At 59.3% G+C, this 55,619-nt stretch carries 58 protein-coding genes, 1 tRNA gene and 1 pseudogene (1 of these 60 cut by a window edge); 19 read left to right on the top strand and 41 right to left on the bottom strand.

From position 1 onward, the window contains the following. The 4 genes from CWC48_RS30915 to CWC48_RS20235 all read right to left on the bottom strand — a co-directional run. Window positions 1-740: the 5' portion of a methyl-accepting chemotaxis protein gene (locus CWC48_RS30915; RefSeq protein WP_371857075.1), read on the bottom strand. It extends 415 nt beyond the left edge of the window; the window shows 740 of its 1,155 coding nt (coding positions 1-740); its start codon is at window positions 738-740; its stop codon lies beyond the left edge, outside the window. Window positions 741-1,990: 1,250 nt separating this feature from the next. Next, window positions 1,991-2,290: a DUF3144 domain-containing protein gene (locus tag CWC48_RS20245; RefSeq protein WP_078049468.1), complete on the bottom strand. Its 300-nt coding sequence runs from the start codon at window positions 2,288-2,290 to the stop codon at window positions 1,991-1,993. 76 nt (window positions 2,291-2,366) lie between these two features. Then, entirely contained in the window at window positions 2,367-2,852 is a 486-nt protein-coding gene (locus CWC48_RS20240; RefSeq protein ID WP_078049469.1) for a nuclear transport factor 2 family protein, read from the bottom strand. Next, window positions 2,849-3,931 (bottom strand): aldo/keto reductase, encoded by a 1,083-nt coding sequence (locus tag CWC48_RS20235; protein WP_078049470.1) that lies wholly within the window; start codon window positions 3,929-3,931, stop codon window positions 2,849-2,851. Before CWC48_RS20235 ends, CWC48_RS20240 begins: the two co-directional genes overlap by 4 nt. Before the next feature lie 141 nt (window positions 3,932-4,072). Here CWC48_RS20235 and CWC48_RS20230 point away from each other — a divergent pair, with 141 nt between their 5' ends. Beyond that, on the top strand, window positions 4,073-4,987 hold the full coding sequence (locus tag CWC48_RS20230) for an AraC family transcriptional regulator (protein ID WP_100490143.1): 915 nt from the start codon (window positions 4,073-4,075) through the stop codon (window positions 4,985-4,987). Here the strand turns inward: CWC48_RS20230 and CWC48_RS20225 are convergent. Further along, window positions 4,956-5,663: a tRNA (adenine(22)-N(1))-methyltransferase TrmK gene (locus tag CWC48_RS20225; protein WP_100490141.1), complete on the bottom strand. Its 708-nt coding sequence runs from the start codon at window positions 5,661-5,663 to the stop codon at window positions 4,956-4,958. The two genes, CWC48_RS20230 and CWC48_RS20225, sit on opposite strands and share 32 nt — an antisense overlap. Next, the gene (locus CWC48_RS20220; RefSeq protein ID WP_100490140.1) at window positions 5,660-6,379 is read right to left on the bottom strand and encodes a FadR/GntR family transcriptional regulator; all 720 of its coding nucleotides are present in this window, start codon (window positions 6,377-6,379) and stop codon (window positions 5,660-5,662) included. The genes CWC48_RS20225 and CWC48_RS20220 overlap by 4 nt, the downstream gene beginning before the upstream one ends. Before the next feature lie 339 nt (window positions 6,380-6,718). Here CWC48_RS20220 and CWC48_RS20215 point away from each other — a divergent pair, with 339 nt between their 5' ends. Together CWC48_RS20215 and gudD are read left to right on the top strand one after the other, a co-directional pair. Then, a complete protein-coding gene (locus tag CWC48_RS20215) occupies window positions 6,719-8,080 on the top strand; it encodes an MFS transporter (RefSeq protein ID WP_100490138.1) in 1,362 nt (453 codons plus the stop codon). Window positions 8,081-8,099: 19 nt separating this feature from the next. Next, entirely contained in the window at window positions 8,100-9,425 is a 1,326-nt protein-coding gene (gene gudD, locus CWC48_RS20210) for a glucarate dehydratase (protein WP_100490136.1), read from the top strand. Window position 9,426: 1 nt separating this feature from the next. Here the strand turns inward: gudD and CWC48_RS20205 are convergent, their stop codons facing one another. The 3 genes from CWC48_RS20205 to CWC48_RS20195 form a co-directional block, all read right to left on the bottom strand. Further along, window positions 9,427-9,792 carry an addiction module antidote protein gene (locus tag CWC48_RS20205; protein ID WP_078049476.1) on the bottom strand — a complete coding sequence of 122 codons (366 nt, stop codon included), beginning with the start codon at window positions 9,790-9,792 and terminating at the stop codon, window positions 9,427-9,429. A gap of 1 nt (window position 9,793) precedes the next feature. Next, entirely contained in the window at window positions 9,794-10,096 is a 303-nt protein-coding gene (locus tag CWC48_RS20200; protein WP_099492331.1) for a type II toxin-antitoxin system RelE/ParE family toxin, read from the bottom strand. Between the two features lie 139 nt (window positions 10,097-10,235). Further along, window positions 10,236-11,159, bottom strand: coding sequence for an ABC transporter substrate-binding protein (locus CWC48_RS20195; RefSeq protein WP_078049478.1), 924 nt, complete (start codon window positions 11,157-11,159; stop codon window positions 10,236-10,238). 241 nt (window positions 11,160-11,400) lie between these two features. Here CWC48_RS20195 and CWC48_RS20190 point away from each other — a divergent pair, with 241 nt between their 5' ends. Further along, complete coding sequence (locus tag CWC48_RS20190) at window positions 11,401-12,642, top strand: acyl-CoA dehydrogenase family protein (protein WP_100490134.1); 1,242 nt, start codon at window positions 11,401-11,403, stop codon at window positions 12,640-12,642. 18 nt (window positions 12,643-12,660) lie between these two features. On the opposite strand, the gene argE is transcribed toward CWC48_RS20190, so the two are convergent. From argE to CWC48_RS20155, 7 genes are all read right to left on the bottom strand, one after another. After that, window positions 12,661-13,812 carry an acetylornithine deacetylase gene (argE, locus tag CWC48_RS20185; RefSeq protein WP_100490132.1) on the bottom strand — a complete coding sequence of 384 codons (1,152 nt, stop codon included), beginning with the start codon at window positions 13,810-13,812 and terminating at the stop codon, window positions 12,661-12,663. Next, window positions 13,809-14,483, bottom strand: a complete 675-nt coding sequence (locus CWC48_RS20180) for a DUF1028 domain-containing protein (protein WP_100490131.1) — start codon at window positions 14,481-14,483, stop codon at window positions 13,809-13,811. Before CWC48_RS20180 ends, argE begins: the two co-directional genes overlap by 4 nt. A gap of 9 nt (window positions 14,484-14,492) precedes the next feature. Next, window positions 14,493-15,224 carry a class II aldolase and adducin N-terminal domain-containing protein gene (locus CWC48_RS20175; protein WP_100490129.1) on the bottom strand — a complete coding sequence of 244 codons (732 nt, stop codon included), beginning with the start codon at window positions 15,222-15,224 and terminating at the stop codon, window positions 14,493-14,495. 54 nt (window positions 15,225-15,278) lie between these two features. Next, the gene (locus CWC48_RS20170) at window positions 15,279-16,109 is read right to left on the bottom strand and encodes an ABC transporter substrate-binding protein (protein ID WP_015885045.1); all 831 of its coding nucleotides are present in this window, start codon (window positions 16,107-16,109) and stop codon (window positions 15,279-15,281) included. A 42-nt stretch (window positions 16,110-16,151) separates the two neighbouring features. After that, window positions 16,152-17,024 (bottom strand): phytanoyl-CoA dioxygenase family protein, encoded by an 873-nt coding sequence (locus CWC48_RS20165; RefSeq protein ID WP_100490128.1) that lies wholly within the window; start codon window positions 17,022-17,024, stop codon window positions 16,152-16,154. A gap of 27 nt (window positions 17,025-17,051) precedes the next feature. Further along, on the bottom strand, window positions 17,052-18,569 hold the full coding sequence (locus CWC48_RS20160) for an amino acid ABC transporter permease/ATP-binding protein (protein ID WP_100490127.1): 1,518 nt from the start codon (window positions 18,567-18,569) through the stop codon (window positions 17,052-17,054). 214 nt (window positions 18,570-18,783) lie between these two features. After that, window positions 18,784-19,752: a LysR family transcriptional regulator gene (locus tag CWC48_RS20155; RefSeq protein WP_025855077.1), complete on the bottom strand. Its 969-nt coding sequence runs from the start codon at window positions 19,750-19,752 to the stop codon at window positions 18,784-18,786. Window positions 19,753-19,934: 182 nt separating this feature from the next. Here CWC48_RS20155 and CWC48_RS20150 point away from each other — a divergent pair, with 182 nt between their 5' ends. The 4 genes from CWC48_RS20150 to CWC48_RS20135 all read left to right on the top strand — a co-directional run bounded on the left by CWC48_RS20150 (window position 19,935) and on the right by CWC48_RS20135 (window position 22,755). Further along, window positions 19,935-20,357, top strand: coding sequence for a RidA family protein (locus CWC48_RS20150; RefSeq protein ID WP_058425659.1), 423 nt, complete (start codon window positions 19,935-19,937; stop codon window positions 20,355-20,357). A 25-nt stretch (window positions 20,358-20,382) separates the two neighbouring features. Continuing rightward, window positions 20,383-20,829 (top strand): type II 3-dehydroquinate dehydratase, encoded by a 447-nt coding sequence (locus CWC48_RS20145; protein WP_071490172.1) that lies wholly within the window; start codon window positions 20,383-20,385, stop codon window positions 20,827-20,829. A 20-nt stretch (window positions 20,830-20,849) separates the two neighbouring features. After that, on the top strand, window positions 20,850-22,100 hold the full coding sequence (locus tag CWC48_RS20140) for an NAD(P)/FAD-dependent oxidoreductase (protein WP_078049490.1): 1,251 nt from the start codon (window positions 20,850-20,852) through the stop codon (window positions 22,098-22,100). A 322-nt stretch (window positions 22,101-22,422) separates the two neighbouring features. After that, window positions 22,423-22,755 carry a DUF6124 family protein gene (locus tag CWC48_RS20135; protein WP_100490126.1) on the top strand — a complete coding sequence of 111 codons (333 nt, stop codon included), beginning with the start codon at window positions 22,423-22,425 and terminating at the stop codon, window positions 22,753-22,755. 263 nt (window positions 22,756-23,018) lie between these two features. Here CWC48_RS20135 and msrA read toward each other — a convergent pair whose 3' ends face one another. From msrA to CWC48_RS30235, 3 genes are all read right to left on the bottom strand, one after another. Next, the gene (gene msrA, locus CWC48_RS20125; RefSeq protein WP_071490175.1) at window positions 23,019-23,525 is read right to left on the bottom strand and encodes a peptide-methionine (S)-S-oxide reductase MsrA; all 507 of its coding nucleotides are present in this window, start codon (window positions 23,523-23,525) and stop codon (window positions 23,019-23,021) included. Window positions 23,526-23,619: 94 nt separating this feature from the next. Beyond that, complete coding sequence (locus CWC48_RS20120) at window positions 23,620-24,966, bottom strand: hypothetical protein (protein WP_100490125.1); 1,347 nt, start codon at window positions 24,964-24,966, stop codon at window positions 23,620-23,622. 97 nt (window positions 24,967-25,063) lie between these two features. Next, entirely contained in the window at window positions 25,064-25,552 is a 489-nt protein-coding gene (locus tag CWC48_RS30235) for a hypothetical protein (protein ID WP_157806762.1), read from the bottom strand. Window positions 25,553-25,796: 244 nt separating this feature from the next. On the opposite strand from CWC48_RS30235, the gene CWC48_RS20115 reads away from it, so the two are divergent. Together CWC48_RS20115 and CWC48_RS20110 are read left to right on the top strand one after the other, a co-directional pair. Beyond that, the gene (locus CWC48_RS20115) at window positions 25,797-26,849 is read left to right on the top strand and encodes an alpha/beta fold hydrolase (protein WP_100490124.1); all 1,053 of its coding nucleotides are present in this window, start codon (window positions 25,797-25,799) and stop codon (window positions 26,847-26,849) included. A gap of 40 nt (window positions 26,850-26,889) precedes the next feature. After that, window positions 26,890-27,051: a DUF2986 domain-containing protein gene (locus tag CWC48_RS20110; RefSeq protein ID WP_100490123.1), complete on the top strand. Its 162-nt coding sequence runs from the start codon at window positions 26,890-26,892 to the stop codon at window positions 27,049-27,051. A gap of 1 nt (window position 27,052) precedes the next feature. Here the strand turns inward: CWC48_RS20110 and CWC48_RS20105 are convergent, their stop codons facing one another. Next, window positions 27,053-28,264 carry a YeeE/YedE family protein gene (locus CWC48_RS20105; RefSeq protein ID WP_100490122.1) on the bottom strand — a complete coding sequence of 404 codons (1,212 nt, stop codon included), beginning with the start codon at window positions 28,262-28,264 and terminating at the stop codon, window positions 27,053-27,055. 123 nt (window positions 28,265-28,387) lie between these two features. Between CWC48_RS20105 and CWC48_RS20100 the strand changes: the two genes are divergently transcribed. Further along, window positions 28,388-28,567, top strand: coding sequence for a DUF1289 domain-containing protein (locus tag CWC48_RS20100; RefSeq protein ID WP_058425670.1), 180 nt, complete (start codon window positions 28,388-28,390; stop codon window positions 28,565-28,567). 74 nt (window positions 28,568-28,641) lie between these two features. On the opposite strand, the gene CWC48_RS20095 is transcribed toward CWC48_RS20100, so the two are convergent. Then, window positions 28,642-29,439: a DNA/RNA non-specific endonuclease gene (locus CWC48_RS20095; RefSeq protein ID WP_071490180.1), complete on the bottom strand. Its 798-nt coding sequence runs from the start codon at window positions 29,437-29,439 to the stop codon at window positions 28,642-28,644. 157 nt (window positions 29,440-29,596) lie between these two features. Between CWC48_RS20095 and CWC48_RS20090 the strand changes: the two genes are divergently transcribed. Further along, entirely contained in the window at window positions 29,597-30,658 is a 1,062-nt protein-coding gene (locus tag CWC48_RS20090; protein WP_100490121.1) for an SDR family oxidoreductase, read from the top strand. Here CWC48_RS20090 and CWC48_RS20085 read toward each other — a convergent pair. The 4 genes from CWC48_RS20085 to CWC48_RS20070 form a co-directional block, all read right to left on the bottom strand. Continuing rightward, window positions 30,628-31,674 (bottom strand): HAMP domain-containing sensor histidine kinase, encoded by a 1,047-nt coding sequence (locus tag CWC48_RS20085; RefSeq protein ID WP_100490120.1) that lies wholly within the window; start codon window positions 31,672-31,674, stop codon window positions 30,628-30,630. The two genes, CWC48_RS20090 and CWC48_RS20085, sit on opposite strands and share 31 nt — an antisense overlap. 8 nt (window positions 31,675-31,682) lie before the next feature. Beyond that, window positions 31,683-33,143, bottom strand: a complete 1,461-nt coding sequence (locus CWC48_RS20080) for an ATPase domain-containing protein (RefSeq protein WP_071490183.1) — start codon at window positions 33,141-33,143, stop codon at window positions 31,683-31,685. Next, entirely contained in the window at window positions 33,140-33,574 is a 435-nt protein-coding gene (locus CWC48_RS20075) for a hypothetical protein (RefSeq protein ID WP_100490119.1), read from the bottom strand. Before CWC48_RS20075 ends, CWC48_RS20080 begins: the two co-directional genes overlap by 4 nt. Window positions 33,575-33,635: 61 nt before the next feature. Then, on the bottom strand, window positions 33,636-34,847 hold the full coding sequence (locus tag CWC48_RS20070) for an MFS transporter (RefSeq protein WP_071490185.1): 1,212 nt from the start codon (window positions 34,845-34,847) through the stop codon (window positions 33,636-33,638). 123 nt (window positions 34,848-34,970) lie between these two features. On the opposite strand from CWC48_RS20070, the gene CWC48_RS20065 reads away from it, so the two are divergent. Then, window positions 34,971-35,675 (top strand): TetR/AcrR family transcriptional regulator, encoded by a 705-nt coding sequence (locus tag CWC48_RS20065; protein WP_092250632.1) that lies wholly within the window; start codon window positions 34,971-34,973, stop codon window positions 35,673-35,675. Here CWC48_RS20065 and CWC48_RS20060 read toward each other — a convergent pair. From CWC48_RS20060 to CWC48_RS20035, 5 genes are all read right to left on the bottom strand, one after another. Next, on the bottom strand, window positions 35,578-36,501 hold the full coding sequence (locus CWC48_RS20060; protein WP_100490118.1) for a LysR family transcriptional regulator: 924 nt from the start codon (window positions 36,499-36,501) through the stop codon (window positions 35,578-35,580). The two genes, CWC48_RS20065 and CWC48_RS20060, sit on opposite strands and share 98 nt — an antisense overlap. A 339-nt stretch (window positions 36,502-36,840) precedes the next feature. Further along, window positions 36,841-37,896: a D-isomer specific 2-hydroxyacid dehydrogenase family protein gene (locus tag CWC48_RS20050; RefSeq protein WP_100490117.1), complete on the bottom strand. Its 1,056-nt coding sequence runs from the start codon at window positions 37,894-37,896 to the stop codon at window positions 36,841-36,843. Between the two features lie 686 nt (window positions 37,897-38,582). Beyond that, entirely contained in the window at window positions 38,583-39,041 is a 459-nt protein-coding gene (locus CWC48_RS20045) for an Hsp20 family protein (RefSeq protein WP_071490189.1), read from the bottom strand. Window positions 39,042-39,156: 115 nt separating this feature from the next. Continuing rightward, the gene (locus CWC48_RS20040) at window positions 39,157-40,608 is read right to left on the bottom strand and encodes an amino acid racemase (RefSeq protein ID WP_100490116.1); all 1,452 of its coding nucleotides are present in this window, start codon (window positions 40,606-40,608) and stop codon (window positions 39,157-39,159) included. Next, window positions 40,605-41,867, bottom strand: a complete 1,263-nt coding sequence (locus CWC48_RS20035) for a dicarboxylate/amino acid:cation symporter (protein WP_100490115.1) — start codon at window positions 41,865-41,867, stop codon at window positions 40,605-40,607. Before CWC48_RS20035 ends, CWC48_RS20040 begins: the two co-directional genes overlap by 4 nt. Before the next feature lie 173 nt (window positions 41,868-42,040). Here CWC48_RS20035 and CWC48_RS20030 point away from each other — a divergent pair, with 173 nt between their 5' ends. Further along, window positions 42,041-42,943: a LysR substrate-binding domain-containing protein gene (locus CWC48_RS20030; protein ID WP_100490114.1), complete on the top strand. Its 903-nt coding sequence runs from the start codon at window positions 42,041-42,043 to the stop codon at window positions 42,941-42,943. 2 nt (window positions 42,944-42,945) lie between these two features. On the opposite strand, the gene CWC48_RS20025 is transcribed toward CWC48_RS20030, so the two are convergent. Continuing rightward, complete coding sequence (locus CWC48_RS20025; RefSeq protein ID WP_092250611.1) at window positions 42,946-43,851, bottom strand: LysR family transcriptional regulator; 906 nt, start codon at window positions 43,849-43,851, stop codon at window positions 42,946-42,948. Between the two features lie 72 nt (window positions 43,852-43,923). Further along, the gene (locus CWC48_RS20020) at window positions 43,924-45,150 is read right to left on the bottom strand and encodes an OprD family outer membrane porin (RefSeq protein WP_371857047.1); all 1,227 of its coding nucleotides are present in this window, start codon (window positions 45,148-45,150) and stop codon (window positions 43,924-43,926) included. Between the two features lie 304 nt (window positions 45,151-45,454). On the opposite strand from CWC48_RS20020, the gene CWC48_RS20015 reads away from it, so the two are divergent. From CWC48_RS20015 to CWC48_RS20000, 4 genes and pseudogenes are all read left to right on the top strand, one after another. Next, complete coding sequence (locus tag CWC48_RS20015; protein ID WP_078049506.1) at window positions 45,455-46,876, top strand: YfcC family protein; 1,422 nt, start codon at window positions 45,455-45,457, stop codon at window positions 46,874-46,876. A 47-nt stretch (window positions 46,877-46,923) separates the two neighbouring features. Beyond that, on the top strand, window positions 46,924-48,750 hold the full coding sequence (locus CWC48_RS20010; protein ID WP_100492430.1) for a CocE/NonD family hydrolase: 1,827 nt from the start codon (window positions 46,924-46,926) through the stop codon (window positions 48,748-48,750). A gap of 23 nt (window positions 48,751-48,773) precedes the next feature. Continuing rightward, window positions 48,774-49,027: pseudogene (locus tag CWC48_RS20005) on the top strand (zinc-binding dehydrogenase); the annotation flags it as partial. Next, window positions 49,024-49,323, top strand: a complete 300-nt coding sequence (locus CWC48_RS20000) for an antibiotic biosynthesis monooxygenase (RefSeq protein WP_078049507.1) — start codon at window positions 49,024-49,026, stop codon at window positions 49,321-49,323. The pseudogene CWC48_RS20005 and the gene CWC48_RS20000, both read left to right, overlap by 4 nt. A 57-nt stretch (window positions 49,324-49,380) precedes the next feature. Here CWC48_RS20000 and CWC48_RS30230 read toward each other — a convergent pair. The 4 genes from CWC48_RS30230 to CWC48_RS19990 all read right to left on the bottom strand — a co-directional run bounded on the left by CWC48_RS30230 (window position 49,381) and on the right by CWC48_RS19990 (window position 52,018). Next, window positions 49,381-49,453: transfer RNA gene (locus tag CWC48_RS30230), tRNA-Asn, on the bottom strand. 228 nt (window positions 49,454-49,681) lie between these two features. Beyond that, window positions 49,682-50,233: a hypothetical protein gene (locus tag CWC48_RS19995; RefSeq protein ID WP_223204470.1), complete on the bottom strand. Its 552-nt coding sequence runs from the start codon at window positions 50,231-50,233 to the stop codon at window positions 49,682-49,684. A 268-nt stretch (window positions 50,234-50,501) separates the two neighbouring features. Beyond that, window positions 50,502-50,903, bottom strand: a complete 402-nt coding sequence (locus CWC48_RS30225; RefSeq protein ID WP_157806761.1) for a hypothetical protein — start codon at window positions 50,901-50,903, stop codon at window positions 50,502-50,504. Beyond that, window positions 50,900-52,018 carry a hypothetical protein gene (locus tag CWC48_RS19990; RefSeq protein WP_100490112.1) on the bottom strand — a complete coding sequence of 373 codons (1,119 nt, stop codon included), beginning with the start codon at window positions 52,016-52,018 and terminating at the stop codon, window positions 50,900-50,902. Before CWC48_RS19990 ends, CWC48_RS30225 begins: the two co-directional genes overlap by 4 nt. Window positions 52,019-52,062: 44 nt before the next feature. Between CWC48_RS19990 and CWC48_RS19985 the strand changes: the two genes are divergently transcribed. Then, entirely contained in the window at window positions 52,063-52,683 is a 621-nt protein-coding gene (locus CWC48_RS19985) for a transposase (RefSeq protein ID WP_371857046.1), read from the top strand. A gap of 213 nt (window positions 52,684-52,896) precedes the next feature. Here the strand turns inward: CWC48_RS19985 and CWC48_RS19980 are convergent, their stop codons facing one another. The 5 genes from CWC48_RS19980 to CWC48_RS19970 all read right to left on the bottom strand — a co-directional run bounded on the left by CWC48_RS19980 (window position 52,897) and on the right by CWC48_RS19970 (window position 55,395). Continuing rightward, window positions 52,897-53,319 carry a hypothetical protein gene (locus tag CWC48_RS19980; protein WP_078049510.1) on the bottom strand — a complete coding sequence of 141 codons (423 nt, stop codon included), beginning with the start codon at window positions 53,317-53,319 and terminating at the stop codon, window positions 52,897-52,899. 133 nt (window positions 53,320-53,452) lie between these two features. Then, window positions 53,453-54,082, bottom strand: coding sequence for a hypothetical protein (locus CWC48_RS30220; protein WP_157806759.1), 630 nt, complete (start codon window positions 54,080-54,082; stop codon window positions 53,453-53,455). A gap of 204 nt (window positions 54,083-54,286) precedes the next feature. Further along, window positions 54,287-54,508 carry a hypothetical protein gene (locus CWC48_RS30215; protein ID WP_149873267.1) on the bottom strand — a complete coding sequence of 74 codons (222 nt, stop codon included), beginning with the start codon at window positions 54,506-54,508 and terminating at the stop codon, window positions 54,287-54,289. A gap of 198 nt (window positions 54,509-54,706) precedes the next feature. Further along, window positions 54,707-55,069, bottom strand: a complete 363-nt coding sequence (locus CWC48_RS19975) for a hypothetical protein (protein WP_100490111.1) — start codon at window positions 55,067-55,069, stop codon at window positions 54,707-54,709. Continuing rightward, entirely contained in the window at window positions 55,066-55,395 is a 330-nt protein-coding gene (locus tag CWC48_RS19970; RefSeq protein ID WP_177409444.1) for a hypothetical protein, read from the bottom strand. The genes CWC48_RS19975 and CWC48_RS19970 overlap by 4 nt, the downstream gene beginning before the upstream one ends. Window positions 55,396-55,619: the final 224 nt, after the last annotated feature.

Below are 55,619 nucleotides of genomic sequence, written 5' to 3'. Positions count from 1 at the left end.
CCCCGGCCCTGCTCACCGGCGCGGGCGGCTTCGATCGCGGCGTTGAGCGCCAGCAGGTTGGTCTGCTCGGCAATGCCACGGATGGTGTCGACCACCGACTGAATCTGCTGGCCCTGCTGGCTGACCTGCTCCAGCGCATCGGCGGTGTCGGTCAGGCGCAGGTTGAGTTGCTGGATGCTGGCGGTGGTGCGCTGGCTGTCACGGCTGCTGTCTTCGGCAATACGCCGGGTTTGCTGGGCACTGCCCGAGGCCTGTTCGCAGCTTTTGGCGACGCCCAGGGAGGTGGCCGCCAACTGGGTCGCGGCGGCGGCGATCTGGCTGATTTGCAGTTGCTGGTCTTCGACTTCGGTAAGGGTGCTGCCCGATTGCGAATTGAGGGTGAGCACCGCCGAGCCGAGTTGCTGCGTCTCGTGGTTGACCCCCAGCAGGCTGGTGCGCAGTTGCACCACCGCGACGTTGAGCGCGGTGCTGATGGCCGCGAGTTCGTCACGCCCTTCCACCGCCACCTCGACGCACAGGTTGCCGTCGCGCAGGGACTCGGCCAGCGTGGTGATGCCACTGGCACTGCGGCGAATCGAGGCTTGCAGGCATATGAACAGGTAAAGCGCGGCCAAGGCCAGCAGGCTGAACGTCGCGGCGACGGGAATGAATTTCTGCAGCGAACGATCACGGTAGTAACCCAGGCGCGCGTCCAGCGAATGGAGCGACTGGTTACGCAGCGCGCCGAGGCTGTCGAGCATCGCGTCGACACTGCGTTCGAAGCCTGCGGTGTCGAGCTTGATGGTGCCGCCGAAGACGCCGTCGTCGAGCACCTTAAGTTCGTTGTCCAGCCGTTGCAGGCTGTCGTCGTACTGCGCGGTCCAGGGTTCAAGACCGGCGTATTGCTTGGCCTTGAGCGAGGCCGCCGCCTTGACCAACTGGTCCCGCGCGTCGCCGATCCGACCGCGCAGGTCACGCATCTGCAAGCGGCTTTGCAACGTGAACTGCCCCGACGCGATAGACGACTGGCCGACACTGGCCATGCGCCCGATACGCTCGATCAGGTCAGGGGTGTGTTGGGTCGAAATCTGCATCAGCAGGTAGGTTTCCAGCCACGGGTCGAGGATCAGGCCAGCATCCAGGGTGATCTGCTCGCGCAGGGTTTGCATGGCGGTGAGCGCCGAGGTGAAACGGTCATAACCGTCCGGCCACCAGCCCACGGTGCGCAGGGATTGAGAGTCCATGCCCTTGACCGTGGCCTGCAGGGCTTCAAAGCGGGTCAGGATGTCGGCGCTGGCGTGCTGGGCGTTGAGCGCGTCGCCCAAGGCTTGCAGGCTTTGCTGGATCAGCGGGAAATTGGCATCGACCTTGTCCATCGCCGCCTTCGCCGCCGGCGTCGGGGCGTGCAGGATATCCGCCGCTTTCCAGCGTGCGGCCAGATTACGCTGGGCCGTCAACTGGCCATCCAGCGCGTCCAGGGCCAACAATTGCCGGACGCCGGACTGCTCGCTGGAAATCACGGTTAATTTGTCACGATAGTCCGAGCCGATCATCCACAGGCTACCCGCCAGGGGCAGCATGAACAGGAAAAACAGAATCTGGAATTTACGCGCAAAGCCGAATCGCCCCAACAGGCGGATACCCGGTGATAAAAGGCTGTGCATGTCCAACCACTCCCCAAAAACGACCCACGCGGTGCACCGCGGGGTGAAGCCTTGAAATGACTAACGGCAAAATGCCATGTCATTGATTGGGAAGGCTCTAGCAAGATATGGGCCGCTGGATGAAGCCAGAGAATAGGCGGGTTCGCACCCAACAATTAACGTAAATCGCCCAAAAATGGGGCAAAAACACTCATCGCAGCGCCCCCCCCTGTAACTAATGGCGCACATCTCAAAAACCACGCACATCCAGTGTGGGAGCTGGCTTGCCTGCAAAAGCGGTGCAGCAGACACTTAAGTGCAACTGGCCCACCGCCATCGCAGGCCAGCCAGCGCCCACATCTCGATGCTCACTCCGGCTGTTTCACGCCCATGTATCGGTCGAAATGATTGATGTGATCATCCAGATTATCTTCAAGCATCATCCGGTACTGGTCACAGAAGTACTTCAACATCGCCTCCCGCGCCTCGGCCATTTCCGCGCCGGACTTGAAGTTGCGCGCGCTGGCCCAGGCATTGAAGCGCGTGGTGCCGAACATCATCGAGGCGCTGACCTGGCCGAGGTTTTCGTGAGCCTGAAGTTGCTCGTTCGACAATTCGATGTGCGCGTCGGCGCGGTCGTAGAAGGTGGAGTCAGTAGCATCTGCCATTGCGTGTTACCTGGGTGATCAGTCGTAAGTCGGCCATTGGAGCATGCACGACTGACCGCTGTCAGCAATCACCCTGTCACTCCGGGATACGCCGCAACACATCGTCATAAGGGGTCAAGTCCAGAAAGGCGGTCACCTCGAAGGCTTTGCCATCGCGCATATGAAAGATCCAGGCATAACTGTTGCGGTAGGCCTGACCGTCACGCGCAACACCTGCGCCCTCCCACTGAATAATCACGTGATCACCGTCAGCCCAGACCTGCTGGCTCACAGGCCTGACCGGGCGGGATAGGCGCGACACGAACGGCTTTACTGCGCCGTCGACAAACGCATCGACGCCTCGATAAACCCCCGCACTAGGGCCTGAACCCTTGATCGTCCAGATGACATTCGGCGTCAGTATGTCGCTGAAAAAAGTGGTGCCACCGCCGCGCCAACGCTCGAAGGCTTCAGTCACGCGCTGCTTGTTGCGGTCCTCGACTTGCGTATTGGCATGAGCCGAACACGACCCCATGCCGAGCAGGATGACCAAGACCACGTGTTGAAAGATTGATCGTTTCATTTCAGGTACGCCTTCTGGGGCTGAAGCCGAGCACCGCCGAAAATCAATTGCTGCACCATCGGCCGGGCAACGAAACGCTCCGGAAAGATCGGCTCGGGCGCACTGACCCGATCGAGTCTGGCGATATGTTCAGCGTCCAGCTCAATGCTCAGCGCCCCCAGGTTATCCTGGGCCTGGGCCAAGGTTCTGGCGCCCATCACAGGTGCAACAACGGCCGGGTTGCACAGCGTCCAGGCGAGCGCGACCTGGGACGGTGTGGCGCCGGTTTCGGCCGCGATGGCGGTGACCGCACTGGCAATCTCCAGTGAGCGAGCATTCATATGCCCCGATGAACTGATCACGCCCTTGCGCGTTGCCGAAACGTTCGCCTCACTGGCCTGGCTCAAATCGTCGCGGCTGTATTTGCCGGTCAGGATTCCGCCGCCGAGCGGTGACCAGGGCAACACGCCAAGGCCCATTTCGGCGGCCATCGGGATCAGTTCATGTTCGACGCTACGTTCGACCAGGCTGTATTCGATTTGCAGTGCCACCAACGGCGACCAGCCGCGCAGCTCGGCAAGGGTTTGTAGCTGGGCCACTTTCCACGCCGGGGTATTGCAGATGCCCAAGTACAACACTTTGCCGCTGCGCACCAAGTCATCCAACCCGCGCATGACCTCTTCGACGCCCGTGGTGAAATCCCAGGCATGCAGGTACAGCAACTCAATGCGGTCGGTGTCGAGCTGGCGCAAACTGGTCTCCACCGAGCGCATCAGGTTCATGCGATGGTTACCGCCGGAATTGGGGTCGCCCGGCTCGCGGGCCATGGTGTATTTGGTCGAGACGACCAGGCGATCACGCTTGGCCTTGAGGAATTGGCCAAGGATGCGCTCCGAAGCCCCGTTGGTGTAGTTGACGGCGGTGTCGATCAGGTTGCCGCCTTGGTCGACGTAGGTATCAAAGATCTGGCGTGCTTCGCTTTCATCCGCGCCCCACCCCCAGTCGGCGCCGAACGTCATGGTGCCGAGGGCGAGCGGCGAAACACGCATACCGGATCGTCCGAGCAGGCGGTAGTGGTCGAGTGCGTTGAGAGTGGGCATGATGAACTCCTGTCAGCGATGGCGTTAAGCCGGTGAAGACAAGTCTGCCCCCCACCGGCTCGCCGCCTGTAACAGGATCGTCCCGTGTTCTTGCACGATTGTCCGGGGCGCTATGCTCATCCGCCTGTCTCCGGAGCCCTCATGGATGCGTTGCAACAGTTAATCGAGCTGATCAGCCGTCACGCACCGAGCGACGGCACCCACGCCACACCGATTGACGGCGTAAGCCTGGTACGTTCGGGCACGCCCACGTTGCCTATGCCGGTTGTCTACGTGCCGACGCTGTGCCTGATTGTTCAGGGCCGCAAACAGGTGGTCGCGGGCGCAACCTCCTACGTGTATGACGCGGCCACTTACCTGGTGGCCTCTGTGGATATTCCCGTGATGGGTTCGGTGATCGAGGCCAGCGAGGCCGCGCCTTATCTGTGCCTGGTACTCGACCTCGACATGGCGGCGTTGACGGATCTGGCGCTGCGGCACCCGGCGGCGGAGCATGAACCCGCGCTGCCCACCGCAGGCATCGAGCTCAACGCCACCACGCCTGAACTGCTGGACGCGGCTGTGCGCCTCGCCAAAATGCTGGATGCACCCAGAGACATTCAAGAACTTGCACCGCTGACGATTCGCGAGGTGCTTTATCGATTGCTCACCGGCAGCGGCCATGGCGCGGTGCGGCAGATGGCCAAGGCCGACAGCCGGCTCAACCAGATCGCCAAAGCCATCGCGTGGCTACGGCAGCATTACGACGAACCCTGCCGGATCGATGCCATCGCAGATATCGCGGGCATGAGCCGCTCCACCTTCCACGCTCACTTCAAGGCGGTCACCTCCATGAGCCCGCTGGAATTTCGCAGCCAATTGCGCTTGCAGGAAGCCCGACGATTAATGGTCGCCGAGGCGGTGGACGCCGCCGGTGCTGGTTTTCGCGTGGGCTATGAAAGCCCTTCGCAGTTCAGCCGTGACTATGTACGCATGTTTGGTTTGCCGCCGGCCAAGGATGCCGGTCGATTGCGCCGTGACGCGCCTACGGTTGAGGTTCAGCCAACAACTGAGTAATCCACCCGAGCTGCCGAGCAATGTCCTGCACCTTCTCCTCCGGCACTGTCTGTCGTGCATGCTCCAGGCTGGCCAGGGTCTTTCGCTTTTGGTGCAACATACGTTGCCATTTGGCAATGAACACCGGGCTGTGTGCCTGCAGTTGCAGCGGCCCGAAGTACAGCTGCTCAGCGGTGTAAGCCACTGGCCCGGCGCGCTCTGCGACGATGATCTCGTAGTAAAAGCGGTTTTCGCGCAGCAGCTCTTCTCGAAGGATCGAGTAACCGTTGTCCATCAGCCATTGGCGCAACGGTTGCTCACCGCCGTTGGGTTGCAGGATCAATCGCTCTTGGCCGCTCAGGTGCCGCTTACCGCTTTCGAGAATGTCGCGAATCGTCTCGCCGCCCATGCCGCACACACTGATCGCGGTGATGCCGTCATCGGGCTTCATGGCCGCCAAACCATCGGCCAGACGTACGGTGATCTGCCGCTCCAGGCCGTTGTCGCTCACGGTACGTTGCGCCGCATGGAAGGGCGTGGTCGCGACCTCCCCCGCCACAGCCATCGTGATCAGGCCACGGCGCATCAATGCCACCGGCAAATAACCGTGATCGGAGCCAATATCGGCCAGGCGCGCGCCCTCCGGTACATTGGCGGCGACGCGCTCCAGACGCAGGGATAAAGTGTGTTCGTTCAACGCCCCTGCTCCCCCGAAAAACGGTCTCGGCTGTTAGTCAGATGCAACACCATGGCCGCGCGGGCGGCGTCTGAGTCCTGGCGTTTGATCGCGTTGAAGATCGCTTCATGCTCCAGGTTGGCCAACTGGCCCAACTGGGTGAAATCCGCGCCGCCACGTTCAGCGCCCTTCACTTGGGTGCGCGGGATCATCGCATTGCCCAGGTGCAGCATGATTTCAGTGAAAAAGGTATTGCCGGTGGCCTCGGCGATCAGTTGGTGAAAGCGTTTGTCTTCCTCCACGCAGCTGTCGTTGTTGGCCAGGGACGCCTGGTAATCGTCCAGCGCCTGGCGCATGTGCGCCAGCTGTTCGTTGGTTCGGCGCAAGGCCGCCAGCGCCACGGCCTGCACCTCTAGGCCCAGGCGCAGCTCGAGCATATTGCGCACGCTGGCTACCGTATCCACATGCAGGCGCAGGCCCTGCTGGGCGTGCTGTTCCAGCACAAAGGTGCCGATGCCGTGACGTGTCTCCACCAGACCGGACGCCTGCAACTTGGAAATCGCTTCGCGCACCACGGTTCGGCTCACGCCATGCTCAGCCACGATGGTGGATTCCGAAGGCAGCTTTTCGCCGGGTTTCAACTGGCCGAGCAGGATGCGCTGGGTCAGCGCATCGACCACGCCCTGGGCCAGGTTGGTGGAGCGTTTACGCAGGGGGATTCCACTTTCAATGGGCATTGCAACAGATCCACGGGGTTGAGCTGTGCGGAGCTTAACACCCAGTCCGGCGTCAAACCTGGGTTGATTGAAAAAACCCTCAACTTGTATGACAACCAAACTTAACGCTCACTATCACAAGTACGCCCCTCACGGCATCCACCGGGAAGAATCTCGTTAAAAAATCAGCAAAAAACCTAGCAAAAGCTGCACAAATAACCAAAACCTCTGTCCGACACACCGCATTATAAGAAGAAAAACACTCGCCCCTGGATTGCGATCTCAAGAAACCTACTTGTATGATGTCTATCAACAAGACACGCAAACCCGCATAAAAATAATCAGGGGGAGTTTTGAATTGTGACCAATTCAATCCATGTATCTGCCGTACCCGAAAGTGATCCCGTCCTCGCGCGCGCCGTGAGCAAAGTGAAGCGCCATGTGCTGCCACTGTTCGTGATCATGTTCATCCTCAACTACATCGACCGGGTCAATATCGGCTTCGTGCGCACGCACATGGAGCATGACCTCGGCATTGGCGCCGCCGCCTATGGCTTCGGCGCCGGACTGTTCTTCATCGGCTATGCCCTCTTCGAAGTGCCCTCCAACATACTGCTGCAAAAGGTCGGTGCGCGCATCTGGCTGACCCGCATCATGTTCACCTGGGGCATCGTCGCCACGCTGATGGCGTTCATCCAGAACGAAACCCACTTTTACATCCTGCGCTTCCTGCTGGGTGTGGCCGAGGCCGGCTTCTTTCCTGGGGTGATCTACTACTTCACGCGCTGGCTGCCTGGCGTGGAACGCGGTAAAGCCATCGCCATCTTTTTGAGCGGCTCGGCGGTTGCGTCGCTGATTTCCGGCCCGCTGTCAGGCGTGCTGTTGCAGATAGAGGGCTTTGGCTTCCACGGCTGGCAATGGATGTTCGCCATTGAAGGCTTGGCGTCGGTGGTGATTGGCTTCTTTGTGTGGTTCTGGCTGGACTCCAAACCCCACGACGCCAAATGGATGACCCGCGAAGAACAGGATGCGCTGGTCAATGCCATCGACCAGGAACAGCGTGATCGTGAGGCCCTCACCAGCGTCAAGCCGACCCTCGGCAAGCTGCTCAAGGACCGCCAGATCCTGCTGTTCTGCGCGTTGTATTTCTGCATCCAGCTGACGATCTACGCGGCGACGTTCTGGCTGCCGAGCATCATCAAGAAGATGGGCGACCTGAGTGATGTGCAGGTTGGTTTCTTCAACTCCATCCCCTGGTTGATCTCGATCATCGCCATGTACGCCTTCGCTTCGCTGTCGGGCAAGTTCAAGTTCCAGCAGGCCTGGGTCGCGGCGGCGCTGTTGATTGCGGCAGCGGGCATGTTCATGTCCACCACCGGCGGGCCGATCTTCGCCTTTGTGGCGATCTGCTTCGCGGCCATCGGTTTCAAGTCGGCGTCGTCGCTGTTCTGGCCGATTCCCCAGGGCTACCTGGATGTGCGTATCGCCGCCGCCGTGATCGCGTTGATCAACTCTATCGGCAACCTGGGCGGCTTCGTTGCGCCCACCACTTTCGGCTTCCTGGAACAGACCACTGGCTCGATCCAGGGCGGGCTCTATGGCCTGGCCGGCACGTCGGTGCTCGCCGCGATCCTGGTGTTTTTCGCCAAGACCGCGCCCTCTGCCGCGCTGACTTCACCGAGCGCCGTGCCTACCCGCGTCGCCCTCAGCAAACCTCTTTAAGACTATTCAGGAACTTGCCATGACTACGCCCGTCGTTACTCACTTCCAGGTTATCCCCGTCGCCGGCCACGACAGCATGCTGCTCAACCTCAGTGGCGCCCACGGCCCGTACTTCACACGCAATATCGTCATCCTCAAGGACAGCTCCGGCAACACCGGCGTGGGTGAAGTACCCGGCGGCGAACGCATCCGCGAAACCCTGGAAGACGCCCGCAGCCTGGTGGTCGGCCAACCCATCGGCCAGTACCAGCGCATCCTCAACCAGATGCGCAGCACTTTTGCTTCCCGCGACGCGGCGGGTCGTGGTTTGCAGACCTTTGACCTGCGCATCACCATCCATGCCGTCACCGCCATGGAAGCCGCGCTGCTTGACCTGCTGGGTCAATTTCTCGAAGTCCCGGTGGCCGCCTTGCTCGGTGAAGGCCAGCAACGCGACGCGGTAAAAATGCTCGGCTATCTGTTTTATGTCGGCGACCGCGGTGCCACCGACCTGGCCTACCGCAACGAAGCCGACAGCGACGATGAGTGGTTCCGCCTGCGCCACGAAACCGCGCTGACGGCCGACGCCGTGGTGCGCCTGGCCGAAGCCGCCAAAGCCAAATATGGTTTCAATGACTTCAAGCTCAAAGGCGGCGTGCTGAGCGGCGACGAAGAAATCGAAGCCGTCACCGCCCTGGCCGAACGCTTCCCGGATGCGCGTATCACCCTCGACCCGAACGGCGCCTGGTCATTGAAAGAAGCCATCCGCCTGTGCCGCGACCAGCACCACGTACTGGCGTACGCCGAAGACCCCTGCGGTGCCGAAAACGGCTACTCGGGCCGCGAAGTCATGGCTGAATTCCGCCGTGCCACCGGCCTGAAAACCGCCACCAACATGATCGCCACCGACTGGCGCGAAATGGGCCACGCGATCCAGCTGCAATCGGTGGACATCCCCCTCGCCGACCCACACTTCTGGACGATGCAGGGCTCGGTACGCGTGGCGCAGATGTGCCATGAATGGGGCCTGACCTGGGGCTCGCACTCCAACAACCACTTCGACATTTCCCTGGCGATGTTCACCCAGGTCGCCGCCGCAGCACCGGGCGACATCACCGCCATCGACACCCACTGGATCTGGCAGGACGGCCAGCACCTGACCAAGGCGCCGCTGAAAATCGAAGGGGGTTATGTAAAAGTGCCGAGCAAGCCTGGCCTGGGGGTGGAGATCGACATGGACGCCGTGGCCAAGGCCCATGAGGTGTACAAAGGCATGGGCCTCGGCGCGCGGGATGACAGCGTGGCGATGCAGTTTTTGATTCCGGGGTGGCGCTTCAACAACAAGCAGCCGTGCCTGGTGCGCTGATTCAGATTTTTGTAGGGGCGGGCTTGCTCGCTCCTGCAATCGGCCGCACAGTCAGCTCAACCCCTAGCGCCAGCATCAGCTTCTGGATCGTTTCATAGCGCGTCTTCGAGCCACCCTTCAGGGTTTTGTAAAGACTCTCCCGATTCACCCCAGCCGCTTCCGCCACTTTGTTCACGCCTTGGGCCTTGGCAACCTCGGCAAGCGCCTTCATCAGTACCTGCGGGTCTTGAGACGTCATGCTCTGCGCCAGATACGCACTGATGGTTTCCGGGCTGTCGAGGAAGCGCGACGCTTCATAGCCGCGGGTGCCGGACGTATCCAGATCGAGGATCGGCATATCCTCGGGTTTGAATTTCGATTCGCTCATTTCATCTACCTCTCAGGGCATCAAGAATCTCTTTTGCCCGCTTGATTCCTCTTTTCTGGTCGGTTTTATCGCTCCCCCACAGCATCAGGTAAGCAGTGATTCCCGTACGCACGAAATACATCCTGTAGCCGGGCCCGACAAACACACGCATCTCACTCAGGCCGTCACCTACGGATTCACAATCCCCAAAATTGTTTTCCTCCGCCCGGTCCAAGCGAGTAAGAATCGCCGTTTTTCCCCAAATATCCCGCATACCGTCGAGCCATGTATCAAACTCCGGCGTCCTGCCGATTGAATTAGTCACAGTATCACTTGTAGCCTACTGGCTACTCCTTGTCGATGCCAGTGGAATTTTGTTTCCGGTGAGCGCCGGAGTAAAAAATCCTAGTTCAGCACCTATACAAACAGCCGGTGGATACTGTGAGCGCTTATTTCCCCCGCGTTTAAAGCACCCGATCAAACAACGGCGCCACGTCATACCGCTGCTTCAGCATCTGTGCATCCACCAGAAAATCCGCCGTGGCCTGGGCCTCGCTGACAATCGTCGGAGAGATCGGCAGCACCTTGATCGCATCGCGCTTGAACCACACTTTGGCGATTTCCGGCGCCGACTGGTTGGCCTTCGACCAGGCTTCGGCGTACTCATCCACGTGGGTGTTGCTCCACACCCGGGCGCGGGTCAAGCGGGCAATAAAGTCCTTGATGATCGCGCTTTTCTGCGCCAGCGCCGGCTCGTAGGCGACGATGTAGGTGGGCGCGCTCATCAGGCCCTTGGCGTTGCGGATCAGGGTGCTGCCTTCTTTTTCCTGCAACGACACGTAGGGTTCCCAGGTGCCGAAGGCGTCGATGTCGCCCTGGGTCAGCGCCAGGCTGGCCTCGGCCGGCAGCAGGTATTTGAAGTGGACGCTGCTGCGCGGCACCCCGGCTTCATCCAGCGCTTTATAGGCCAGTTGCTGGCTCCATGAGCCGTTCCAGATGGCGACGGTCTTGCCCTTGAGGTCGGCCACCGACTGAATGCCCTTGCGCGCCACGATGCCCACGCCATCGAGGCTGGTCTGGGTGCTGGCGACGACTTTGACCGGCGCGCCATTGGCGGCCAGGCTGATCACCGGGGTGTCGCCGACGATGCCTACGTCCAGCGCGCCGCTGGCCACGGCCGAGGCCACCGGCGAGCCGGTGTTGAAGCGCTTGAAGTCGATTTTATAGGGCAAGTCTTTCAGCTCGCCCGACAGCTCCAGCACGATGCGGTTGGAGAAGAACTGGTCACCCACGGTAAGGGTCAGCGGTTCGGCGGCGCCGGCCGATGGGCCATACAGCGCAAGAGAGGCCAGGCCCAGCAAAGACAGCAGTGTTCGACGGTTGATCATGGAAAATCCCACAGGGTTGGAGGGTTGGTTCAACCATCCGTGGGCGTGCAGTCTGGTCGTTTGTCGTAGAAGCTAACGCAATAAAAGCGCGGGGTTTAATACTGTTGGGCACTATCGATAGAACCGTCGTACAGGTCGCTAGCTGCTTTTCGTATTAAAAACTTCGCCGCGCCTGAGTTAGGGTGAGCTCACCAGACCACTGGACCCCAGCACCTGAACCATTTTCTGCAAGGTCCATTGCATGTCGATTCCCGCTTTGAACATCTGGGGCGTACCGCCCACTGCCCGTTACGAACAACTGGCCGCACCGTTTCGCCCGCTCTTTGCGCAGATTCTCGCGCAGGCGGCGGTGGCGGATCAGACACGCGGCAGCCTCGCCACCGTGATCCAGCAACTGAACGCCTTGGGCCTACCGCGCTGGCGCCTGCCAGCCAGTTATGGCGGCCAGGATGCAACGTTGGTCGAATTGCTGGCGCTGCTCACAGAGCTGTCCGCCGCCGACTCCAACATCACCCAAGCCCTGCGCGGGCACTTCGGTTTTTGCGAAGACGTGCTCAGCGCCAAGGACTTGGATTGGCGCGCCAAGTGGCTGGACCGGCTCGGCCAGGGTGCCCTGCTCTCTCCCGGCAGCACTGAAGTCGGCACCGGGGCCCGTGGCGATTTCGACACCCGCCTGCACCGTGACGAAGCCGGCGCCTTGCGCATCAGCGGCAAAAAGTTCTACACCACCGGCGCGCTCTACAGCGACTTGATCAACACCATCGCGACGGGCGAAGACGGCACGATCTACAGCGTAGTCGTCGACCTCAAGGCCCCCGGCGTGCAGATCGTCGATGACTGGAATGGCTTCGGCCAACGCCTCACCGCCAGCGGCACCTGCCTCTTCGACAATGCGCCCGTGGTGGATGACGATGTACGCCCCACCCAACAGCGCTTTGGCCACGGCCAGTCGTTCTTCCAGCTCTACCACCTCAGCACCCTCGCCGGCATCGCCCGCCGCGCCGCCCTCAGCGGTGCCGAGGAACTCAGCCAACGCGCGCGCACCTTCACCACCGGCAATGCCGACACCGCCGGCCAGGACGTACAACTGCTGCAAGTGATCGGTGAAGTCGCCAGCCAGGCCTACGCCGCGCAAGCCATCGCCCAGCAAGCGGCGCAACGGCTGGAGCACACCGCGCGGTATGTGATCGCCCATGACCAGCCGTTGCACGATGACGATCCGCAGGTTGCGCTGGCTGAATTGGAAGTGTGCCTGGCAGTGAACCCGGTGGTGGATGCGACACTGGCGGCCACCACGGCGCTGTTCGATGCACTGGGCGCCAGTGCCACGGCCAGCAACAAGGCGCTGGACCGGCTGTGGCGAAACGCGCGAACCCTGGCGAACCACAACCCGCGCGTGTACAAATCGCGGATTGTGGGGAATTACCTGGTGAATGGAATCCTGCCGCCTGCGCAGTGGCGAGTAGGCGTCGCAAAAATATAAAGGCGATCACCACAGAAGCTACTGGCTCACAAACCCCAGCACCCGCGCCAGCATCCGATCACAGGCCTGCAACTGCGCCACGCTGATGAACTCGTCCGGCTTGTGCCCCTGCTCCATGCTGCCAGGCCCGCACACCACCGTGGGAATGCCGGCTTGGTCGAACAGGCCGCCTTCAGTGCCAAAGGCAACGGTGCCGAAATCCTGCGAGCCGCAAAACTGTGCAACCCACTCGGCGGCCTGGCTTTCCAGCGAAGTGGCCAGGCCCGGGTAACTGGACAGCTCGCTGATGCTGATCGCCGATTGCGCATTCACCGCCCGCATCGCCGGCAGCAGGGTCTGCTCGGCGTATACCTGTAATTGCCGGGCAACCTGCCAGGGATCCTGAGTCGGCAAGGAGCGCACTTCGAAGTCGAAACTGCAGTCCTGCGGGACGATATTCAGTGCCTTGCCGCCGTTGATCAGGCCGGTCTGCACCGTGGAAAATGCCGGATCGAAACGCTGATCCAGATGCTGCGGCGCCTTGAGCGCTTCGCCGAGCCGCACCAGTTCGCCGATCAACCGCGCGGCGTATTCAATGGCATTCACGCCCGTAGGCGCATAGGCCGAATGGCACGCCGCCCCATGCACCTGGCACCGCATCGCCAGCTTGCCCTTGTGGCCGAGCACCGGCTTGAGTTCGGTGGGTTCGCCGATCACGCACAGCAGCGGCTTGACAGGCTGCCCGTGAAATCGCTCGATCAACGAGCGCACACCCAGGCAGCCGACTTCCTCATCGTAGGACAGCGCGATATGCACCGGCATGCGCAACGTTGCCTGCACCAAAGCCGGCACGCAGGCCAGCACACAGGCGATATAACCCTTCATGTCCGCCGTGCCACGGCCGTACAACTGACCGTCTTTCTCGGTGAGTTCAAACGGCGCCACACTCCAGCGTTGGCCGTCCACCGGCACCACGTCGGTATGCCCGGACAACACAATGCCGGGCACTTCTGCCGGGCCGATAGTCGCCAGCAGGTTGGCCTTACTCTTGTGCTCGTTGTACACCAGCTCACAGGCCACGCCGTGGTCCTGCAGGTACGTGCGCACAAAGTCGATCAAGGCCAGGTTGGATTCTCGGCTGGTGGTGTCGAAGCGCACCAGTTGCGCCAACAGGTCGCGGCTGCTGTTCATCGGTCATCTCCCGGCACGGCATAGCCGGGTGCGATCTGCGGGTTGATGGCGCGGTCGATGTAGGCCTGCAACTGCCCGCGATAAGCCTGCCAGAGCTGGTCGAGGGCGCCGATGGGGTCTTCATCCGCCCAGTCCACGCGCAGGTTGACGATGGGCCACAAGAGGTCATCCACCACCACCAGTGCCGCCGAATGCACCGGCCCCGCTTCACCACCGCCTGCCACACCGGCGTGCATCGCCGCCAGCAGGCGGTCGGCCAGATGTCCGGAGGCCTGTTCGAAAGCCGCCACCATGGCGTCGATCACAGCAGGTTGGGCGAGCATATTCCCCGCCGCCACACACTGCTCGCCACTCACCGCGTTGTGAATACCCAGGGTCTGCGCGCCGCTGAAATGCGCCGTGCGGCCTGCGTTATCAATCACCGTCACCTGGCGGTATTCACTGTGATCCTGCCCAGCCAAGGCGGCAAGCGCCTCACTCGGCGCCATCCCTTGCTCCAGCAAGTCGAGCACCTGCGGCCCCAGGCTGGGCAAGGTGATGTTCTGCGACGCCACCGCGCCCACGCCGGGCCGCAGCCACGGGCAACGCGCGCCCACCGCAATGCTTGATGAGCTGATGGCGATACCCAACTGGCCCGTCTCGGCGCAGCGGGCGACAACGGAAAAAGTCATGGGGTTTCCTCAGTCGAGCACGGAAGGGTCAGCGTCGATCATCAACTGCTTCATTTCTTCAAAGTGCTGGCGCGAGAAGTCCGCGATACCTTCCCAGCCCCGTGCAGTCTTCTCCGCCACTTCATTGGACAACACCCGCAACGGCTGCCCGGTGGACCAGGCGTTCACGAGGATCTGGCAGGCGCGTTCCAGGGTCCAGATATCGTCAAACGCCTCACCGATAGACCCCGCCGTCACCATCACGCCGTGGTTGCCCATCAGCAGGCGGCTCTTGCCGTCGAGCAGACCGGCCAGGCGCGCGCCTTCGGCCTCGGTGTCGGCCATGCCGCCGTACAGTTCGTCCACGGCCACGCGGTTGAAATAGCGCGCGGTGTTCTGGTCGATCGGCGGGATGTGCGGCGTGGCCAGGCACGCCACCGCCGTGGTGTAGACCGGGTGCAAGTGCAGCACCGCACGGGTGTGCGGCAGCAGCCGGTGGATCTGCCCGTGGATCGACCAGGCGGTGGCGTCCACGTTGGGGTTTTCGGCGCAAGAGGTGTCGTCCGCGTTCAGCAGCAACAGGTCACTGGCGCGGATACGGGAGAAGTGCTTCCACTTCGGGTTTAGCAAAAACTGTTTGCCATCGGCCGATACGGCGGCGCTGAAGTGGTTGGCTACCGCTTCGTGCATGCCCAAGTGCGCGATAATGCGAAAGGTCGCTGCCAGGTCGATGCGCGTCTTTTCTTCGTGGGATAACGCCATGAATCGGTCTCCGCAGGGCGCGGCCGCACGCGAATGCGGCGCGCGCTTGTAGGTTTACTTCGGCATCAGTGCGGCGATGTCCGCATCGGTAGGCGCTTCGAAGTTGTACTTCTTGAGCAAGGCGGCGTACTCAGGCGTGGCGCGGTATTTTTCCAGGCCGTCGAGCAAGGCCTTCTTCACCGTGTCATTGCCCTTCTTCACGCCGAAGCCATTGAGAACCGGGTAGATCAGGGTGTCGGACGAGATCACCACGCGGTTGCCGAGCTTGTCGATCACGCCACGGGCGACGGCGGCGTCGGTGATCTGCGCTTCAACGGCGTGGGCCAGCAGGGCCTGGGTGGTTTGCGGGTCGGTGCTGTATTCGCTGATCTGGATCGGCTTCAAGCCCTTGGCCACGCAGTACTCCGCCGACAGCTTGTTCATCTGCGCCAGCCACGAGGTGGCGCCCATGGAGCCGATCTTGTGACCGCAGAACTCTTCCGGGGTCTTGGGTTGGAAGGTGCTGTCCTTGAGGGTCAGGATCGACTCGCCGCTTTTCAGGTAGGGGATCATGTCGATGACCTTGACCCGCTCGGCGGTGATGTACATCGACGAGTTGGTCACATCGAAACGCCCGGCCTGCAAGCCGGTGATCAGGTTGGGGAAGCGTGTGTCGAGGGTCTCGACCTTGCGGCCCATGACCTTGCCCAGGCCGTCCATGAACTCGATGTCAAAGCCTGCCGGCTTGTTGTTATCCATGTACTCATAGGGGAAGAACGTCACATCGGAACCGGCGATGATCTTGCCGTCCTGCTGGAACGCCGAAGCCGCCAACGAAGTCATCGCAACCGCTGCGCCCAACAGGCACACGGCAAGGGGACGAACACTTTTACGAAACGCTGTCATGGTGATTACCTGCAAGGTTTTAGTAGGTAGCAAGGAATGTGGCTAGGCAGTGGCTGAATCTTGTCCCGCCTGTTGCACGAAGAATGAGGCTCCACGGGGTTTCTGCGGCAAGCGCATGTGGTTGTCGGTGGAGCGCACCAAGCCGCTTTCTTCACCGGCCACCAGCAGGCCGGCATGTGTGCTGGGCAACGGGTTTTCGCCGAATGGCAGCGCGTCTTCAGCGGCATATACGCTGATGAAAAGGGTGCGCGGCAGTTCGGTCTCGTTGGGGCTGGAAGCATGCAGAAGACGGGTGTGCATGAAGCACACGGAGCCGGCCGGGCCATAGCAGGCCACCGGTTGCTGGCAGTGTTCCTCGACGACCGCATCGTCCACCGAGCCGGTGAAGCGCTGGTGTTGCCAGTGCGACCACAGCGGGCCTTTGTGGCTACCGGGAATCACGTTCAACGGGCCGTTTTCCGGGGTCACTTCACTGACCATCAACAAGGCGGTGACGATGTCATCGTTGCTGTGGGGCGTGAACAGGAAGTCCTGGTGCCACTTCACCTGGGTGGCGGTGTGGGGCAGTTTGGAGTTGATTTTGCTGTGGTGAAAACGCGTGCCCTGGGCGCCGATCAGCTGCGCGGAAATCGCCGCCATCCGCGAGTGCAACGCCACACGTTCATACGCTGGGGAAATCTCCGTGGGCGAGCTGACCCGGCGCAGCGACGGGTGATCGGCGCGGTGGTCGCCCTCCAGGTCAAAGCGCTCACGGCCATCGACGGTGGCGCCCCAACCCCGGTCATGACTGCGGCTTTCTTCAACCCACTGGTCGAAGTCATGCTGCAGCGCGGCCACTTCCTCCACCGACAACACCCCTTCTACTACCAGGAATCCGTCGCGCTGGAATTGTTCGATTTGCGATTGCTCGATCATTTTAATGTTTCCTGAACGTTAAAGAGATCACGCCAGCGAGACGTCCTTGAGGAACGCCTCCACGCGTGGGTTGTGGCCGCTGCGCAGGGCGCCCGGCGTGTCGTCGCAGACCACGCGGCCCTTCTCCATGAACACGATGCGGTCGGACACCTTGAAGGCGAAGTTCATCTCGTGGGTGACGATCACCATGGTGATGCCCTCCTCCGCCAGGGCTTCGATCACCTGCAGCACTTCGTTGACTTTCTCCGGGTCGAGGGCCGAGGTGGGCTCGTCGAACAGCATGATCTGCGGGCGCATCATCAGCGCGCGGGCAATGGCCACGCGTTGTTGTTGCCCGCCGGACAGCTGGTGCGGGTATTTCCAGGCGTGGTCGAGCATGCCGACCTTGTGCAACAGCGCGTAGGCCTGTTGCTTGAGGTCGGAGGTGGCCCCCAGGCGATGGTATTTGGGCGCCATCAGCAGGTTGTCGAGCACGCTCAAATGCGGGAACAGGTTGAAGCTCTGGAACACCATGCCGATGTTCAGCCGATGCTCGGCGTGTTCGATGTACTGGGGCTTCTGCGCGCCGACCTTGTTCAGGTGAATGAACGGCTGGCCGTTGATCCTGATCTCGCCGTTATCCAGTTGTTCAAGGCCGTTGAGCAGGCGGATCAGCGTGGTCTTGCCGGAGCCCGACGGGCCGATCACCGACACCACTTCACCGGGCTGGATCTGCAGGTTGACCGAGCCGAGCACCTCGATATCGTTGTAGGCCTTGTGCAGCCGTGCGGCTTGCAATGCGGGTTCGCCGTTGCTGGCCAGGCGCGCCAAGGCGATGCGCTGTTGGGTGGCCAGGGCCAGCACCGCTGCATCGGGAACACGGGAGACGTTGCGCTGGTTGACGTCGAGAAAGCGCTCCAGGCGTTTAAGCAGGAAGTCGAACACCGTGACGATAAACACGTAGAAGAACGCCACCGCCGCCATGGTCTCGATCACCAGGAAGTTCTGTGAATACAGACGCTGGCCGACCATCAGGATCTCGGTCAGGGAGATCACCGACACCAACGAGGTGAGCTTGACGATAGAGATGTATTCGTTGGCCAGCGACGGCAAGGCCACTCTTAGCGCCTGGGGAATCACCACGCGCCATTGCGTGCCGAAAAACTTCAGGCCCAGCGCCCGCGCCGCCTCGCCCTGGCCTTTGGGAATCGAGAGCAGGCCACCGCGATGAATCTCGGCCACATAGGCGGTTTCGCAGATCACCAGCGCCAGCAAGCCCGACCAGAACGGGTCAGCCAGCACCGCCGAAGTGCCGGGCAGCGCCTGGGGCAGGTTGTAGATAAAGATCAGCAGCACCAACAGCGGCAGGCTACGGAACAGCCAGATGTAGCCACGGGCCGGCACGCTGAGCAGGCCATGCCTGGATTGCTTGGCCAGTGCCAGCAGAAAGCCCAGGCCAATGCTCAAGACCCAGGTCAGGGTGCTGAGCTTGATCACCGTCCACGTCGCGCGCCAGAACTCGGCATCGCCCAGCAAACCAAACATGTAATTCCAGTCGAATGTCATCGTCGCTGTGCCCTGAGAAGTTGATCTACATCGATGGGTTCAGAGTCGTAGGGGGAGGCGGTTGGGGTCAATTCGTAAAAGCCGGGGCACTGGGTAGGCAGAACCTATGCAGCCTGAGAGCAACCAAAATCCAATGTGGGGGGGGCCCCTCCCACCTTTGGTGCAGGCTTGAGTTGGCCGTATCGCGCACGCCACTTACTGGTGCAATCTCAGCTCACACCGCCATCGCCCGCACCGCATGCGGGTCAAAAAAACTCGGCGGCGCCATGCCGGGGATGTACTGGTCGGACACAAACATGCGGCACCGCTCGGCAAACGCCGACACCACCCGCGACAACTGGGTATTGCTGGCGGTGGCGTAGCCCAGGCGCATCGGCCGGTGAGCGCCCGCCAGGCGCAGGCGAATCACGCGTTTGCCGTCCTGGGACATGTTCGATTTTGGGCGCGCATTCGCGAAGGAATAGCCGATCCCATTGCCGACCATGGCGCGCACCGTTTCGAGGTTGGTGGAACGCATGATGATGTTCGGCGTGGTGCCGGCCTGGATGAACAGGCTGAGGAAATAGTCGCGGCTCCAGGGCGTGTCGAGCAGCACCACCGGGTAAGCCTCAAGGTCTTGCATGCTCACTGCCGGCAAGCTCGCCAGCGGGTGGTATTCGCCCACCATCACATAAGGCGGCAACTGCGCCAGGGGTTGGAAGTCGATGTCCGGGCTGGTCACCAGATCGTAGGTCAGTGCGATATCCAGCTCGCCGCTGCGCAGTTTTTCCAGCAGTTCCTCGTGGTTGCCCTCGGCTTGCGTCAGTCGCACGCCGGGAAACGCGCGGCCGAAACCAAATACCAATTCAGGCGTGATCATCGGCGCCAGCGACTCCAGGCAGCCCACCCGCAACGGCCCGCGCACGGTGTTCAACGACTCCGAAGCGATGGTGTAAAGGTTGGTCATCTGCTCCAGGATCAGCTTGGCTTCCTGCATCACCAGGCGCCCCACCGCCGTGAGGGAAATGCCCTGGGCGTGGTGGCGGATAAACAGCTGGATGCCCAGCTCGGCCTCCATATGGGTGATCGCCGCCGAGATCGACGGCGACGACACGTGGATGCGTTCAGCGGCCGCACTGATGCTGCCCGCCTCTCCCGACGCAACGAAATACTCCAGTTGACGCTGAGTAATACGACTGAGCATCACGCCTGCCCCTCAACAATGACTGTACCGGTGGTGTTGCAGGGTTCGTGCCGGGTCAGGCGCAAACCGATGACCTGCACGGGCTTCGGTTTTTCCTAAGCACTACCCCGCGCAAATGCTGGTTTCGCCGCAGCCGGGGCGGTGTGAAGCTGGATCTATCCCGCTTCCCACGAGTTGCCGTTATGCCGACCCACACCCGCATCCGCATGTTCAATACCCAACAGACCTACCCCAACCAGGCGCTGGACAACGACCTGTGCCAGGCCGTGCGCGCCGGCAACACCATTTACGTGCGCGGCCAGATCGGCACCGATTTCGACGGCAACCTGGTCGGCCTCGGCGACCCGCGCGCCCAGGCCGAGCAGGCGATGAAGAACGTCAAGCAACTGCTGGAAGAAGCAGGTTCGGACCTGTCGCACATCGTGAAGACCACCACCTATCTGATCGACCCGCGCTACCGCGAGCCGGTGTACCAGGAGGTGGGCAAGTGGCTCAAAGGTGTGTTCCCGATTTCCACTGGGTTGGTGATCTCCGGGCTGGGCCAGCCGGAGTGGTTGATGGAGATCGATGTGATCGCCGTGGTGCCGGACGATTGGGCCGTATGAAAGCGCTGATTGCCTGGAGTGCCCTATGACTCATCGTGTGTTTTTCCTCAACGGGCCTAACGCCAACCTGTATGGGCTGGATGAAAACGGCACCTATGGCAGCGAAAGCTTCGCCAGCATCGACGCCCGCTGCCAACGCCACGCCGCCGCCCTGGGCCTGACGCTGGACTTTCGCCAGAGCAACCATGAAGGCGTGCTGGTGGACTGGATTCAGGAAGCACGCCTGCACGCCGACGCCCTCGTGATCAACGCCGCCGGGCTCAGCTACAGCTCGGTGCCGATCCTCGATGCGTTGCTGGCGTTCGACGGCCCGATCATCGAAGCGCACATGAGCAATATCTGGCAGCGCGAAAGCTTCCGGCACCACTCCTATGTGTCCAGGGCCGCCACCGGTGTGATCGCCGGGTTGGGGGCGCTGGGTTACCAACTGGCAATCACGGCTGTGGCCGAATTGCTAGGCCAAACCGCCTAATGACTGTTCAGGAACCGCCTATGTCCGTCGAAAAAATCAACACCTTGGTCGTCGGCGCAGGCCAGGCCGGCGTCGCCATGAGCGAGCACCTGTCCTTGATGGGTGTGCCCCACCTCGTGCTGGAACGCCACCGCATTGCCGAACGCTGGCGCTCGGAACGCTGGGACTCTCTGGTCGCCAACGGGCCGGCGTGGCATGACCGCTTTCCCGGTCTCACCTTCGAAGGCATTTCGCCGGAAGCCTTCCCGCCAAAAGAGCGCATGGCCGACTACTTCGAGGCCTACGCGGATAAGTTGCAGGCCCCTGTCCGCACGGGCGTGGAAGTCCAGTCGGTGGAACGCCACGCAGGTCGCCCCGGCTTCAAGGTCACCACCTCCGCGGGCGTGATCGAAGCCGCCAACGTCGTTGCTGCCACCGGCCCGTTCCAGCGCCCGTCAATCCCGAACATCGTCCCCGCCAGCGCACCGTTGCACCAACTGCATTCCTGCGCCTACAAGAACCCCGGCCAACTCCCCGAAGGCGCCGTATTGGTGGTCGGCGCCGGTGCCTCCGGCTCGCAGATCGCCGAAGAACTGCAAAAGGCCGGCAAGACCGTGTACCTCTCGGTGGGCGAACACTACCGCCCGCCCCGCGCCTATCGTGGCCGCGACTATTGCTGGTGGCTGGGCGCGTTGGGCTTGTGGGATGAAGTCAAGATCCAGCCGAAGAAAAAGCACGTGGCGTTTGCGGTGAGTGGTTACGAAGGCGGCAAGACGGTGGACTTTCGCCGACTGGCACATCAAGGCATTCAATTGGTGGGCGTTACCCAGGACTGGGCGGAAGGCGTGATGAGGTTTCAACCGGGGTTGGCCGAGAACGTGGCTGAAGGCGACCGCGCTTACTTTGACGTACTGCGCGATGCGGATGCGTATATCGAGGCCAATGGCTTGCCGTTCCCGCCGGAGCCACAGGCCTGGGAACTGTTGCCCGATCCAGAGTGCCTGGTGAACCCGATGTTGAGCCTGGACCTGGCTGAAGCGGGCGTGACCACAATCCTTTGGGCCACCGGCTTCAAGTTCGATTTCAGCTGGTTGAAGGTGGACGCGTTCGACGAGAAAGGCGAGCCGTTCCACAAACGCGGGATCTCGGCACAGAGCGGAATTTACTTCCTGGGTTTGCCGAACCTGGTCAACCGCGCATCTTCATTTATCTATGGGGTTTGGCACGATGCGAAGTACGTGGCGGACCATATCGTGCTGCAGAACGCGTACATGGCGTACGACAAGTCCTAATCCTGCCGGGACGAAAGGCGCGAGCCTTGCCCGGTTGCCTACGCTTGCGTCAGAATCCGCCGGCTTGTGCGCTTGGGTGAGCGTCTCTAAGGTGGCTCGGTCGCTGAATACTCAGTGATCGGGTTTAGTAGCCCGAGTGACAACATAAAGTGCATGAGCCTCATCGATCAGATGTTCTTGTCTGTGCTTGATGGTGGCTGTGCGCAGGGCGCCCTCGGGCGCGCCGGCTTTGTGTGTTTCCCCGGTCTACTAACCTGCGTACAGCCGCCACCCTCTCGTTTAGTAGCGAAAAGGTGTTGGCCCTAAAACAGGTACAACACACATGTTCAAAGTCACGCCCAATCCTCCAAACGGTCCGGACCTGAAGCTCAATCATGCGGCGAATCGTGCGATTGACCATTACCTCAACCCCGGTGCCAAAGCACCACCTGCGCCACTCTTCAGCATCGCCAGCGATGCCAGCAACGAAACATTGATCGTCAACAGCTACGAAACCTTTTCCTCGGTCAGCGCCTTGCTGCTCGACCTGTCGGAGGCGTTAACGGGTAAACAGCGGGATGTGGTGCTGGCCATTCACCAGTTGAGTGAGTTGGGGGTTTTGTTGGTGGATAAGCTGATGGAGCGCGAAGCTACGCTAGCCGATCCAGGTCTTTGAGAAACCGGCCATATCCGGCTGATGCCGTCCCATAAGGGCGAACACTGCAACTGTGGCGAGCGGGCATGTCCCGCGTTGGGTTGCGAAGCAACCCTGGAAGGAGGAATGCGCGGAGTCAGGCCCTCTTCGGCCGCGGGTTTTGGGGCTGCTTCGCAGCCCAACGCGGGGCAAGCCCGCTCGCCACAGGGTACTTATCGTCAGTTCTACCTAACGACCTTGAAAGGGCTGCCCCTTACAACGACTCGCGCTTCCAGGCAGTGCTTTCAGCCACGCTTGGGCAACTTCCAATTCGGCCGAATAAAGTGGCAGGTATAGCCATTGGGAATCCGCTCCAGATAATCCTGATGCTCCGGCTCCGCCTCCCAAAACGGCCCCGCCGGCTCGATCTCCGTCACCACCTTCCCCGGCCACAGCTTCGATGCATCCACGTCCGCCGCCGTATCTTCGGCCACCTCCCGCTGCTGCTCACTCAGGTAATAAATCGCCGAACGATAACTGGGCCCCAAATCATTGCCCTGCCGATTCGGCGTGCTCGGGTCATGGATCTGGAAAAAGAACTCCAGAATCTGCCGGTAGCTGATCACTGCCGGGTCGAACACGATTTCAATCGCTTCGGCGTGGTTGCCATGGTTGCGGTAGGTGGCATTCGGCACATCGCCGCCGGTGTAGCCGACGCGGGTGTGCAGCACGCCGGGGTAGCGGCGCAACAGGTCCTGCATGCCCCAGAAGCAACCGCCGGCGAGGATGGCGGTTTCGGTTGAGTTGGTCATGGTCTGCCCTTGCGTTAAGTGAATACCTGCCTAGTTATGGGGCCGTGTTGGCCAATAGCAAGATTTACGGTTTGTTACGCAGTGCGCCGGGAGCTCAGGGTTTGAAGTTTTTCATCAATTTGAACAGGTGGCCGGGCCAGATCCAGTGTGCTTGGGGCGGGTCGCGAGTCTCACCGAGAGCGTCCAGAAAGGTTTTGTTGGAAGCTTCACCGTCAGGCCCGTTCACGTTTGAAACCGGGTGAGTTGGAACGCTTGCTGGTTCCTCTGGCTTATAGACACGGCGGTTAGCCACATCCAGTACATAGCCGGCGGCCTTGCCGTATTCGGTGAGGTTCCACACCCCGTTGACGACTTCGAAGAGAGCCTCGGAGGGGGGGAGTTTTATGTCCTTGTGCGTGGTGGTGACGATATGGTCCGCCGCCTTGGCGTAGTTGAAGGTGACGTACTCACTGCCGAGGGGGGGTTGATCCGCACCTTCACTGGAGAATTTTTTCACCATACGCTCCAGGAACGGTATGCCGCCAAAGTGGGAGTACACCCCAATGCCCGGATCCAGGATGTGCTTCACAAAACCCGGGTCAATACGGCTGCTGCCGAGCGCTGAACTGGACAGTATCCGTGAAGCGATGGTGGCGTCCTCCGGCTTGAAATCGAACGTCGTCCAATACTCATCGACGTAATAGCCATTATTGCTAATGAGTTGGCGACCGTCGCTGAAATAACGATAGTCAGCGAGTGCATAAACCAATCGGTCGACGTGACGTAGATCCGCACCTTCTGAATGTGCATAAGCGTACATATCCGAGATCAAGGCACGGTCATCGAGGGTGAGAAAGTCGTTGCGATTTTGAGTGCCGTTTTCAAAGGTCGCGGGTGGAAGGGCAACGGGTGGTTCGCCATTGTGAAACATGCGCGAAATGAAGGTCTCACGACCGTTAATGGGGACTGGCTCAGGATAAGAAACACCTGAAGGCGCCATCGACTGGACGGTTTCCCACGCCACCCTTCGCTCGTTAACCGTGAAGGCGCCGCCGTTGTCGCGGGCGATCAGGTTGAGTTGATCTCGCCCTAGTCCCTTGAAGGGGTTGCTGTCATGACCGTTGAGGAAACCGGTCGCTTGTCGCGCACGGGCCAGGAGTTCTGGGTCATTGGCCGTTGGAGTCTCTGCGTCGTGTTGTGCCTTGTTGGCGAAATACTGTTCGTCGGTGATGGGTTCTAGGGAGTCGGCGTTCTTTTGGCCAACGGGTGTCTCCGCCCGTTGTGCCGCATCACTCAGTTGACGCGCCAGGATTGAGACGGTGGTGGTGCCGGCATTACGTGTAGAGAGGGGGGCATCAGCCTGGGCGTTGTCAGGCGAGACTGTTGACGGAATAACAATGCCGCCGGATTCATTCGTCACGCGACTGTTAGACGAGGAGGTATTAGGGCTGATAGTGATCATTAGTATTCACCTTGCGTTAGGCATGTGAATGGTCATGTAAAAGTTTCTTACCTATCCAAATACCCGTAGCCAAATTGGCTGCGGGCATCACACCACACTAATAGCTATATTTAATTGTCACAGAATCAACGCCGACAGGACGAGCGTAAGGTGGAGTGCCGCCCAATACCGTATGAAAAATCGTAACTTTTGAACCATGACCGAATGACTGATTGTTAAAATCCATCAGCACACCCGAAGAACTCGGAAAGATATCACGACAATCTTTTTCAGCACTGAAGGAGCGAAAGTAACACAGCTCAACCTTCTCACTCAGTGTCCCAGGATAGTACGTTGTACTCCACCGAATTTCTGATATCTGCTTGGGGTCTTGGAGTGTTCCTGAGGGAATATCCGCAGCCAGCACACTAAAGTTTGCGAATTCACGACTCGGCACAGTATTAGAATTGGACAGTACCAATACGGGAGTTGGTGCCACCGTTTTAGTAAAGACGCCCTCAGCCGCCAACACGGAATTTTTTGTAAAAATAGTTAAAACAACACCCACAGCAAGCCAAACCTTATTGATACTTTTCGAGCTCTTCATAATCTTCACCCTAGTTCATAAATTAATACCTGAGGCTCCAATCATTCCAGCAGTAGGAATCACACCACTACCCTTGCACGATTTTTCAATTCAAGTAAGGCACCCGTTTCCTAAAAACATGAAGTCCTTATCTGTAATACTTACAAGTAGGACTTTGTCAGTAACTTCCTAGTCCCGCCTCCCCTCTATTAAAAACCCCTGCTCCAAGGCATGATGCCGCCCTCACATCAAGGACGATAAAACCGTGAAAACCACCCTCACCGCGCTGCTGTTGATTGGCTTGGCGATGCCTGCATTCGCCGACACCACGCCCATCGGCTTCAAGAGCATCAACGTCCCTGATGCACAACGCCCGCTGCAAATGGTGGTCTGGTACCCCGCCGCCACCGCAGCTACGCCTGAGTTGATCCGCGATGACGCCGTGTTTTTCGGTGCCTTGGGAGTGCCCGATGCGCCGGCAGCGAGCGGCGAACATCCGCTGGTGGTGCTCTCCCACGGCTACGGCGGCAACTGGGGCAACCAGGTGTGGCTGGCCAGCGCCCTGGCCCATCAGGGTTACATCGTGGCGGCGGTCAACCATCCCGGCACCACCAGCAAGGATCGCAGCCCCCAGGCCGCTGCGCAGTTGTGGCAACGGCCCAAAGACTTGAGCCGGGCCATCGATGCGGTGATCGCCCAGCCGACGCAGTTCGGCACCGTGGCAAACAACCGTATCGCCGTGGTCGGCCACTCCATCGGTGGCTGGACTGCCATGGAAATCGCCGGCGCGCGTTTCGACCCGGACCTCTTCGCCCGCGACTGCAACACTCACCCTAAATTGGGCGGCTGCATTAGCTACCAGCAGATCAAACCCGCCGCGACACCGGCGGCGAAGGCCCAACTGGCCGCTGACCTGCGCGACCCACGCGTCGGCGCCGTGGTGACCCTGGACCTGGGCCTGTCGCGCGGCTTCACCGACGCCAGCCTGGCCGCCCTGCCGGTGCCGGCGCTGGTGATTGCGGGGGGCGTGCCAACGGAAGATATGGACCCCAACCTGGAGTCCGCCGATATGGTCAGGCGTATGCCAAAGGCCTCGACCGAGTATGTGGAGATCAGCGACGCTACGCACTTCAGCTTTATGTCGATCTGCAAGCCGGGTGGCATGGCGTTGATCGAAGAAGACTCGCCGGGCGATGGCATGATTTGCCGCGATGGCGATGGGGCTCGGCCAAGGGCGGTGATTCAGCAACAGGTGCTGGATCTGATCACCGGTTTTTTGGGGCGGACAGCGGCACGGCGCGCGGCGGCCGATTTTTAGCTGGTATCATCCCGGGCCTGTACAACCCGGGGAGAACCACATGAACCGCCAGAAAAAACTCCAGCAGCTCTTCAAGGAAAAAGCCAGGAAGGCCAACGCCAAATTGGCGCCGAAGAAGAAGGACAAGTACATCAGCAAGGCAGACCGGGAAAAGCTCGCGGCCGAAGCTGCCCAGGCCCCAAGCCTTTCCCCGGAAAGCTGACTCAGCAACCGCTCAACGCCACCTGCCGCCGCTCCCCCGCAAAGAAAAACGGCCGCAACCGCACGCCCACGCTGTTGCCGATAAACGCCGCCACCAGCCATACCCAGCCATGCAGGCTGCCCGAGGCGATGCCGCTGAAGTACGCGCCGATGTTGCAACCGTACGCCAGGCGCGAGCCGTAGCCGAGCAGCAGGCCGCCGATCACAGCCGCCACCAGCGAGCGCGCCGGAATCTTGAGGCTGGGGGCAAAGCGCCCGGCCAGGCCGGCGGCCAGCAGCGCACCGAGGACGATGCCGATGTCCATCACGCTGGTGATGTCTTCCCACACCGGCGCGGCCAGGGCCTTGGCATTGCCCGGCATCTGCCAGAACGCCCAGCTGGCAACGTCCACACCCAGGCCGCTGGCGACTTTGGCGCCCCACAGCGCGAACGCCGAGGTGATGCCCCAGGGCCGTCCCGCCAGCGCCAGGGTGGCGTAGTTGAGCAGGGCCAGGCCGATGGCGCCCCACACCAGTGGCCACGGCCCGCGCAGGAAGCGGCGCAGGCCTCGGTGCTCACTTTTCACGCCCTCTTCCAATTGAACATGGCGACCCTTCTCCAGCCGTACGGTCACCAGCGCAATGATCGCGAACACCGCCAGGCTCAAGCCCAATGCCGGCACCACGCCGAAGCTCTTGACGATGGACACCGCCGGGAACGCCGGCAGCCCGAACCACCAGTCAACATGGTGCGTGGCGATCAACGAACCGCAGATAAAGAACAGCAACGTGACCAGCATGCGCGCATTGCCGCCGCCGACGGTGAACAGCGTACCCGACGCACAACCGCCGCCCAGCTGCATGCCGATGCCGAAAATAAATGCCCCGAACACCACCGACACCCCGGCCGGCGCCACCAGCCCGGTCACCGGCTGCCCGAACAGCGTGCCCGCCCCCAGCGCCGGGAAGAACAGCAGCACCGCCAGCGCCAGCATCACCATCTGCGCGCGCAAGCCAGCGCCACGGCGATCATTGATGAACACGCGCCAGGCCGAAGTGAAACCGAAGGCGGCGTGGTAGAGGGTCAAGCCCAGTGCCGCGCCGACCACCAGCAACAACACCTGGTGCGAACCGACGCTGTTTTGCAGGAACAGGGCGCCCAGCACCAGGATGATAAAGGCCACCAGCGGCGCGACGGGTTTGCGCGCGGGGGTGAGAGGCAGAGAGGTACTCATGGGGAATCTCGGTCTGTTTGAAAGGAGTAGGCTGCGAGGGTGGCGAGTATACCCTTGTGTGTAGATAATCCCGGGATGCGTGTGGCCTGACGTCGCCCCTTTCCTCCATCAGCCGGTGAACCCGTGGCCAAAGACATCGAGAACCCGTGCGTTTCCCTCTGCCAGCTCAGCGGCGACCTCTGCGTCAGTTGCGGACGCACCAAGGATGACATCCGCAAATGGAAACGCATGAAACGCCCGGAGAAGATGGCGGCCGTACAGCGTGCGACACAGCGCCTCAAGGCGTTGAAAAAAGCCAGGTGAGGCTGTTCATGCATCTGTGGCGAGCGGGCTTGCCACAGATGCCTGCTCACCACAATTGGCCCGCAAGATGGGGGTCAACCCCGCCCCACCGACCCCGACACCGGAAGATCACCCAGCAGCTTGAGCCCGGTGCTCTTCACAAACGTCGCGTAGTCCATCGGTTTCTGGATGCGCGTCTCGGCGTTGGGCAGCACATAGGCCCAGGCGCGCTTGCTGGAGGCGTCATACACCAGCTTGAACAACCGCGTCGGCACCCAGACCTTGTTGTGGCCGATGGTGCCGTAGCCCGGGTCGAACAACGGGCCGGTGAACACATACACGTCGCCACCGGCACGCACGGCAAACTTGCGCACGTCGGCCTCGACCTTGCTCCAGACCTTGCGGTTGTTGGTGGGGTCCTGGGGCACCATGTTCGACAGGGCAAAAGACTGCGCCATGGCGTGCGCGTCAGGCGCATCGGCGGCCGGGGCCTGGTGACCACGGTCCACGGCCGGGTGCTGGCTGCGGTAGTCGCTCAGCTCCGCGCGGCCACCCTGGGGAATGCGCGGGTCCGCATAGAACTGGTTGGTGCGCTCCTCGCCTTTGGCGTCTTTCAATTGCGCGGCATTCAGGCGCTCGACGACCACCAGCGGGGTCTTGCTGGTTTGCGAGTACAGCACCGCAAAGGTGTCCGAACACAGGGCCAGAGGCTTCATCGACGCCGGGACGGTGGCGGTGTTGATCGGTCTGGTGGCAGGAAAGAGTTGGGCGCAACCGTCAAACGAACTGCGCTGCTGGGTGGGGGTATAGGGATTGGCGAGGCTGCGTGCGTCTACAGCGGTGGAGAGCAAAACGAGGGCCGACAGCCCGACTGCAACGTTGCGTAGGTACATGCGTTAGATCTTATGGTAAGGGTAAACGGACACGCGCGAATATTCGTGCGGGGCCTATGGACCCTCAGATACCTGTTTGGTGCCGCCAGGCTTTCGGTAAAGGTTGAACCTCTCCTACATGCAAGGGTTCAGAACCCTACATCCTCGGAGGAATTTTATGACCCAGACAGCCTTAGTCGTCGGCGCCAGCGGCATCGTTGGTAGCGCCATCACCCAATTACTGCTGGACAACCAATGGCAGGTTGCCGCGCTCTCACGCAGCCCCTCCCAGGTGCCCGGCGTGATCCCGATAAGCGCCGACTTACAATACCCGGCCACCGTACAGCAGGCACTGACCGCGTTAAAACCCACCCACGTATTCATCACCACTTGGTCGCGCCAGGCCACGGAAGTCGAGAACATCCGCGTCAACGCCGCCATGGTGCGCAACGTGCTGGACGCCGTACGCCCCACCGGCAGTGTGCAACACGTAGCGCTGGTCACCGGGCTGAAGCACTACCTCGGCCCCTTTGAAAACTATGGCAAGGGCAGCCTGCCGCAAACTCCGTTCCGCGAAGACCAAGGCCGCCTGGACGTGGAGAATTTCTACTACGCCCAGGAAGACGAAGTGTTCGCTGCGGCCGAGAAAGATGGCTTCACCTGGAGCGTGCACCGCCCGCACACCGTCACGGGTGTCGCTGTGGGCAATGCGATGAATATGGCGACCACCCTCGCCGTCTACGCCAGCGTGTGCAAATACACCGGGCGCCCATTCGTGTTCCCAGGCTCCCGCGTGCAATGGGACAGCCTCACCGACATGACAGATGCGCGGCAATTGGCCCAGCAACAGCTATGGGCAGCCACCACGTCAGCGGCTGCCAACCAGGCGTTCAACATCACCAATGGCGATGTTTTCCGCTGGCAATGGATGTGGGGGCAGATTGCCGATTACTTCGGCCTTGCACCAGCACCGTTCCCAGCCGCGCCCGCCCCACTCGAGCGCCAGATGGCCGACGACCAGGCCACTTGGAACCAGATCGCGGCGCAGTACGGGCTGAAAGAAGCCGACATCAGCCGACTCATTTCGCCATGGCACACCGACGCCGACCTGGGACGGCCGATCGAGGTGGTCACCGATATGTCCAAGAGCCGCCAACTGGGTTTCACCGCTTACCAGGCCAGCGACCAGGCCTTTTTCGACGTGTTCGATCAGTTGCGCGATGCACGGCTGATCCCTTGACTGGATAGCGGCAGCACGACCACAAACTCGCTGCCCCTGCCGTGTCCTTCACTCATGCCCGTCACTGTACCGCCGTGGGCTTCGACCAGTTCGCGCACCACGGTCAAGCCAATACCCAGGCCGGCGCTGTTGAAACCGATGGCGTGGGCATCTTGCACATAAGGATCAAAAATGAACGGCAAGGCCTTGGCGGTCACGCCAATGCCGTTGTCGGCAATGCTGATCTTCAGTTGCCCGGCCTCTACGCTCACCACCATCGCGATACGGCCAGCCGCTTGCGTGTACTTGGCTGCGTTGCCCAGCAGGTTGTGCAGGATCTGCGCAAGCCGTACGGGGTCGCCGTACAGGCTCGGGATAACATCCGGCAACACCACATCGAATTGCTGCTTTCGACCGATCATCACTGGGCTATAGGCCTCGACAGCGGCATTCAGGATACGCAGCATGTCCACCTTGCGACGGTGGATGCGCAGCTTGCCGGTGCTGGCACGCGAGACATCCAGCAAGTCATCGACCAGTTGGGAAATATGCTGGACCTGGCCCTCTATCAATTCACGCATACGCGGCAGTTCGTCGCTGGGTAGCCGGACCATGCGCTCGGCAATCAGACTGATAGGCGTCAGCGGGTTGCGCAGTTCATGGGCGACCATCGCCAGGATGCGTTTCTGCTGACCTAACGCACGTTCGGCGGTGACCTGCAGGTCCTGGGCGCTGAGTGCGGCGAACACCAGTTGCGCATTGGCTTCGCGCAGCTTCTGGAACAGCAGTTGGTCCTCTACCTTCGGCGCCGCGACAGTGTCGGATTGGGCCAGGAGCAGTGCCAGCACCAACTGCTGGTTGGCCTCGATCAGTTGCTCGACATGCTGGGTATCCTCTAGGCGAGTGTTGGCGCCTTCCAGTTGTTGCTGCAGCGCAGCCAGTACGGCACGGGCTTCAACGATTTTCTGGCCGAGCAGGAACAGCTCATGGGCCGCATTGGCCACTTTACGCGCGTCCTCTCCCGCCGAATTACTCATGGGTCAGTTCAATCATTGTGGTCTCCTGTGCGCTGGGTCGTCGGACGCCCACCCAGCAGCCCCTCCTGGTCAGCGAGCATCTCGCCGATCTGCAGGCCATCGTCATTGATGTGGTATTGGCGCAGCTCGTCGCAGTGGGCACTGGCGCGCACTTTGACCACGGCCATGATGCGCAGCAGGCGGCTGCGGACTTCGATGTAGCGCTGCACGATAATCGCGTCCGTCAGGAACGCGGTGCCGTAGGGGCTGAAGCGCAGGTCGGTGTAGCGGTCTTCCAGCTCTGAGGTCATCAACACGCTGACCCCGGCGCGGGTCAACGCGGTGACCATACGTGACAACGACTCACGGAAGTCTGCGCGGAAGGTCGGCGCCAGGGCCAGCTCAAAGCCCGACAGCGAATCGATGACCACCCGCGTGGCGTTCAAGCGGCTGATTTCGCTGAGCAGCAGTTGGACAATTTCGTCGATCGACAGGTCAGGCGCCCGGCTGTCTACCAGGCTGACCTGGCCGCTGCGGATCAAGTCGGCCAGCGTTGCGTTTTGCGAGTGATTGGGCCGTTGCTCGAACACCGCGATCACACCGGCTTCGCCATTGCGCGCGCCCTCGGCCAGGAAGGTCGCTGCCAGGATGCTCTTACCCGACCCCGAAGGCCCCGCCACCAGCAACGAATAGCCACGGGGCAGGCCGCCACCGAGCATCTCATCAAGGCGTGGCACGCCCATTTTCAGGCGCTGCATGGGCAGCGATCTCGGCGTCTCGTCCGGGTTGAGCGGGGCCGGTGCGAACACCCTGATGCCTGAACTGGCGATACGAAAGGTGTGCAGCCCCGGCAAGGTCGGTTGGCCGCGCATCTTCATGATTTCCATCTTGCGCACCATCGAATTGCGCTCGACGCTCTGGCGCAACCAGATCAATCCATCGGCCACGGTGAAGATCGGGTTGGTGTCGGTCTCGGTGAAGTACTCGCCGATCAGGAAGGTGGTCGCTTGCCACGTGGTCATCAACATACCCAATTGTTGTACGAACTGCGGCAGGTTGTTATTGGGGTTGTGCTGGGTCTGGCTGGCCAGCACCACCGAACGGAAGGAGTCGACAAACACCAACGACGGCGCATGCGCCTCCACTTCGCTGACAATCCGGCGCAGCACTTCGTCCAGGTCGCCGGCCAGGGTGTCGTCGGCCAGGTTGATATAGCGGATCGACTGGTTGATCGCGTCGCTGTCGAAGAAGTCGAACTGCTGCTGATAACGGAGCATCTTCAGCGGCGGCTCGCCCAGCACGGTGAAAAACAGCGCCGGACGCTCGGGTGTCGCCAGGGCAAACATCATCTGATGCGCCAGGGTGGTCTTGCCACAGCCAGGCGGACCGGCGATAAGGTTGAACGAAAACTCCGGCAAACCTCCGCCCAGCACCTCGTCCAGCCCTGGCACACCGGTAGCTAGGCGGTTGATCGTTACTTTGGTGCTCATGGCGAATTTTCCTGCGAAGGGGTGTCGCTCAAAGAAGGTTCCCACACGTCGCGTAGTAAACGCGCGGTCAGCGAAGGCCCGATCAGCGTGGTGAGCAAAGTGTAAAAAGTGGTCAGCAGCACCTCACCGAAAAACAGCGCATCGGCCTCAGTCTGCTCAAGCAGTACGGCTTTGAGCCCGGATCTGTCAGGCGTGGCTTGCACACGATCGTGCATGCCGGCCAATCGCGCATGGGCCGAGGCGCTGAGGTGCAGGCTGCGGCGCAGCAAGGCGACACAGCCTTGCTGCCCGATGATGGGCGTGAGTGCTGCGTCCATGTCCTGCAATATCGACGTGATCGCCTCGGCGATGCCTGCGATATCCGCGGAGGGACCAACACGGTGCGCCAGAGAAGCTACGATCTGGCGGCTCTCTTCGCTTAGCGTGGACATGAAGGGCTGATATCCGATGAATTGATACCCAGCGTACACCCTCTGGCATTCGTCCGAGGGTTTAATGAGCCATTATCTGCGCCCCCATGCGCCGCCCGGGTTTGAAACCATGGGCACGGGCGCTCCAGGCAATCGCCAGCGACACACCGATCAACAGCAACATCGCCCACGGAAACGAGGCCACGCCCCAGGTCTCGAGCAACACCCCACCGACGACACCGCTGCCGGCGATAGCGCTGTTCCAGGCCACCACATTCAGCGACAGCGCCACGTCGGCGCCATCGCCCGCCGCATCGGCCAGGGCGGTCTGCAGCAGGGTCGCGGCGCCGCCGAAACTCAGGCCCCACACGGCCACGCCGAGGTAGACCACTTCCGGCAGGTTGCCAAAAAGACCCAGCCCAAGCGAGACGACCGCGAACACCGCCAGGCTGACGAGCACGGTCTTGCGCAACAACGACTCAACGAGCCTGGCCGTGAGCCAGATCCCTGCCAGCGCGGCAACCCCGAACACCAACAGCACCAGGTCGACCCGCTCGGCCAACCCCGCCGGCGCCACGAAGGGTGCAATGTAGGTGTACAGAATGTTGTGCGCCAGCATCCAACTGATCACCACCGCCAGCACCGGCCGTACGCCCGGCGTGCTCAGCACCTGGCCCAGCGACATACGTTGATGGGCGGGCTGGGGAGCGTAGTCCGGGACTTTGACCAACACCCACGCAATCAACACCAGACTCACCGCCGACATCAGGCCAAACGTGGTGCGCCATCCCACCAACCCACCCAGCCAAGTGCCGAGCGGTACACCCAACGACAGCGCAATCGGCGTGCCGACCATCGCCAACGCCAGCGCCCTGCCCTGCTGGTGCGGCGCGACCATGCGCCGGGCGTAACCGGCCAGCAGGCTCCAGGCCAACCCCGCTGCCACACCGGCAAAAAAACGCGCCACCAGGGTCACACCATAGTGGGACGACAGCGCGGTGATGGAGTTGAACAGCAGGAAACCGACGATGGTCAGCAACAGCACATTGCGCCGGCGCCAGCCACGGGTCGCGATGGTCATGGGGATCACCGCCAGCACCGAGCCCAAGGCATACGCGGTGACCATCTGCCCGGCCATCGACGGGGAAATTGCCAGACCGTCGCTGATCAACGGCAACAGGCCGGCGGGCAGGGTTTCGGTGACGATGCAGATAAAGCCGGTCATGGCCAGGGCGAGCAAGGCGCCGATGGGCAGGCGGTCGGATGACGCCGATAAAGTGAGTGGAGGTGTCACGGGTAACTCCTTGAGCGAGACTTAAATACTGATCGATACAAATGTTGCGTCTGGACATAGCGTGTTGTCAACGACTTATGTATCGACTAGTATTTATCTCGCTTCCTCCACCGGAGATCCGCCATGGCACAAATGGGCCGCCCCCGCACCTTCGACCGCGATCACGCCGTAGACCAGGCCTTGCACCTGTTCTGGCAGCACGGCTACGACGCCACCTCACTCGCCCAACTCAAGGCTGGCCTGGGTGGCGGTATCTCCGCGCCGAGTTTTTATGCGGCGTTCGGTTCCAAAGAGGCGCTGTTCGACGAATGTGTACAGCGCTACCTGACGACCTACGCACAGGTCACCGAATGCCTGTGGGACGAAAGCCTGTCGCCGCGTCAGGCGGTTGAAACGGCGCTGCGCCAGTCGGCACGCATGCAGTGTGAAGACGGGCATCCCAAGGGCTGCATGGTGGCGCTGGGCGTGATGAGTGCGCCGAGCCCCGAGAATGCGCGGGTGGCGAATGGATTGACGCAATCGCGGCTGCGCACACGGGCGGGGATTGTGGCCTGTGTGCAGCGTGCGATACGTGCAGGGCAATTGCCAGGCACGATTGACCCGGCGGTGATGGCGACGGTATTTGACAGTTTCCTGCAGGGCATTTCGATCCTTGCGCGCGACAACGTACCCCACGCCAGCATCGACGCGGCGATCAGCCAACTGCTGCTGACCTGGGATATTGCCGCGTCTACGGCGCCGCCGATTCGTCCCGGCATTGCATCAGGAAATCCACAAACGCCCGCACCCGATGCGGCACATAGCGACCATGGGGATACAACAAGGTAAACGGCCGTGAACGCCCACCGAACGGCTGCAGGACTTCTACCAGGCTGCCGTCAGCCAGTTCCTGCTCGACAATAAACTTGTAGGTCTGAAACAACCCCGCGCCGTGCCTGGCCAGGGTCACCCCGCCCAGCACATCATCGGAGCAGCTGTACCCCGCCTGCCCCGCATACTCTTGCGCCTTGCCATCCACCTGAAACAGCCAGGAGATACGCCGGCCATTGCTGGGCAATTCGTACTGGATGCATTCATGGGCGGGCAGATCTTCCAGCGTCTGTGGGATGCCGGCGCGTTCAAGATAGGACGGTGCCGCGACCACCACCAACTCGGCGTCTTCCAGCAGGCGCGCAATCAGCGATGAGTCGGGCTGGGCGCGCACACGGACCGCCAGGTCGTAGCCTTCGGCGACGAAGTCGATATTGCGATTGCTGATGTGGATATCCACCGTCACCTGCGGGTACAGCGCACGAAACCTGGGCAGTAGCGGCAGCAGACGGTGATGGGCGTAGGTGGTGGGAATACTGATGCGCAACAGGCCGGACGGCACTGCTTGCGCGCCCATCACCTCCTGTTGCGCTTCCACCAGTTGGGTCAGGGCCTGGCGGCATTGTTCGAAGAAGGTGCGGCCACTGTCAGTGAGGCGGATGCTGCGCGTGGTGCGCACAAACAGCCGCGAGCCCAGGCGCTCTTCCAGGCGTGAAATGCTGCGGCTCACGGCCGCCGGCGTGACACCGGCAACCTGCGCGGCGGCGGTGAAGCTGTTGGCTTCGGCGGCGAGGCAAAACAGCTCGATGCTGCCGAGCTGCAGGTCTTCGAAATGGCGTTTCACACTGGGTCCACCCGGTTACGGCTGCGGGGGATTGCAACACGTCCGCGCCCAGTGTGCCACTGCTTGCTTACGCCGTTGGCTCGATCAGGGTTGTCAGCCGCGCGGGGTTTGCAAGGCGTGGTACCCGTAGTCTGCGCGCGCTTGCCGCAATGGGACACCGGCGTCGATGGCCGTCGCCCACCGAGCCCCCCTCCAGGCCAACAGGTCCGTAGCGCAGGGTCCAGGCTTTGCCCGTAAGGCTGAAGGACCGGTCCAGCGGCTTGAGGTCGGTACAACTGAGGGCGTCCAGGCGTTGATGAATAGAGCGTTGCATGAGGAAGGCTTCCTTGTGTCGAGGGGTTAACCTGCGTTCGCCGCCAGGCTGAGCGCGTGGATCTTGTCGACAATCTGCCGCGAAGCCTTGCGGATTGCCGTCGTTGTGGTGCCTGCAATATGCGGTGTGAGCTGGGCATTGCCGACGCCTGCCAGTGGCGAGTGGAAGCAGTCTTTTTCCAGGGCAAAGGTATCGATGGCGACTGCTTTTATATGCCTGGGAAACGCCGTCATGAAACTCGCCAACTGCGCTTCATCGACGATGCCGCCGCGCGCGGTATTGATCAGTATCGAACCTTGGCGCATCTGCCTGAACTGGGTCAGCCCAAACAGGCCGCGGGTCAGCGGGGTCAACGGTACGTGGATCGAGACCACGTCGGCCTCCCTCAGCAATGCTTCGAGGGTTTGCCGGCGCTCAAGGCCAAGGCTGCGCGCGACCTGGTCGGTAAAGCGTTCCGAACCGGTGGCGATGACCTTGAGACCGAGCGCTCCCGCCTTGCGTGCGACCTCTTGAGCGATGCTGCCCGTGCCGACCACCCCTAGCGTGAGTTCGCCGAACTCCAGGCCTGGCGCCAAGGTGCCCTTGGACCAGCATCCCTTGTGCGTTTCAGCGTTGTAGTGGTCCAGGTCCCGGGATAAATACAACGCCTGGGCCAGGACATATTCAGCAACCGCAGCCGCGTTGGCGCCTGGAGTGTTCAGCAGGGTCACGCCACACTGCTGGGCCGCTTGCCGGTCGATATGGTTGACACCCGTACCGGCTTGAGCAATAGCGCGCAGCGGCGTTGGCAGAGCCGGTGACGCAGCGTTGCGAATCAGTTCGCCCTCAATGGGAATATTCAGGCGCGTCTTGAACACGCTGTACCCTCCGGCCAACATCACGACCCCCATGAAAGCCTGCCGGTCGTGACCGTTGATCTCGGTGTAGTGAATGCGCTCGCCATAGTGCTCGCGGATACCATCCTTATCAGTGAAATAGTAGAGATTCAGGGTGACGACCAGGCCCAACGCGAGGAATCGGTCGACTTCCTCGAATAACAACGGCGGGCCGGGTGCATCGAGTATCAGGGTGGTGAATGCCATGCTTGTGATCCTCTTGAAAGGCGCACAACCGCGCCGACAGCCAGGTCGCCCCGGCTGTCGGCGGGTGCTTTACCAAGTGTGTAGTCCTGGCCCTTGTAGGTTCATCGGTTCAAGCCTCGATAATTAATACAGATCCCTTGTTTGCACTCCACCGCGTGGGTGGAAGCAAAATCATCAATGTCACAGGCCGAAACCACCGCATCGCAACGAACGGATATCCCCCTGTTAGCCGACAGAAAGCCCTCAGATCGGTACCCAAAAGCGGCAAAAAATCTGAAACAAGTTATTACACTTCAACGTGAATCAATCATGTCGCCGCTTTTTCGACAAAAGACTTTTTTGGAATAAAACACGCATAAAAAGATAGCCAGCTTATGAACGGTTTCCCGATCCGACACTGACTATTCTTTTTCAAGCAATTGATTATTAGGGGTTAATGAAGGGAGTCAAAAACGCGGTACGCCCAGAAAGCACTCACGCCGACAGGATGTGCCAGGTCATTCTTAAATAATTCTTCATAAAGGCCTGACCACGTATGCACCGGACGATCCCGAGCCCTTGGCATCGTGCCCGGCCGCGCAGGGGTGGACTCGGGCTCAAACGACGAGCGCAAATAAGATAGAAAATGACTGTTAATCATTGGGCAAAATAAAGGCGCTCCAAAGAGCGCCTTTATTCATTTCAACTCACTGCTCGCTGATGGATTTCACATCCGCCTTGGCAGCGCCACCAATCGCAATGCGTTTTGGTTTGGCTTCCTCCGGTACCACCCTGAGCAGGTCGATGCTCAGCAGACCGTTGGAAAGCTGCGCGCCCTGCACTTCGATGTGGTCGACCAGGCGGAACGACAAGCGGAACGCGCGCTGGGCGATGCCCTGGTGCAGGTAGGTGATGCCCTCATCGTGTTCGCGCTTGCCGCCGGCGACGGTCAACACGCCTTTTTCCACCTGGATTTCCAGGTCATCCTCCACCAGGCCTGCGGCCGCAATCACGATCCGATAATGATCGTCACCGTGCTTTTCGACGTTGTGAGGTGGGTAGGTGGTGCCGGCCTCGCTGCGAAGCGCCGATTCGAAAAGGTCGTTGAAACGGTCAAAGCCGACAGAGTGACGGAACAGTGGGGCCAACGAAAGAGTAGTAGCCATTGCAAAATCTCCTGAGGTTTCTCCAAGTGATTTGATACGCGACCCGCATTCGGCATCGCGTAAAACCTAAGTAGGTTCAGGCTGGAAATTTTCAAGCGGCGCTCACAAAATTTTTTTATCCGACACGATGAGCTCCCGACGAAAGGCTGACACAACGGCGCGCCAGAACCGTCGTGGGGTCAACCAGGGCGACCCGGTGGGCGCCGATCTCGAACACCTCGCAATGCGCCAGCGCCAACGGCAACTCGGTACACCCGAGAATCAACACCTTCGCCCCTTGTTCACACAAATGCTCCGCCGCCAGCAGCAACTGCTCACGGCACACGCCAGCGGTAAACCCCGCCTTGATCCCCCGTTCGCCGTAGATCGCCTCCATCACCAGCGCCTGGTAATCAAAGCCAGGCGTGATGAGTTGCAGGCCGCAGCCTCGCGCGGCCTGGTGGTAGACCTGGCTTTGCAGGGTGCCGGACGTCGCCAGCAAGCCCACGGCCTGGCGGCTGCCGTAGGTCTGCACGATCCACTCCACCGTCTCGCTGAGCATGTTGACGATGGGCACGCGCAGGTGCGCCTGGATGCGTTCGACAAACGCATGGGCGGTGTTGCACGGAATCGCGATGGCCTGGGCGCCGGCGCTTTCCAGGCGTTTGCAGGTGGCGTACAGGGCCAGGGTCGGGTCGGTTTCATCACGCAGCAGGTTGGCGGTGCGGTCGGGGATCTGCGGGTTCTGTTCCACCACCATCTTGATGTGGTCCTGGTCTTTGCCGGCCGGGGTATGGGCGACCACCTTGCCCATGAAGTCCACGGTAGCCGCCGGGCCGACGCCGCCGACGATGCCCAGTTTGAACGGCGGCTGACGCGCCGGACCATCGGCCTGGGTGGCGAACTCGGCGTAGATCTGGTTGATGTCGAGGGCGCTGATGCCACGCCGTTGCAGGTCGCCGCAGACCAGCGACAGCTCGGTCATGCCCGGCACAATCACCGTGGCGCCCTCCCCTTGCAGCGACAGGCACGCCTGGTACACCGACTCCAGCGGCACACCGTCAAGGTGGCCGTCCTTGATGCCGTTGACGCCGTACATCGCCTCCATCAAGGCGGCCTGGGCGTGGTCCTCCGGGTACACCAGGTTGAAGTGCTGACCGAGGTGCTGTTCAAACAAGCCGCTGTGACGCACGAAGTCCGATGCGATCACGCCGAGGGTGGTGCCAGGCGCTATTCGACGGGTGATGTGCCGGACCAGCGCGTGCATCATGTCCAGCACGGGAATGCCCAGTTCCTGCTGGATTTCAGCGCGAAAGGTCTGGCTGGCGAAACACGGCAGCAGCACCGCATCCACCCCGGTGTTTTCAAAGGTCTTGCATACCTGGAACACATAGAACTTGCGCGCGGTCATGCTCGCGTTACGGTCCAGGGGCAGCAGTACATCCTTGAACGGGTGCTGCTCGAACAGGAAGTGATAGCGCCCTTGGTCCTCCAGCACGGCACGGGACTTGACCAGTTTGTAGAACAGATCGCCGCCCGCCAGCGAACCGAGCCCGCCGACGATGCCCAGCCGGGAGGTGGTTTTCATGCGTGCACTCCCTGCGGCAGTTCAGCGGGTTCTTCCGCGCTCTCGGATTTGGCCACCACCGCCGTGGCGATGCTGTTGCCCACCACGTTGGTGGCGGTGCGCGCCATGTCGAGGAACTGGTCGATACCGATGATCAGCAACAAACCCGCCTCGGGCAGGTTGAACATCGGCAGCGTCGCCGCCACCACCACGACCGACGCCCGCGCCACGCCGGCCATGCCTTTGCTGGTGATCATCAGCGTCAGCAAAATCAGCAGTTGCTGGGTGAAGCTCAGGTCGATGTTGTAGGCCTGGGCGATGAACATGATCGCGAACGCCTGGTACATCATCGAGCCGTCAAGGTTAAAGGAATAGCCCAGCGGCAACACAAAACTGGAGACCCGCTTGGGCGCGCCGAACTTCTCCAGCGCCTCCATGGTTTTGGGGTAGGCCGACTCGCTGCTGGCCGTGGAGAACGCCAGCAGGATCGGCCCGCGGATCAGCTTGCCGAGGGTGAACACCGAGCGTCCGAGAAACAGGTAACCGGCGGCGAACAACAACACCCAGAGCAGGGCGATCCCCAGGTAGAACTCGGCAATCAGCTTGGCGTAATCGGCCAGCAGGCCCAGGCCGTTGGTGGTGATCGCCGAGGCAATTGCGGCGAACACGCCGATCGGCGCGAAAGCCATCACGTAGTCGGTAATCTTGAACATGACCTTGGCCAGCTCGTCCACGGTGTCGGTGATGCGCGTGTAGCCGGCGCGCTTGACCCCGGCCAGGGCGAAGCCGAAGAACAGCGAAAACACCACGATCTGCAGGATCTCGTTGTTGGCCATCGCCTCGGCAATGCTGCGCGGGAATACGTGGCTGGTGAAGGTCTTGAGGCTGAAGTCCCCGGTGTTGACCGGCACCGCTGCCGTCGCATGTTGCACCACCTGCATGTTCAGCCCGGCCCCCGGCTGGAACAGATTGACCAGGGCCATGCCAAGCATCAGCGAGACCAGCGACGCCGTGACGAACCACAGCATCGCACGCAAGCCGATGCGCCCTACCGAGCGCGAACTGCCCATGCTCGCGATGCCGCCCACCAGGGTGGCGAACACCAACGGCGCAATGATCATCTTGATCATGCGCAGGAAGATGTCGGTGACCATCGAAAAGTACCCGGCCAGCGCCTTGGCGGCCTGCTCGCTTCCTGCATAGTGGTGACATGCCCAACCCACCAGCACGCCCAAGACGATGCCAACTGCGATTTGACGGGGGAGTTTGTTCTTCTTCACAGGTGCGGCCCTCAGATGGCTTTTGTTGTATGGAGCGGATTCTAGGGACCCACCCCGGCCGCCATGATGAGTAATCCAGCTAACCCCATGCGCTTTTGGAATAGTTTGCAGAAAGCCCAGCCCAGGCTGCGCGCGGCGGCATACACTCAGGGCTCATCGCCTGGAGAACCGGCATGCAGATCAAATGGTTGGACGACCTCTTGGCCATCGCCGAGTGGAAAAATTTCTCCCGCGCCGCCGAAGTGCGCTGTGTGACGCAATCGGCGTTGTCGCGGCGCATTCGTTCACTGGAAGAATGGGTGGGCGTCGAACTGGTCGACCGTGGCACCTACCCGGTGCAACTGACCGCCGCAGGCGCAGCCTTCTGCAGCGAAAGCCGCGAAGCCCTGGCCGGTCTGATGCGCCTGCGCGCCAGCCTGCGCGAGGTGGAACGCATGCCGGGCCGCTCGATCCAAGTGACCGCCGGCCACAGCCTGTCGATGACCTTCCTGCCCAAGTGGCTGGCGCAGTTCCAGCGCCAGACCGAGCAGTTCAATGCACGGGTGGTGGCGGCGAATATTCATGACGCGGTGATTGCGCTGGAAGAAGGCAGTTGCGATTTGATGATCGTCTACCACCATCCCCTGGCGCCGATCCTGCTGGATGCGCAACGCTTCGGCAGCCTGGCCCTGGGGCATGATGCGTTTATTCCGTTGTGCGCGCCGGACAAACGCGGCCGACCGCTGTATCGCCTGCCGGGGAGCACGGGAAAACCCGTCCCGCATCTGGCTTACACGGCCACCACGTTCCTGGGCAGGGTCGCGGAAATCGTGATCAAGAACGGCCCTGCACCCGCCGTGCTGGAGCGCTGCTACGAAGCCGACATGGCCATGCTGCTGATGCGCATGGCTATCGAAGGTTACGGTGTGGCGTGGTTGCCACAGAGCGCGGTGGTGGATGAGTTGGAGCGTGGGCTGCTGGTGCGGGCGGGTGGCGAGGAGTGGGGTACGCGGTTGGAGATTCGCTCGTACTGCGCGATTGAAAACCAGAACCCGACGATGAGGAAGTTGTGGCGCACGCTCGAAAGGCTGCGCTGACGTCAATGCACCTGCGGCATCGCCATTCGCAAACGCTGGGCAAGTAAATCGGAGAACGCTTGCGCCAGGGCCGTACGGGGAACATCACTGCGAAAAACCAGGCCGAATGAATACGGCAAAACCGGTAGAAAAGGCCGCGTCACGATCGGCAAGTCCAAGAAATCATTGGCCAGCAATTCGTTGATGATCGACACGCCGATGCCCTCGGCGACGAAAGCGCAGGCGGCACCTGCCGAATGCACTTCCATGCGCACGTTGGGAAGAATGGACGCCTGCCGAAACACCTGGTCAAGCTCCGTGCGCAGGTTGCGCTGGCGGCCCAGCAGCACCAGCGGCACACCGCGCAAATCACTCACCTGGATAACGCGCTTTTCGCACAGCGCGTGCGCTTGGGGAAGCACGCATACGCCTTGCACCTGCAACACCGGCACCACGTCGAAGCCCGGCAATTCGGTGGGCAGGCGCACAAAGGCAAAATCGACGCTGCGGTCCAGCACCGCGCGCTCAAGCGCATCGTAGGAACCGGTGACCAGTTCGATAACAAGGTCGTCGCGGCCCTGCATGAATTCGGCAACCACACGGGGCAACCATTGGTGGGTCATGCTGGTGGGCACCGCCACGCGCAGCAGCGCCCGGCCAGCGTGACCCAGGCGCAGGTCGTCGGCCATGCGCTGGACGCGTTGCATGTTGTCGACCAGCCCCGACACCTCCGGCAAAAACGCCTCGGCCTCGGAGGTCGGCGTCAGCCTGCCCTTCCTGCGCAGGAACAAGGCAAAGCCCAGTGACTCTTCGAGCTGGCTGAGCAAACGGCTGATGGCCGACTGGGACAAGCCCATGCGCGTGGCGGCATCGATGGTCGAACCGGTCGACATGATGGCCTGGAACGCTTCCAGTTGTTTGAGATTCACGCTCGGGCTCCAAGCAGACACGACTGGGCGCAGTTTCCGCTGGCAACACCGGCGGCGTCCAGCCTTGCAGCCCTACCAGAGCTTGATGTCGTAGGTCAGGTACAGGCGATTGTAGTCCCAACTGGTGAGCACATTGGAGCGGTACGCCGTGTTGCGAAATTCTGCCCCCAGGCCTTTGAACGTGCCGTCCTGGATCACGTACTTGAGGCTGGTATCCAGCTCGTGCTCATCGGCCGGTTTGCCAGAATACTTGGCGTCGAATCCTTTGTAGTAGCGGATCATGAAACTCAAGCCCGGGATCGACAGGGCGGAAAAGTCATAGTCGTAGCGCAGCATCCAGGTTTTCTCATCCTCCAGGATGAATTTGCTCACGCCCGGACTGGTAAAGGACGTGGTGGCCGCACCATTCAAATAGGGCAATGCGGCGTTACCGGACAATTGCTGATAACCGCCTCCGAACGTATGCCCGCCGAGCCGATAACTCAAGGAGCCGCTGAACATGTCGGCGTCCGCAGCACCGTTATAGGCCGCCCCCGTTTCAAAACTGTTGTAATAACGCACGTCCGTCGTCAAGTGACCTGGCCCGACAGCCACTTTATGCACAACCCCGAAAAAGTGCTGGCGATAGAAGTTTTCAAGTTCACCGTAGTAATAAGACAGGCTGATGGTTTTATTGAGTGCATACGTACCACCCACAAAGTAAAAATCACCATGCTTCGGACCTTTGTAACCGCTCGGTATCAGATCGACGTTATCGCTGGAGTTACGCAACTTTGATTGATCCAGTCGCCCACCTTGCACAAATAGATGTTCGATACCGGTGTATTCAAACTGCGTACCTTGGAACGTCTGTGGCAGTAAACGCCCATCGTTGTAACTGACCACCGGGTTCTTGGGCAACAACGTGCCCGTCTTCACCACGACATCGGCAAAACGCAGCTTGCCGGTCACGCCTAGGCTGGAAAAATCACGGGCGGCGCGGCCATCATCCTGCACTGGCAACAGGCCTGTACCGGCGTGTGCAGGGCTGGAGTCAAGCCTCAGCCCCAGCAGGCCAAGGGTGTCAAGGCCAAACCCGACGGCCCCGGGCGTGAATCCGGAACGCATCGTCAGCAACAACCCCTGTGCCCATTCGACACGGTCGTTGCCGCCGCTGCGGTTGTCATGATTGAAGGCGTAATTACGCAACGCAAGGTGGCCGGTGGAATCCCCGAGGAAACCTTCGGCGCGTACGCTTGATATACCAGGCACCATTAAGCTGGCGCACAAAAGCCCGCCGGTCGTTATAAACGCACGCATAGTTAAGCCCTCAGCTGTGTTTTATTTTTTGTGGCAGAGAGTAAGAAAAGTGACTTGACCAAGTATTTCCTGGCCGATGTTCTTCGGTGTTAATGACCTGAATGAGCAAACAACGCTATCGAATTAAAACAGGGGCGACAAGCTTATGACAAAAGCGCATCAGGCTATGACAGATAACCCGACAACACCTTGAAACGCATAGCCCAATACGCGTTCTTCATAACGTTGTGAGGTATTTATGATTGCCCTACTGTGCCGATGTAGCCGTTGGCTATCCCCATAAAAAAAAGATGAGAGCACCGCTATGTCATCCACTGCGCCAACAGTCACCGACACCGCGCCACCCAAAAACACCCGCCAACTCAACCCGGCAATCATCTTGCTGAGCATTGTGTTCCTGGCCATGGTGCTGACTTATGTGGTGCGCTCCGGCCAGTTTGAACGCCAAGACGTCCGCGTGATTCCCGGGACCTATCAGGTACTGGAAAAAGACACCTCGCTCAGCCAACTCTTCGCCCTGCCGCCGCGCTCGTCGAATAAAACCGTGGCACAACCGGTATCGCTGGCCGAGACCTTTCTGGCCATTCCCCTGGCCATCGAGAAACGCGCCGGGCTGATTTTCATGGTGCTGTTCATCGGTGGCATGTTTGCCGTGCTGAACAAGACCGGCACCATCGATGCCGGCCTGGACCGGCTGCTCGGTGCCACCAAAGGCAACGTCTACATTCTGGTGCCAACCCTGATGCTCGCATTGTCGGCAGGCAGCACCTTCATGGGGCTGGCGAAGGAATACATCATGTTCGTGCCCGTGATGGTGGCCATGGCAAACCGCCTGGGCCTGCCCAACATCGTCGGCTTGGCAATCGTCGCGCTGGCGGTAAAGACTGGGTACATGGGCTCGATTTCCAACCCCATCGCGCTGTCTGTCGCGCAACCCTTGGTCGGCCTGCCAGTGTTCAGCGGGCTGAGCATGCGCATCGTCGCGTACTTCATTTTTGTCACGCTGGCCGTGGGCTACATCCTGTTCTATATCCGCCGGAGCGGCTTCGATACCTCGGCCACATTTTCCCACTCGGGCAAAAAACTCTCCGTGCGGCACACTCTCAGCCTGATCACACTGGGGGTTGGGGTCGGCTTCCTGGTGTACGCCTCCAACACCTGGCACTGGAAGTACCCCGAGCTGTCCTCGTATTACCTGGCGCTGACCATCGTCTTCGCCGCCATCGCAGGCATGAGCCCGAGCACCACGGCAAGCACCTTTGTCGAAGGCATGAACAAGATGCTCATGGCCGGCGTGCTGATCGCACTGGCCACGGCCGTGGAGTCGATCCTCGCCAGCGGCCAGGTGCTGGACACCATCGTGCACGGCCTGTCGCAGATCATTGGCCAGCACGGCCAACTGCCTGCGGCGTTCGGCATGTTCTTCGCGCAGATGAGCCTGGATGTGGTGATTCCATCCACCAGCGGGCAGGCCGCCGTGACGATGCCGATCTTCGGTCCGCTGGGCCAACTGGCCGGCGTGAGCCCGCAGACCACGGTGTATGCCTTCCTGCTGGGCAACGGCTTGACCAACATGATCACGCCCACTTCCAGCGGCCTGCTGGTACTGCTTGCTGCGGCCAATGTGGGCTGGGTGCAGTGGGCTCGGTTTGTGCTGCCGCTGTTCCTGATCTGCACCGCGGTGGCGTTGCTCCTGCTCGCCTGCGCCGCCCTCACCGGCTATTGAATTCGACTGACCAAGGCTTTGTCATGACCCTCCCTGCATTCGAAAACATGCACATCGTACGCAACCAGATGATCACCCTGCGCGATGGCGTGCGCCTGGCCACCGACATTTATCTACCGCTGGGCAGCGGGCCCTGGCCGGTTGTCATCGAGCGTACGCCCTACGACAAATCCGGCCCCTCACGCTCGGAAAAACGCCTGGACGGGCTGCACCTTACCCGCGAGCAAATGGCCGCAGCTTTTACCGAGCAGGGCTTTGTGGCGATCTTCCAGGATTGTCGCGGGCGTTACCGTTCCGAAGGCGTGTTCACCAAATACATCAATGAAGGCGAAGACGGCTACGACACCTTGCGCTGGATCGTCGAACAGCCCTGGTGCAATGGCCACATCGGCAGCATGGGCCTGTCCTATGCAGCGCACACGCAGATGGCGATGGCCTGCTGCAATGCGCCAGGTCTCAAGACCATGGTGCTGGACTCGGGGGGGTTCGCCAACGCCTACCAGTGCGGCATTCGCCAGGGCGGCGCGTTCGAACTCAAGCAAGCGACCTGGGCCTACAAGCAAGCCCAGCAAAGCGCCGCCGTGCAGACCGACCCGCAGTTGCGAGAGGCGTTGGCCCAGGAAGATATTCTCGATTGGTTTGCACGCATGCCGTGGCGCCCAGGGCATTCGCCATTGCGCCATGTACCGGAGTACGAAAACTACCTGTTCGAGCAGTGGTCCCACGGGGACTTCGATCAGTACTGGAAGCAACTGGGTATCTATGCCGAAGGTTTCTACGAGCAGATCCCGGACATCCCCGTGTTGTTCATGTCCAGTTGGTACGACGCCTATGTCAGTTGCACGCTGGACAACTTCACGGCGTTCACCGCACGCAAGCAGTCACCTCAACGCCTGATCATGGGCCCGTGGCTACACGGTGACCGCAACATCAGCTACAGCGGCAACGCCGAATTTGGCAACGCCGCGCCTTTCGACGGCAACCTGGGCGAAGACTGGTTGAGTTGCCGAGTGGAATGGATGCAACGCTGGCTCAAACCGACCGACGCCGAACGGAGCGCCACTCATCAGGTCGATGTGTTCCTGATGGGCGGCGGCAGCGGCCGAAAAAATGCGCAGGGTCGGCTGGAGCATGGCGGGCGTTGGCTCAAGTCGCAGTGTTGGCCGCTCGCGGGCAGCCAACAGCTGAACCTCTACCTGACACCACAAAAAGCCCTTTCGCCGCTCGCTCCTGTGGGGCCGCCCAGTTCATTGAGCTACTTCAGCGATCCCGCCCACCCGGTACCGACCATTGGCGGCTCGCTGACATCGGGCGCTCCGGTGTTCGTGGGTGGCGCTTTCAACCAGATCGAAAGCCCGGACTTTTTCGGCACCCGGGGTGACCACTCGGCACTGTGCGACCGAGATGACGTAGTGAGCTTCGAAACCCAACCGCTTGAGCACGACTGGGTGGTCGCCGGCCCGGTGAAAGTCGAACTGTGGGTGCACAGCAGCGCGCCGGATACCGATTTCACCGCCAAGCTGGTGGACGTCTATCCGCCGAGCGACGATTACCCGCAGGGGTACGCCATGAATATCACCGACGGGATTATCCGGTGTCGCTACCGCGACTCGTGGGAACACCCTGCTCCGCTCACGCCGGGAGAGCCCTTCAAGGTGGTGATCGAACCCTTCGCCACCTGCAACCTGTTCAAGCGTGGCCACCGCCTGCGCCTGGATATCGCCAGCAGCAACTTTCCGCGCTTCGATGTAAACCCCAACAGTGGCGAGGCCGAAGGCATGGGCGAGCATCCGCAGGTGGCGCGCAATACCGTGCATATCGGCGCCGGGCATCCGAGCCGTTTGATACTCACGGTCGTGAACAGCGCGCTATAGGAGGCGGATCAAAACTCTGATACATAGCGCAGCCGCAGAACCTGGTCCAGGCCTGGGGCAAGAACGCGAGCTACCACTTTGTGTTCACGCGGCAGAATCGCGGCAAGCTGGATGAGTTGAGTACGTTGGTTGCGCAGGGCCAACTGCGGGCGCATGTAGGGGCGGTCTATGCGCTGGCCGACATTGGACTTGCCCATGCCCGATTGGAGAGTGCTCACAACGGTATCCAAGGAAAATCGCGATCGCCGTCGTGCCCACTCAGGAAGCAACGCCATGATTTACGAGATCGCCGTGCTGCCGGTTCCTAAAGAACACATCGACGCGTTCAGGCGGGCCTTTGGAAAGATGGCGCCGTTACTGAGTCGTGCCAAAGGCTACCTGGGCCACATGCTCGCACAAGGGATCGAGACGCCTGAACGATTCAACCTGATTGTGCGCTGGGCGTCGCTGGAGAATCACACGCCGGGGTTTGAAGCGAGTGAGGATCATCGGGTGTTTAGGTTGGGACTGGAAAAATACTTTTCGGAGGAGCCGCAGGTTTATCACATTGAGGGGGCGGTTTTGAGCGACTAGAAAAATCCAAGGCAAAAAAAGCCTGCATCGCTGCTGGCTTCTTTTTATGTCGCTATCTGGCTCCACGACCAGGACTCGAACCAGGGACCCAATGATTAACAGTCACTTGCTAGCTGTTAGGCGCACTGGGGCCACGACGAAATGTGGCGCAGAAAATAGGTTAGCTGCATAGCGTGGGTCGCATGAATGCGTCACGCCAGGAAAGTTAGTCGGGTTGGGGTGGCTTGTCAAAGCGGGGCAAAGCAATGACCTGTAGGAAAAGGAGGCGCCCTCTGTCAGCTACCGCGCAACCTTTATGCCTCACTTAACTTCCTGACCAACGTAGCCGCCACAGTAGCTTTTGCCGCTTTTCGCTACTTTAGCGCGGAGCTTTTTCAATGCGGCTAAAGGCATCGATGTAAGCAGCCTTCAACGCAAGACTAACAGCATTTAGTGTTTCGGACTTAAGATAGGCTAGATTCTGACTAACCATCTCTTGGCCTGCCCTCTTTATTTTCACACGCGACTGCCCGGTATATTTAGCCGTCCCGATATACACCGAGAGCCTCGCTTCGCACGCATAATAATCAGGACTGTTCCAGGTTTTGACAAAAACCCGGTCGATCTCGACTCTGGTTTTTATGCTCGCATCTGCGTCAGATCCGATAGACCGTTTGGTGAACTCAGACCAATCGGTGACTGGGATATTAGCGAAACCCTCGTACAGGCCCACGTTATAGTTGGCCGCATGCCACACCACCTTACTACGCTCGGAACAGGGAGCGCAGCGTTCATCGCCAGATACGCTGGTTATCGTTGAGTGAATGGTTTTGTTTTTGATCGCAGACAGTTCTGCGTCTGTGGTGTAGGCCGCGAAGTGCAGTTGATTGGTTACGCAGCCGGACAAAAGAAAAAACAAAACCAACAACATACTAGATCTCACTACAACTCCTCCTTCTCTCGCAAGCACTTATACAAGCACGTCATTATTTAATCCTGAAACAGGGTTAAACCTATTTCAAACCTAGACAGTAACACATCACCAGAAAAACTGAACAGATTTATTTCCGATCAAAAATCAAAAAATTCACGTCAATAAAACTATAAAAAAACCCAACTCACTTTCCGGCATCAGCACTGGTCTTTAAACACATTTAGCCTATCAGAGTGATCGAAAGAACAGTGTGTATCCAGGAAAATCAGGAGTTACCCTCAATATCTTTAGCCATCCAGTCCGCCTGAAGCCCAATCAAAATATTCATAACATTTGAGTAAGTTAAAAAAGGCAAAGACAATGATACATGTGACGCCCCACAAGCTATTTCCAGAGGGACAAAAAACTCCAAGTCACCTGAACGGCTAGCCGCTGAAAACAGTTCCACACCCAGGTGACTATTGATACTAATGATATCTTTATAAAACACTCGACACATCAACCCATCATTTCCAAAAGTAAAATTATCAAGATATATATCTAATCGCCCACCCTCTAGATTGGTAGAAAATATAACTTTGCCATCTTCAGCCTCCGTATTAAAACGACCTCGACCTAGCGCCTGTATATTTTTCATCCTATTTTCAATAGTCCGACGAATCTTCATTTCCCAATACCCTTTAAAAACTCCTTCAAGCCATCTTTTGTAGCTGGAAAGCTGAAGGAGAAATTCTGATTGATATTATTAACGCTACCAGTCCCGAGCAAAGAGCCTTCCGGCGATGCATAGCGTCCTTTCAGGGTGATTGTTTCTGCGCCATGAGACTGAGCATAAGAAAGCTTTTTTTTCAATGGCCCAACCAGCTCTGATGCACCATCTGGACCAACCCCGATAAATCCTTTAGAGGTTCCAACCGCAAATTCATCAAAAACAATTTCTCTATTATTCAAAGTCACTTTTGGCGAGTAAATTGTACCTACGCCATTCGCCGCATCAAATGATGCTTTCCCCAAATCTTTAGGTATTCCTTTGGCCTTGCCGACACCAAACAGGACTGCTGCCCATTTTGAAAATGTATCAAGGGTTTCAGGGGCTACGTCAACGCCTACTCCTGCTGCTGCTTGACTTGCTGCCCCAAACACGTTTTGGGCGATGCCTGCCGCAAGCACCCTATTGCGGGAGTTGGTGTTCATCACGTCTACCGCTATCAGCATGCGCGACACCTCATCGGGCAGGCTGCCACTGGTTCGTGCTTGAGAAATCAGTTCATGAGTTTTGTTATAACTCGCTACCCACTCACCGTAAGCCTCCCTACATTTCGCAAGATCGCTTTCGCAAACACTATTCAGACGTTTTTCGTTGGCCTCATTCAAATCGGCGTATTTATTGATGACTTCCCGGCAGTTGTTTTTGGCTTCACAGGTTCTCGCTTCACCGATAAGCGCCTCGATCTCTTTGTGCTGTAGTTCGTTATAAATCCTTCCTTGCTCGGCTACCCATGCTGCAACCTCCTGGTCTTTTGCGCTCCCTCCCAAACCTGCTGCGACCGTCATGCCGATCAGTTGAGAGGTCATGGCTAAAAGACGCTCGTGCGCTTCGCCCGGAAACAAATCGTCACCAAAAGCTTGTATCAGCGCTTTGTTAGCGCCTGCTGCTACGGCACCTGATACGAAATCTCCACCTGCCGCTTCCGCGATGAGGCCTCCGACAATGGCATGCACCGCGACTTTAGTGGAAAGCTCAGACCCCACCAGCTTCGTGCCCACTTGTTCATAAATCATTCCAGAAAGAAGACTTGTAAATAGGGGGTCAGACCACCATTCACATGTTTCAAAGAGAAATGCTGATTACCTTTACAAAACCCTGGACTGCCCCCTCTTTCCGCTTAGGCCGTGTCGAGATGACGCGTAGCGCTCCTCACTTCGTCGATTTGTACTGCGTTCGCCACTCAGCGAAGGGTCGTAAACGCCAAAGTGTTACGAGCACAGTTGCCAGAAGCAAGCGAAGCCGGCAGTCTGCCAGACGTGAGTGCGAGCCGTGGTTGCTTGCCAGTAACTTGCCGCAAATAGAGTGGACCCCAGCAAAAATCGTGGCGATTTATAAGCGCCGCATGCAGATCGAAGAGGGCTTCCGAGATGTAAAAAGGGAGCACCTGGGATTGGGCCTGAATCTGCATCGAAGCCATTGCCCAAAGCGCATCGAAGTGTTGTTGATTGCCGCTTTAGCCAGCTACCTCATCTTCCTAGCAGGATTGCAGGCAAGGGATAACCATTTGGAACAGCGCTATCAAAGCAACATCCTCAAAGAGAAGCGAGTACTTCCATTGTGGCGTTTTGGCCTGGAGTATGGGCGCAGTTTCACAGGTTTCGGTGACCGAAAACACCTAAAAACATTGGAGCATGCTCTACGTGATGAGGTGCATCATCAGACGCAGAGCCTGGAATAAATTTGTGCGGTCAGGGTCTGCCCCCTATTTCCTCTCAACTTTCAGTGAAGACTGTCTTTCCTTCCTGTCCTGGTCCCATATGTCCCACACTGCTTTGCTTATCACCGTACAGAGTATGTTGCATTGCTTGAGAAAAAAGAATGTCGACGCAACCCTTCCAAGTCCTGTTGCACCGCAGTAATCAAGGCTAACTTTTAAATTAAAGTCCCGGCCCTACTTAAAGCCAACGTATACAGCCTCTACCGTGGCTCGCCCCCCTAAATCATCCATATCAGGAGCATAAAACCTGACCGAGTTCTGGTTAACGTTTATGCCGGTTTTATCTTTCTCCACTTCAAAAGACACGCCCTCAGCCACAAAAAAACTCTCAACTGCCTCAATAGGTAGACCTAAAACCTGCTTGCCATCATAATAAAAACAAGCATTAGGAAAATAGACCTCCACCCCCAACAACTCATTAGAGCAGTTGTACCAAACTTGCATGACAGCGTCACCAAAGGCGTCAATTGAATTTTCTGACAATTCAGTTTTAGGAAAAACCTTATATGGCAAACCTATAACCTTCCTGACCTCCTCGCTGCCTTGCCCGCAAAAGAAGTTCTCGAGCCCATTAGACTGACTGTAATTCAACTTCATGAAATCTACCCGTCCCCCTTCCCTCTTCCCTTTCCTTCAAGATATGCCCACTACACCAGACCCAATATCGGCTTGATCTGCTCATTCATTTGTACAAAAGTCTCATAGGACATGCTCGGGTCATCGTTGAGAATTAAATAGACCCCCCCATCAGCCGTACCGCCTTACGACACTTTCCTATCAATCGTGCAATTACTTCATCAGGGCCATAGCCTAGAGCACTCTGACAAAGTTCTGCATCCCAGAACTGGGCAGGATATAGCGTATAGATATTATTGCGCCCATCAACATCTAAAGTTTTGTCCTCACGCAACCGATTATAAACCGCGTTATCATCGCTCAGCCCTCCTTGATAATACAGACCATACAGGTCATAGGATACATGAGCCCTATACCCCTTGAACGCCTCAATCACTTTTGGCAAATACTCATTCACAACAAGCGTATAATCAATAGCCTTATTTGATATTTTAAATCCAAACCGCAAGTGCTCGTCAAAGGAGGCTCTATCTTCATATATGTATCGATCACCACGATACGCATAGTCCCCCACACACCGGAGCCCTCTGATGGGAAGTTTAATCGTATAGGTTGCAACCAATCCGTCGCCGCAACTCGGGGTAGCCGGAAGCTCAAGACCTGCAAATCCTAAAGGAGCACCAATCCGAGACATTCTATCCATGACTTCAGCATGTCGCTGATTTATAGATTGAGCTTTATCAGGGCGCGCATAAAACCATAACTCTATATCTGCTGCACTCATGGAATTCTTGTCCTAGTACTAACAATGTTATCAAAACCATTGGACCGAATGAACGCTTTAGCCTGTGCCTCAACTTTTTGATTCGGAAACTCATATAAAACTTTATATCCGGGATTCTGATCCACGGCAGATTTCACGCGCTGCAAAGTATCCAAAACCGACTTTTGCGTTGAAGGGCTCCAGATGGCCAACTTTGTCTTTGCATCAATCAACATAAAGACTAATTGGGGTCAGACCCCATTTACCCCTTATCCACAACATTCCAAATAATTTGCTTTGGCGGGCCATCCACGCCGTTTTTACATTCAGCTGCTCAACCACTTCAACAGCAGTCCATTTATTTCCATTACCAAAAAGATGCCCGCCAGTAATACCCCTGATCATTGAACCCGCTTTCTTTATAAAAACCATCATAATTGGCAGCATCTGCAATAGCCGTATCAATTTCTCTGAATGAAACCAAACTGCCAAACTGTGAATTTATAGCAGTGATGTCGCCTGCACTTGAGTCGACCTTGAAACCACCAAGACCTGTTCCACTTAGCAGGTTTGACGCTGAACTTAAGCCACTAGTAGCTAGATCATCTAACTTTCTGGCAGCGTTACCAGCTGCTTTTGGACCAATTAATCCCCTACATAGTAACTGTAAAGATCCGCATCAGGCCAACGTTCGTCGTATGCGGTTAATGTGCTTCGTAGGGCCTCACTACGAGGGTCCTCAGAAGGATTCATGTTTAAAATTACAAATTCTTTAATTTCGGGCCACTGAAGCTCACGCATACAAAATGCCACAACTTCAAATGGCGAGTTCCCAGACATTAAAATCAATTTAAATCTATATATAAAATCATCCTTACAGTCAGGATGTTTTTTTACAAACTCCAAAATATTTAATAAGGACATCTCGTAGGTAATGACTAGCTCTTCACCAAAAGCGGCCATAGCCATATCGCAAAGTTCATCAAACTCTTTAATGACGTCATTCATTTCGGCACCCAGGCACCTTTTCTGGAATTGCCAGAATCTGGCACCCAGACTTTTTCTATATATTTCCCTCCCACATCAACCCCTTTTTTAGAAAAAGCTTCTTCTGCTGCAGCTTGAGCAGCCCGACCAGAGAGTTCATAGTGCCCTGATGTATTATCAATATACTTAACTTTGCCGCTCACAATTTTCACTTCTCCCGCAGCAACAACAGGCTTGCCATTCGCTAGATCAATGTGACCACCACCTACATCATTAAACTTTCGCCCGATCACTAACTGACCATCCTGAAGAACGACATAGTTATATTTTCCTGCGCCTTGGGTCAATTTTGTATCTGAGATTAGCGTTGGAACACCGGTTGGATGATCCGGGAACTGATTGGAAAAACTAGGCGTCGCTTGCTTGTCTACAGAACCCGCTGTTGCTTTTTGGACTAAGGAGTTAACCCATAAGCAAAAATCTTTAGCTATCAGATAACTCTATGTGAAACGACTCAGCACGAATTTCCAAAGACATCCACCCAGGTCCAGGCGAAACGCCAATCACCCCT

It is taken from the genome of Pseudomonas sp. S10E 269, from assembly GCF_002798465.1.
In the GTDB taxonomy this organism is placed as follows: domain Bacteria; phylum Pseudomonadota; class Gammaproteobacteria; order Pseudomonadales; family Pseudomonadaceae; genus Aquipseudomonas; species Aquipseudomonas pergaminensis.
Note: the sequence above shows the minus strand (reverse complement) of the source record. Positions and strands in the feature narration are given on the sequence as shown.

Coding starts and splice junctions, on each gene's coding strand:
- CWC48_RS20245 (WP_078049468.1), bottom strand. CDS start 2,290: ATGGCAGATGCTACTGACTCCACCTTCTACGACCGCGCCGACGCGCAC.
- CWC48_RS20240 (WP_078049469.1), bottom strand. CDS start 2,852: ATGAAACGATCAATCTTTCAACACGTGGTCTTGGTCATCCTGCTCGGC.
- CWC48_RS20235 (WP_078049470.1), bottom strand. CDS start 3,931: ATGCCCACTCTCAACGCACTCGACCACTACCGCCTGCTCGGACGATCC.
- CWC48_RS20230 (WP_100490143.1), top strand. CDS start 4,073: ATGGATGCGTTGCAACAGTTAATCGAGCTGATCAGCCGTCACGCACCG.
- CWC48_RS20220 (WP_100490140.1), bottom strand. CDS start 6,379: ATGCCCATTGAAAGTGGAATCCCCCTGCGTAAACGCTCCACCAACCTG.
- gudD (WP_100490136.1), top strand. CDS start 8,100: ATGACTACGCCCGTCGTTACTCACTTCCAGGTTATCCCCGTCGCCGGC.
- CWC48_RS20205 (WP_078049476.1), bottom strand. CDS start 9,792: ATGAGCGAATCGAAATTCAAACCCGAGGATATGCCGATCCTCGATCTG.
- CWC48_RS20195 (WP_078049478.1), bottom strand. CDS start 11,159: ATGATCAACCGTCGAACACTGCTGTCTTTGCTGGGCCTGGCCTCTCTT.
- CWC48_RS20190 (WP_100490134.1), top strand. CDS start 11,401: ATGTCGATTCCCGCTTTGAACATCTGGGGCGTACCGCCCACTGCCCGT.
- argE (WP_100490132.1), bottom strand. CDS start 13,812: ATGAACAGCAGCCGCGACCTGTTGGCGCAACTGGTGCGCTTCGACACC.
- CWC48_RS20180 (WP_100490131.1), bottom strand. CDS start 14,483: ATGACTTTTTCCGTTGTCGCCCGCTGCGCCGAGACGGGCCAGTTGGGT.
- CWC48_RS20175 (WP_100490129.1), bottom strand. CDS start 15,224: ATGGCGTTATCCCACGAAGAAAAGACGCGCATCGACCTGGCAGCGACC.
- CWC48_RS20170 (WP_015885045.1), bottom strand. CDS start 16,109: ATGACAGCGTTTCGTAAAAGTGTTCGTCCCCTTGCCGTGTGCCTGTTG.
- CWC48_RS20165 (WP_100490128.1), bottom strand. CDS start 17,024: ATGATCGAGCAATCGCAAATCGAACAATTCCAGCGCGACGGATTCCTG.
- CWC48_RS20160 (WP_100490127.1), bottom strand. CDS start 18,569: ATGACATTCGACTGGAATTACATGTTTGGTTTGCTGGGCGATGCCGAG.
- CWC48_RS20155 (WP_025855077.1), bottom strand. CDS start 19,752: ATGCTCAGTCGTATTACTCAGCGTCAACTGGAGTATTTCGTTGCGTCG.
- CWC48_RS20150 (WP_058425659.1), top strand. CDS start 19,935: ATGCCGACCCACACCCGCATCCGCATGTTCAATACCCAACAGACCTAC.
- CWC48_RS20145 (WP_071490172.1), top strand. CDS start 20,383: ATGACTCATCGTGTGTTTTTCCTCAACGGGCCTAACGCCAACCTGTAT.
- CWC48_RS20140 (WP_078049490.1), top strand. CDS start 20,850: ATGTCCGTCGAAAAAATCAACACCTTGGTCGTCGGCGCAGGCCAGGCC.
- CWC48_RS20135 (WP_100490126.1), top strand. CDS start 22,423: ATGTTCAAAGTCACGCCCAATCCTCCAAACGGTCCGGACCTGAAGCTC.
- msrA (WP_071490175.1), bottom strand. CDS start 23,525: ATGACCAACTCAACCGAAACCGCCATCCTCGCCGGCGGTTGCTTCTGG.
- CWC48_RS20120 (WP_100490125.1), bottom strand. CDS start 24,966: ATGATCACTATCAGCCCTAATACCTCCTCGTCTAACAGTCGCGTGACG.
- CWC48_RS30235 (WP_157806762.1), bottom strand. CDS start 25,552: ATGAAGAGCTCGAAAAGTATCAATAAGGTTTGGCTTGCTGTGGGTGTT.
- CWC48_RS20110 (WP_100490123.1), top strand. CDS start 26,890: ATGAACCGCCAGAAAAAACTCCAGCAGCTCTTCAAGGAAAAAGCCAGG.
- CWC48_RS20105 (WP_100490122.1), bottom strand. CDS start 28,264: ATGAGTACCTCTCTGCCTCTCACCCCCGCGCGCAAACCCGTCGCGCCG.
- CWC48_RS20095 (WP_071490180.1), bottom strand. CDS start 29,439: ATGTACCTACGCAACGTTGCAGTCGGGCTGTCGGCCCTCGTTTTGCTC.
- CWC48_RS20090 (WP_100490121.1), top strand. CDS start 29,597: ATGACCCAGACAGCCTTAGTCGTCGGCGCCAGCGGCATCGTTGGTAGC.
- CWC48_RS20085 (WP_100490120.1), bottom strand. CDS start 31,674: ATGAGTAATTCGGCGGGAGAGGACGCGCGTAAAGTGGCCAATGCGGCC.
- CWC48_RS20080 (WP_071490183.1), bottom strand. CDS start 33,143: ATGAGCACCAAAGTAACGATCAACCGCCTAGCTACCGGTGTGCCAGGG.
- CWC48_RS20075 (WP_100490119.1), bottom strand. CDS start 33,574: ATGTCCACGCTAAGCGAAGAGAGCCGCCAGATCGTAGCTTCTCTGGCG.
- CWC48_RS20065 (WP_092250632.1), top strand. CDS start 34,971: ATGGCACAAATGGGCCGCCCCCGCACCTTCGACCGCGATCACGCCGTA.
- CWC48_RS20050 (WP_100490117.1), bottom strand. CDS start 37,896: ATGGCATTCACCACCCTGATACTCGATGCACCCGGCCCGCCGTTGTTA.
- CWC48_RS20045 (WP_071490189.1), bottom strand. CDS start 39,041: ATGGCTACTACTCTTTCGTTGGCCCCACTGTTCCGTCACTCTGTCGGC.
- CWC48_RS20040 (WP_100490116.1), bottom strand. CDS start 40,608: ATGAAAACCACCTCCCGGCTGGGCATCGTCGGCGGGCTCGGTTCGCTG.
- CWC48_RS20030 (WP_100490114.1), top strand. CDS start 42,041: ATGCAGATCAAATGGTTGGACGACCTCTTGGCCATCGCCGAGTGGAAA.
- CWC48_RS20020 (WP_371857047.1), bottom strand. CDS start 45,150: ATGCGTGCGTTTATAACGACCGGCGGGCTTTTGTGCGCCAGCTTAATG.
- CWC48_RS20015 (WP_078049506.1), top strand. CDS start 45,455: ATGTCATCCACTGCGCCAACAGTCACCGACACCGCGCCACCCAAAAAC.
- CWC48_RS20010 (WP_100492430.1), top strand. CDS start 46,924: ATGCACATCGTACGCAACCAGATGATCACCCTGCGCGATGGCGTGCGC.
- CWC48_RS20000 (WP_078049507.1), top strand. CDS start 49,024: ATGATTTACGAGATCGCCGTGCTGCCGGTTCCTAAAGAACACATCGAC.
- CWC48_RS19995 (WP_223204470.1), bottom strand. CDS start 50,233: ATGTTGTTGGTTTTGTTTTTTCTTTTGTCCGGCTGCGTAACCAATCAA.
- CWC48_RS30225 (WP_157806761.1), bottom strand. CDS start 50,903: ATGAAGATTCGTCGGACTATTGAAAATAGGATGAAAAATATACAGGCG.
- CWC48_RS19990 (WP_100490112.1), bottom strand. CDS start 52,018: ATGATTTATGAACAAGTGGGCACGAAGCTGGTGGGGTCTGAGCTTTCC.
- CWC48_RS19985 (WP_371857046.1), top strand. CDS start 52,063: ATGTTTCAAAGAGAAATGCTGATTACCTTTACAAAACCCTGGACTGCC.
- CWC48_RS19980 (WP_078049510.1), bottom strand. CDS start 53,319: ATGAAGTTGAATTACAGTCAGTCTAATGGGCTCGAGAACTTCTTTTGC.
- CWC48_RS30220 (WP_157806759.1), bottom strand. CDS start 54,082: ATGAGTGCAGCAGATATAGAGTTATGGTTTTATGCGCGCCCTGATAAA.
- CWC48_RS30215 (WP_149873267.1), bottom strand. CDS start 54,508: ATGCTGCCAATTATGATGGTTTTTATAAAGAAAGCGGGTTCAATGATC.
- CWC48_RS19975 (WP_100490111.1), bottom strand. CDS start 55,069: ATGAATGACGTCATTAAAGAGTTTGATGAACTTTGCGATATGGCTATG.